This window comes from Oceanicella sp. SM1341, from assembly GCF_003448965.1.
Classification (GTDB): domain Bacteria; phylum Pseudomonadota; class Alphaproteobacteria; order Rhodobacterales; family Rhodobacteraceae; genus Paroceanicella.
Window position 1 is genome coordinate 1 of the sequence record NZ_QRGC01000026.1, and the last position, 56,500, is coordinate 56,500.

The following is a 56,500-nucleotide window of genomic DNA, read 5'->3' on the forward strand; positions in this document are numbered from 1 at the left end:
GGGTCGGCGGGGCTGGCGGGGTCGTAGAGGGCGCGGCGCGTGGGCGCGGGCAGCGCGGCCTCCGGGTCGAGCCGGCGCAGGAGGGCGGCGAGCCCGGCGAGGCGCAGCGCCTCGGGGGCCCCGCGCAGCCGGGCGATCTCGGCGCGCGCGCCGAGCCGGCGCGAGGGGCGGGCCCGGGTGAACAGGCGCAGCAGCGGCGACAGCAGCAGCCCGGTGACGAGGCCGAGGGCGAGCACGGCGCAGGCGTCCTGCCAGCCGAAGGCGGCAAAGCCGCCGGGCAGGCGCACCGGGGCGAGCTGTGCCGCGAGCTCCTGCGGGGTCATTCCGCGCCCTCCGCCAGCGGGTCCTGCCCGACGGGGAGCACGCGGGCGGCGACGCCGAGCGCCTCCAGCCGCGCCGCGGTGTCCTCGGGGGCGAAGCGGATGGCGCGCACCGCCCTGCCCTCCCGGAGGGCGAAGACCCCGCGCGGCGGGGCGGTCTCGACCGCGTCGCGCACCAGCAGCAGGGTGAGGCGGCACTTGCGCAGCACCGCCCCGGCCACGGCCTCGAAATCCGCGCCCGGACGGTCGAAGCCGGTGGCCAGGATGATGGCAGCACCCGGGGGGGCCGCGAAGGCGGCGCGGTCGAGCATCTCGGCGAGCTCGGGGCCCGGGCCGGCGGCGGCGGCCTCCAGCCCGGCCGCGTGCTGGCGGGCGAGCGTGGCGGTGATGCCCAGCATCGCCGCCTCGCGCGGGCGGGGGGCGAGCACGGTGGTCTCTGTGTCGCGCACCGCGTGCAGGCCCACGCGGCCGCCGGCGGCGACCACGCTCCAGCCCTCCAGCGCCAGCGCCTCGGCCGCGGCGACAGAGCGCAGCCGGCTGCCCGTGCCCCAGAACATCGGCGCGCGCAGGTCGGCCACCAGCAGGGCGGTGCGCTCCACCTCCTCGTGGAAGGTGCGCAGCTGCGGGCGGCCGCTGCGGGCGGTGGCGGCGGGGTCGAGGTGGCGGGGGTCGTCGCCCTCCTGGAAGGGGCGGATGTCGAAGATGTCGGTGCCCTCGCCCCGCCTGCGCCCCGCGGTGCCGCCGCTGCGCGAGGCGGCGGGGGCGGCGCGGCTCCGGGCCCCGGCCCGGCCGGCGAGCGCCACCAGCCGGTCGAGGCTGAGGCCGAGGCCCGGGCCCTGCGCCATCATAGCGGGCGCACCGCCGCGAGGATCTCGTCGAGCAGGCCGCGCGCCGTCTCGCCCGCCGCGAGCGCGCGCCAGGTGGGGGCGAGCCGGTGGCACAGCACGTCCGGCGCCAGGGCCGCCACGTCCTCGGGCAGCGCGTGGTCGCGCCCGTGCAGGAAGGCCCGGGCCCGCGCGCAGGCCGCGAGGGCGAGCGAGCCGCGCGGCGAGACCGCGTGGCGGATGCGCCCGGTCACGGTGAGGCCCTCGGTCTCGCGCCGGGTCGCCATCACCAGCGCCACGATGTAGTGGCGCAGGGCGGGCGACAGGTGCACCCCCGCCACCGCGCGCTTCATCGCCGCCAGCGTCTCGCGGTCGAGCGGCGGGGCGGCCTCCGGCGGGGCCTGGGTGAGCTCGCCCTCCACGAGGTCGAGGATGGCGCGCTCCTCCGCCTCGCCCGGCAGCTCGAGGATGACATGCATGAGGAACCGGTCGAGCTGGGCCTCGGGCAGCGGGAAGGTGCCCTCGTTCTCCAGCGAGTTCTGCGTGGCGATCACCATGAACGGGTCGGGCAGCGCCCGGGTCTCGCCGCCCACGGTCACCTGCCCCTCGGCCATCGCCTCGAGCAGGGCGGACTGCACCTTGGGCGGCGCGCGGTTGATCTCGTCGACCAGCACCAGCTCGTGGAACACCGGGCCGGGCAGGAAGCCCATGTCGCCGCTCTCGGCGCGGAACACGCGTGTGCCGGTGATGTCGGAGGGCATCAGGTCGGGCGTGCACTGGATGCGGGCGAAGCGGCCCTCGATGCCCTCGGCGAGGCAGCGCACGGAGCGGGTCTTGGCGAGGCCCGGCGGCCCCTCGATCAGCAGGTGCCCGCCGGTGAGCAGGGCCACGAGCAGCCGCTCCACCAGCGCCTCGTGCCCCACCAGGGCCGCGGCCATGCGCCCGGCCAGCGCGCGGGCGGGGGCGTTGGTGGCGGTGGTGCCCGGCCGGGGGCCGATCTCCGCTGCGTCCTGCATGCTGTCCTCCCCTCGGACCGGCCGCTTGCTGCGGCCTCGTTGCGTCCGAAGATGCAACAATCCGGGCCGCGGCGCCCTACGACCAAGGGAGGAGAGGCAGCCCCCCCGCCCGCGCCGGAGCCGAAGGGGACCGGGGCGGCGTCAGAGCAGGGCTGCGGCGGCGCGGTCGCAGACGAGGGTGAGGTCGGGATGCGCGGTGAGGGCGGAGGCCGGGCACGCGGTGTCGGGCGGGGCGCGGAAGGCGCGGCGCAGCGCCTCGGCCTTCGCGGCGCCCGTGGCCACCAGCAGGATGCGCCGGGCCTCCAGGATGGTGCCGATGCCCATGGTGAGGGCGCGCGCGGGCACCTCGGTGCCGGGCGGGAAGTCGGGCGCGTTGGCCTCCCGGGTGCTCTCGTCGAGCACCACCTCGCGGGTGCGGCTGTCGAAGGGGGCGCCGGGCTCGTTGAAGCCGATGTGCCCGTTGCGGCCGATGCCGAGGAGTTGCAGCCCGATGCCGCCCGCCGCCGCGATCTGCGCCTCGTAGCGCGCGGCGGCCTCTGCCGCATCGCCCAGGCCGGGGGGCACATGGGCGCGGGACGCGGGCAGGTCGACGCGGCCGAAGAGCTCGCGGCGCATGTAGGCGGCGAAGGAGGCCGGGTGGTCGGGGCCGAGGCCGCGGTACTCGTCGAGGTTGAAGCTGGTGGCCCGGGCGAAGGAGAGCCCGCCGGCCGCGTGGCGCGCGGCGAGACGGCGGTAGATGCCCAGCGGCGTGCGGCCGGTGGCAAGCCCCAGCACCGCGGCGGGCTCGGCCGCCAGGTGGTCGCCGATCAGCCGCGCGGCCTCTCCGGCCACGGCCTCGGCATCGGGCAGCACCCGGATGGCGGCTTGCAGCAGCGGGCTCATGCCGCTTCCTCCAGCGCGTCGGCGAGGGCGAGGGCGCCGGCGCGGGCAGCGCCGATGCCGCCCGCCCGGTTTCCCAGCGCGCTGATGCGGCAGGGCGGCGGCTCGGGGCAGCAGAGCTCCAGCCGCTCGCGCACCCGGGTGAGCAGCTCGGGCCGCGAGCCGATGCCGCCGCCGAAGACGAAGAGCGCGGGGTTGATCACCGCGTCGATGCTGAGCACGGCGAGGGCCACCCGCTCTGCCAGCCGGTCCATCACCGCGGCGAGCTCGGCATCGCCCTCGGGGGCGCGGAACAGCTCGCGCAGGCTGCCCGGGCGGCGGCCGCCGCGGCGGCGGTACTCCTCGGCCAGCGCGCGGCCGGAGACCACGCTCTCCAGTGCGCCGCACTCCTTCGCCGCGGGGCCGAACGGGTCTCCGCCCAGCGGCAGGAAGGCGATCTCGCCGGCGGTGCCGCGCGCGCCGCGCATCAGCCGCCCCTCCTGCGCGAGGCCCATGCCGATGCCGGTGCCGAGCGCCACGAAGGCGAGCGGGCCGCCCGGCGGCAGCGGGCAGTTGCCGTGGCCGCGCCAGCTCTCGCCGAGGGCGGCGAGGCTCACGTCGTTCTCCACCGCCACCGGCAGGCCGAGGCGCCCGGCGAAGAGCCGGCGCATGTCGCGCCCCGCGAGGCCGCCGAGATTGGGCGCGCGCTCGAGATGGCCGGTGTCCGGGCGCAGCGCGCCGGGCAGGCCGATGCCCGCGGCGCGGATCGCGCGGCCGGCACCGAGGGTGCGGAAATGCGCCTCCACGCAGGCCAGCGCCGCCTCGCCGCCACCGGCGGGCGTGGGGTCGCGCTGCTCGGCGAGGATGGTGCCGTCGAGCGCGATCACGACGGACTGGATCTTGGTGCCGCCCACGTCGCAGCCGAAGAGGCAGCCGGCATCGGCGCGCAGCGCGCCCGCCGGGGTGAGCCAGCCGCGCTCGGCGAGCCCGGCGTCGGGCTCCGTCGTGCCGTGGCGCAGCGCGGTGGCGAGGCGGCGGCGCTGGCGGGGGGTGAGCCCGCCGGCCGGGGAAAGCGGCTGGTCCATCACGCGCGCCCCGTCGCCCGCTCGGTGGCGGGGTCGAAGAGATGCACCTGCCCGCGCGCGGCACGGGCGGTCACCTCGGCGCCGATCCCCGGCGTCTCGTGCGGCGGCGCGGTGGCGATGAGCCCCTGCCCGGCCACGGTGAAATGCACCAGCGTCTCGGGGCCCAGCGGCTCCACCGCCGTGACCGGCCCGGTAAGCGAGAGCGCCGCCTCCTCCTCCGGCGCGCCCACGCGCAGCGCCTGGGGGCGTACCCCGGCGAGGAGCGGCGCGCCCGCGCCCGCGGCGGCGAGGCCCGCGCCCTCCCCCGCCACGGGCAGCACGTTCATCGAGGGCGTGCCGATGAAGCGCGCGGTGAAGACATCGGCCGGGCGGTCGTAGATCTCCATCGGCGCGCCGGCCTGCAGGATGTGCCCGGCCTTCATCACCACGATGCGGTCGGCCATGGTCATCGCCTCCACCTGGTCGTGGGTGACATAGGCGATGGTGGTGCCGAGGCGGCGGTGCAGGGCCTTGATCTCGATGCGCATCTGGGCGCGGAGCTGGGCGTCGAGGTTCGAGAGCGGCTCGTCGAAGAGGAAGGCGGCGGGGTCGCGCACCATGGCCCGGCCGATGGCCACGCGCTGGCGCTGACCGCCGGAGAGGGCCGCCGGCCTGCGGTCGAGCAGGGCCGTGAGGTCGAGCATGCGCGCGGCCTCCTCCACCTTCGCGGCCTTCTCCGTCTTCCCGAGCTTCGAGGTGTAGAGGCCGAAGGCGATGTTCTGGCGCACGGTCATGTGCGGGTAGATGGCGTAGTTCTGGAACACCATGGCGATGTTGCGCTGCCGGGGGTCGACCTCGTTGACCAGCCTGCCGCCGATGCGGATCTCGCCGCCCGAGACCTCCTCCAGCCCCGCGATCATCCGCAGGGTGGTGGACTTGCCGCAGCCCGAGGGGCCGACGAAGACCACGAATTCGCCGTCGGCCACCGCGAGGTCGATGCCGTGGATCACCTCGGCGCGGCCGTAGGTCTTGACCAGTCTGTTCAGCGTGATGTCGGCCATCAGACCCTCTCGAGAAGTGCTGTGAACGCGGTGTCGAGCGCCGCGGCGGCGCGGGCCTCGCGGGCGCGCGCGGCCTCGGCCGCGGCGGTGAAGCCGGCGAGCCGGGCGGTGTACTCGGCGAGCGCCTCGTCCATTGCCGCGGGGGCCGGGCCGCCGAGGCGGTCGCGCACGGCGATGAAATGCGCGGGCGAGACCGCCTCGGAATAGGCGGCCTCGTCGAGCCCGGGCTCGCGCCCGCAGGCGGCGCGGAAGGCGGCGGCGAAGGGGGTGTAGCCGCGCTCGGCGAGGCTCGCGCCCGCTGCCACCACCGCGCGCGCCGTGGCGGCGGCGATCTCGTGCGCCTGGCGGAAGGAGAGGCCCTCGCGGCGCACCAGCGTGTCGGCAAGCTCGGTGACGGTGATGCAGGAGCGGTCGATGTTGGCCGAAACCCGGGCGCTGTCGATGGTGAGGCTCGGCACGAAGGCCGCGAGCAGGCGCAGGACGCGCGAGGCGGTGGCATAGGCTTGGTGGCCGGCGGCCTGGCTCTCGCCCTCGCTGTCGTTCATGTCGGTGAAGGGGGTGTTGTGCATGATGTCGCGCATCATCCGGGCGCGCCCGGCGGTCTGCGAGGCGAGGTGGCGCATGTGCTCGATGGGCACCGGGTTGCGCTTCTGCGGCATGATCGAGGAGATCTGCACGAAGGCGTCCGACACCCGGATCTGCCCGACCTCGAAGGCCGACCAGACCTGGAAATCCTGCACCAGCCGGCCGAGGTGCAGCGCCAGCAGCTCGAGCGCCGAGTAGCTCGCGGTGATGTAATCCACCGCGGCGATGCAGCCGTAAGAATTGCGCTGGGGGGCGGCGAAGCCCAGCAGCTCGGCCACCCGGGCGCGGTCGATGGGAAAGCCGGAAGTGGTGATGGCGGCGGCGCCCATGGAGCACAGGTCGGCGAGGCCGCGCGCGGCCTCCATGCGCTCGATGTCGCGGATCAGCACCTCGATGGCGGCTGAGAGGTAATGGCCGAAGGTGGTGGGCTGGGCCGGCTGGCCATGGGTATAGGCCACGATCACCGTGTCGCGCTCGCGCCGCGCGGTGGCGATGAGGGCTTCGAGCAGGGCGCGGGCCTCCGAGAGCGCGCGGTCGGCCCGGGCCTTCAGCGCCATCTTGAACAGCGTGTGGTCGATGTCGTTGCGCGAGCGGGCGGTGTGCAGGCGGCCGCCGTCATCCGCGCCCAGCCGGGCCTTCAGCTCGGCCTCGCGCAGGAAGAAGTAGTCCTCCACCGCGCCGGTGTAGCTGAGGGTGGCGGGGTCGATCTCGCGGTCGATCGCCTGCAGGGCGCGGGCGATGGCGGAGGTGGTGGCGGGGGGCAGGATGCCGGTTTCGGCCAGCATCACGAGGTGTGCGCGGTCGATGCGCCGGAAGCCCTCGGCATGGGTGTCGCGCGCGTCGTCGAACAGCGGGGCGAGCACGGTGTCGCGGTAGGTCGGGTTCGGGAAGGGAGCGTCAGCGGTCATGGTCAGTCCTTCAGCCCGGCCAGCATCACGCCGCGCACGATGAAGCGCTGCAGGGCGAGGAACAGGGCGAGCGTGGGCAGGGTGGCGAGGGCGGCGCCGGTCATGATCTTCTCCCACTGGATGGCCTGTTCGACCGCGAAGGAGGTGAGGCCCACCGGCAGGGTGTAGAGCTCCTTCGAGGTGGTCACGATCAGCGGCCAGAAGAAGGCGGTCCAGTTGCCCAGGAAGGTGAAGATGGCGAGGGCCGAGAGCGCGGGAGTCACCAGCGGCATGGCGATGCGCCACCAGATGGTGAACTCGTTGAGCCCGTCGATGCGCGCGGCCTCGAGGAAATCATCCGGCACGGTCTCGAAGAACTGCTTCATCAGGAAGGTGCCGAAGGCGGTCATCATGCCGGGAAACATGATGCCCCAGTAGCTGTCGAGCCAGCCGAACTGCGCCGACATCAGGTACCAGGGGATCACCAGCATCTCGGTGGGGATCATCAGCGTGGAGAGGATGGCGATGAACACCACCTGCCGGCCGCGGAAGCGGAACTTCGCCAGCGTGTAGCCCACCAGGCTGTCGAAGAAGCAGTTCGCCGCCGTGACGGTGATCGCCACGAAGGAGGAGTTGAGGAACCAGCGCAGGAAGCGGCCGTCCGACAGCACCTCGGCGTAGTTCGCGAGCGTGGGCGAGGCGGGGATGAGGCGCAGATCGTAGATCTGGCTCGCCGGCTTGAGCGAGGTGGAGAACATGAACAGCAGCGGCGTGATCATCAGCAGCCCGCCGATCATCAGCAGTGTCCAGGTGATGATGCGGCCGGGGCGGATGCGGGCGAAGCGCAGGCGCGGGGCGGGAGTGTCGGCGGTGGCCATCAGCGTTTCCTCAGCGCCCAGAGCTGGCCCAGCGAGACCAGGAGCAGGATGGTGAACAGCACCACGGTCTGGGCCGCGGCATAGCCCATCTCGTAGGAGGAGAAGGCGGTCTGGTAGATCTTGAGCACCAGCGGCTTGGTGGAGCCGAGCGGCCCGCCGGGGTCGTTGGTGGTCATGTTGTAGACCTGGTCGAAGATGCGCAGGAAGCCGATGGAGGAGAACACCACCAGGAACACCGTGGTGGGCTTCAGGAGCGGCAGGGTGATGCGCCGCAGGATCGCCCATTCCCCCACCCCGTCGATGCGCGCGGCCTCGTAATAGGTGGTGGGGATGGAGCGCAGCCCGGCCATGAAGATGATCACCTGAAAGCCCAGGCCCGCCCAGATCGCCGTCACCATGATCGAGGGCAGCGCCCAGGTGGTGGAGCGCAGGAAGTCCATCTGCGCGAGGCCGAGGTCGCCCAGCACCGCGTTGATCACGCCCGTGGGCGCCGGCTGGTAGAACCAGCGCCACACCCAGGCCATGGCCGAGGCGGTGGTGATGTAGGGCAGGAAGTAGAGTGCGCGCATCAGCGTGTGGCCGAAGCGGATCCGGTCGAGGAAATAGGCCACGGTGAAGGACAGCAGCAGGCTGATCGGGGTGCCGAGCACGAGATAGGCGAAGGTGTTGCGGAACACCTGCCAGAACTCGGGCTCGGCCAGCATGCGCCGGTAGTTCTCCAGCCCGATGTATTTCGGCGCCGACATCAGGTTCCAGTCGGTGAAGGACAGCCGGAAGGCGTCGAGCGTGGGGTAGAAGCGGATCACGCCGTAGAACAGCACCGGCAGGGCGAGAAAGCCCCAGACCCAGAGCGCGCGGCGCATGCGCATCGAGAGCCGCGGCGCGGCCGGTGGGGGTGTTGCGTCCCGTGACATGAAAACCTCCGCCTGCCGCGCCGTGCCGTTCAGTTCGCGCGGTCGAGGAGCGCCTGCTCCGCCGCCGCCGCCTCGGCCACCGCCTCCGCCACCGGCTGCTGCTGCAGCAGGATGCGGTTGATCATGTCCATGGTCACCTGCCGCTGGCCGGCCTCGTCGACGAACATGGTGGTGTGGGCGTATTCCAGCGCCTTGAGGAAGGGCGCGTAAACCGGGTCGGCGAGGTTTTCCTCGGTAAGGGCGGCCTCGGGGCGGGCGGGCAGCTCGCCCACCACCTTCAGCCAGACCTGCATCGCCTCCGGCGAGCTCACGAAGGCGAGGAATTTCTCCGCCGCTTCCAGCTCCTCGCCCTCCGCACCCGCGCCGATGGCATTGGCGAAGTAGGAGGCGTAGTTCGAGCGCAGCCCGTCGGCGTTCGCCGGCAGCTCCGCGACACCCCACTCGAAATCCTCGATGCCGCGGAACGAGCCGAGGCGGAAGGTGCCGTCGATGGTCATCGCCGCGCGGCCGGCCCGGAAGGCGGCCTGGCCCTCGTCCATGAAGCCCTGCGTGCCGATGCCGTGCGCGGTCACCAGATCGGTGTACCACTGCGTGGCGGCCACGCCGGCCTCGCTGTCGTATTCCACCTCGGTGTAATCATCGTTGTAGGGCACGCCGCCGAACTGGCGCAGCAGCACCTCGCGCCACCACTGGTGGTCCTGCCCGGCCATGTCGATGGTCATGCCCACCTGGGTGAAATTGCCGCCGTCGTCCTTCTTCGCGAGCTTCTGGCCGTCTGCCACCAGCTCCTCGAGCGTCTGGGGCGGGCCGTCGATGCCGGCCTCCTCGAAGAGCTTCTTGTTGTAGAACAGCGCGAGCGAGCGCACCGCGGTGGGCAGGCCGTAGTAGTTCCCGTCGCGCTTCATGGCCGAGACGATGGGGAAGAATTCGCTCTCGATCATCTCGTCGGGGAAGGCTTCCTTGGAGAGCGGCTGGATCACCCCGCCATCCACGAAACGGTCGGTCCAGCCGTAGAAGAGCTGGAGCACGTCGGGCCCGTTGCCGGCCATCTTCGCGGCCACGACGCGGGTCTGGTAATCGGCGTAGGGAAAGGTGACCTGCTTTACCGTGATGTCGGGGTTCTCGGCCTCGAACATCTCGATGAGCTGGTCCATGGCCTGGACCCGGGTCTCGTAGATGTATTGCCAGTACTCGATCTCCACGGCCCCGGCCGATCCGGCGGACGCGAGCACCGTGCCGGCCAGCAGGCCCGCGTGCAGCAAGTGACGGTTCATCATTACCTCCGTTGGACACGGCCCCCCGGGCCGCGAGTTGTCTCGAAAAAACAGCTCGGCACGGCCCTGCCCCGGGTGTTTCCCCCGGGTGAAGCGCCGCTCACGGGGCCGAACTTGCGCGGGACTCGGAGCACCTGTCAATAAAATACTTAACTTGAGTTAACCTTAGTGCCGGGCTAGGCTGCGGGCACAGGCATCGACAGGAGGCGACCGCCATGGCGCCGCACAGCGACAGCGACAGCACGGGCGAGGCCCGCCCTGCCCCGCAGGCCCGGGTGGCCATGGGCAAGAACCCCGGCCGCGCGCGCAGCCACAACCGCCGGGTGCTGCTGGAGATCCTGCGCCGCCACGGCCCGCTGGGGCGCAAGGCGCTGGCGGACATGGTGCAGATCTCCACACAGGCGGTCACCAACATCATCGACGAGCTCAGCGCCGAGGGGCTGGTGCTCGACCTCGGGCGCAAGCGCACCAGCCGCGGCCAGCCGCCGATCCTCTACGCCATCAACCCCGGCGGGGCGATCAGCCTGGGCATCGAGATCTCGGTGGGGGCACTGGTGGCCACGGTGCTCGACCTCGGCGGAAACCCGCGCGAGGTCGAAACCCTGCAGCTCGCCGACATGGCGCCGGAGCGGGTGCTCGAGGAGTGCGAGCGGCTGGTGGAGCGGCTCTCGGAGGGGCACGGCGCGCGGCTGATGGGCATCGGCGTGGTGATGCCCGGGCCCTTCGGCATCGAGGGGCTGTCGGGCATCGGCCCCACCACCCTGCCCGGCTGGGAGGGGGTGGACGTGCGCCGCCACCTCGCGCAGCGCTTCGCCGTGCCGGTGCTGGTGGACAATGACGCGAACGCCGCCGCCATGGGCGAGATGCTGTTCGGCAAGGGCCGCAACCTGTCGGATTTCTGCCTGATCTACTTCGGGGCCGGCATCGGCCTCGGCGCCTTCCTGCGCGACCAGCCGCTGCGCGGCGCGCGCGGCAATGCCGGCGAGATCGGCCATATCGTGGTGGCGCCCGGCGGCCTGCCCTGCCAGTGCGGCCAGGCCGGCTGCCTCGAGCGCTATGCCTCGCGCCACGCGCTGAACGAAACCCTCGTCGCGGCCGGGCTGGCGCCGGCAGACGCGGCGGCGCTGCACGCGGCCGGCCACCCGGTGGTGGCGGCCTGGGTGGCGGAGGCGGCCCGGCATCTCTCGCTGATGATCGGCCTCGTGGAGAACATCTTCGACCCCGAGACGGTGATCCTCGGCGGCAAGCTGCCCGAGCCGCTGCTCGAAGACATCCTCTCCCGCCTTGCCGTGCCGCCCAGCGTGGCGCACCGGGCGGACCGCCTGCAGCCCCGGGTGCAGCTCGGCCGCACCGGCCAGGCCTCCGCCGCCCTCGGCGCCGCGGCCATGGCCCTGCATGACGCGATCTCGCCGCGGCTCGACATCGCCGGGGCCGATGAGCCGGAAGGCCCGGCATGAGCAGCGACCACGCCCGCCTGGCCCGGCGCGAGGCGGCCCCCGCCCTGATGCGCCTGCACCGCGCGCTGTCGCGCCTGGGCTCGGTGCTCACCCTGATGAACACCGGCGCCCACCCGGACGACGAGCAGAGCGGCCTGCTCGCCTGGGCGCGGTTCTCGGAAGGAATGCGCGTGGTCATCGCCTGCTCCACCCGCGGCGAGGGCGGGCAGAACTGCCTCGGCCCGGAGCGCGGCGCCCTGCTCGGCCTGCTGCGCAGCCGCGAGATGGAGGAGGCGGCCCGGGTGCTCGACGCCGATGTGGCCTGGCTCGGCCATGGCCCCGACGACCCGGTGCACGACTTCGGCTTCTCGAAGGACGCCGAGGCCACCTTCGCGCGCTGGGGCGAGGCGCGGATCGTCGCGCGCCTCGCGCGGGCCTACAGGGAATACCGGCCGGACATCGTGCTCCCCACCTTCCTCGACGTGCCCGGCCAGCACGGCCATCACCGGGCGATGACCCGCGCCGCGGAGACCGCCATCGCCCTCGCCGCGCTGCCGGGCGAGGGCCTGCCCGGCTGGCAGGTATCGCACTATTACCTCCCCGGCTGGGGCGGCGGCGGTGGCACCTACGACGACGCCGAGCCGCCGCCGGCCGCCACCCTCACCGTCTCCGCCCCGGGAGAGGAGGCGGCGAGCGGCGTGTCCTACGACGAACTCGGCCAATGGTCGCGCCGCCGGCATGCCTCGCAGGGCATGGGGCACTGGGCGGAGGTGCCGCGCCGAGACTGGCCGCTGCACCTGCGCCGCGGCCCGGAGGCGGCCCGGCAGGGCGAGGCGCGGCTGGCCGAAGCCCTGCCCCGCACCCTGCTCGCACTCGCCGCCGGGGCCGGCCCGGCCGGGCCCGCGCTGGCGGAGGCCGATGCAGCCATCCGCACCGCGCAGCGCGCCTTCCCCGATGGCGCGGCGATCCTGCCCGCCCTTGCCGCCGCCGATGTGGCATTGGAGCGTGCCGTGGCCCTCGCCGAGCCCGGTTTCGCCGCCCTGCACGGCCACCGTCTCGCCCGCAAGCGCCGGGAGATCGCCTGCGCGATGGCCGAGGCGGCGGGGCTGGGCGGCGTGGCGCGGCTGCGCCCCGCCCTGCTGCGCCCGGGAGAGGCGGGCCTGCTGGAGGTTTCGCTCTCGCCCGCGGCGGAGCAGGCCGGCCTCGCCGCCCGCCTGCCCGAGGGGGTGACGGCGGGCCCCGCCCGCCCCGGCGCGCCCGTGACCCTGCCGCTCGGGGTCCGGGCCGACGCGCCGGATACCCCGGCTTTCGCTGCCGGCTTCGACCCGCTGGGCGGCAATGGCCCGGTCTGGGTGGAACTGTCCGCCCGTGTCGCCGGGCGCGATCTGTGCCTGCGCCTCGACCCGGAAGAACCGCTCATCCTGCGCCGGGGCGCGGCGCTGCGTGTGGAGCCGGATGCCTTCCTGCGCCGGCCCGGCGAGCGCGGGCCGCTGCGCCTGCGGGCGGAGGCGCCGGCCCCGCTCACCTGCGCCCTGCCGCCGGGCTGGAGGGCGGAGACGGAAGCCGACGGGCTTGCCCTGCACCCCGCGCCGGACACCGCGCCGGGCCTGCTCACCCTGCCGCTCGGCGCCGGGGGAGACCCGGGGCTCGTGCTCGCCACCGCCGGGCACCCGCATGTCGGCCGGCTGGTGCATGCCGCCCCGGCGGTGCTGCGCGTGCTCACGCTCGATCTCGCGCTGCCTCCCGGGGCCCGGGTGTGCTTCATCGGCTCGGGCGATGGCACCGGCGGCTGGATGGCGCGCATGGGGCTCGATGTCACCGCACCCGCGCTGGTGCCCGAGGGCGAGGATTTCGCCGCCTACACCACGGTGGTCGCGGGCGTTGTCGCCTTCGGAAACCGGCCGGACCTCGCGCGCGCCGTGCCGCGGCTGCACCGGTTCGTGGCGCGTGGCGGGCATCTCATCACGCTCTACCAGCGCCCCGACCAGGGCTGGGACGCGGAACGCACCCCGCCGCTGCCGTTGCAGATCGGCACGCCATCGCTGCGCTGGCGCGTGACCGATCCCTCCGCCCCGGTGGCGCTGCTGGCCCCCGACCACCCGCTTCTCGCCGGGCCGAACCGCATCACCGCCGCGGATTTCGACGGCTGGGACAAGGAGCGCGGTCTCTACTTCGCTGCCCGGCGCCACCCGGCCTACACTGCCCTGCTGAGCATGGCGGACCCGGGCGAGGCGCCGCTCGACGGCGCGCTGGTGAGTGCGCGGGTCGGGGCGGGAAGGCACAGCCATGTCGCGCTCGCCCTGCACCACCAGCTCGACCGCATGGTGCCCGGCGCCTTCCGCCTGCTGGCAAACCTCGCAGCCCCCGCCTGAGCGCTGCGGAAGGCCCGGCCGCGGGGACGCCGGTGCCCTCACCCGGCCGGCGCCATTCCCGCCGGTCCTGCCCGATTGCGCGCGGAGGGCGCTCCCGCGCCGGGCCGCCTCGTCGGGGCGAGCCGAGCGGCAACCAGCCCGGCGGGCGGGGCACCGCGCGCCCGTGGCCCGGATGCGCGTGCCCCGGGGGGGGGCGCGGGAGACCGGGCGCAGGGCCGTCGGTTCGGGCGCGCGACGACATCCGGAGGCGCTGCCGGAGCCGGCTTCCGGCCGTGCTTCCCCCGTTCTTCTCCCGTCCTTTCCGCCGTGCAGGCCATGCGGGCTTCACCCGGGCTCGCGGCTGTGCGAGACAGGGCCTTCGCCCGCTACCGGAGCCTGCCCGCTCCCGCTCCTTCCGCCCGAGGTCGCCCGCCATGCCCGATGCCCGCCAGCCCTTTCCTCCGCTGCTCCGCGCAGGCGGCCGTGCGCGGCTCCCGGAGCTGCCCGCCGGCCCGTTCCGCTTCGTGGCGCTCGACGTGGAGACCGCGAACCACGACCGGGCGAGCATCTGCCAGGTCGGCGTCGCCTTCGTGCGCCCCCACGGCGAGATCGACTGCTGGGTGAGCTATGTCGACCCCGGGCCGGGCCGCTGGGCCTTCACCGGGCTGCATGGCATCGGGCCGGATACGGTGGCCGGCGCCCCCGGCATCGGCGCGGTGCTCGACCTGCTCGGCCCGGCCCTGCGCGGCCTCACGGTCTACCAGCACTCGGGGTTCGACCGCAGCGCCCTCCGCGCCGCCTGCACGGTCCTGGGCCGGCCGGAGCCGGACTGGGAGTGGCAGAACAGCGTCTCCGTCGCGCGCAGGGCCTGGCCGGAGCTGAAGGGCAACGGCGGCCACGGGCTCGCCTCGCTGCGCGGCTTCCTCGGGCTGCGCTTCGAGCATCACGACGCGGGCGAGGACGCCCGCGCCGCGGCCGAGGTGGTGCTGCATGCCGAGCGCCTCGGCGCCTACGGCGCCGTGGCAGGCCGCACGGGAGCTGGCCGGCTCGGCCGGCTTCAGGCCGGGGCGAGGTCGATCACCTCGCCGCCGGCCGCCGCGAGCCGCGCGAAATAGGCCTGCGTCTCCAGCAGCTGGAACGGGAAGCACAGCCCGGCCGGCACCGGTCTGTCGCCGGTGAGCCCGGCCAGCCGCTCGAGCACCAGCGCGGTGCCGAGCCCGGTGAGCGGCATCTGCCCGCCGGGGTGGACCACCACCCGGTGCACCCGCAGCGGGGCGCCGGAGGCATCCGCGCCCTCGATCTCGATATGGATCTCCGTGGCGGGCGCCGCGCCGCGCCGGCGGGCCGAGCTCTCGCCGATGGCAAGGCGGAACTGCAGCTCCGGCGTGCGGACGCGGTTGGCCAGCACCAGCACGTCGAAGGGCGAGAAGATCTCCGCCTCCACCTCTGTGCCATCGAGGGCGCGGAAGCGGGTGGCGAGGTCGTCGCCCGAAAGCCAGGCATGGGCGCCGCCGCGGAGGGTGAGCGCCGGCGGGCGGGAGCTGATCAGCCGCTCGACGTCGCGGTCGGCTGCCGGGCCGCCGCCGTCCTGCTCGTCGAGCAGCGCGCCGATGCGCAGGGAATCGACCCTGGCAAAGCGCTGCGCCGCCGCCACGGCGGGCACCGTCGTCGCACCCACCAGCCACTCGGCGCCCAGCACCACCGGCGCGGCACCGGGGCCGAGCAGGCCGGTCGACACCTCGGCGCCGATCTCGTGCAGGCCCGCGGAGATGCCGATGCTCGGAATGCCGCGGGCGAGCGCATGGCGCAGCACGGCCATCTTCTCGTCGCGGAAGAACAGCCCGATGGCGGAGACCGGCCGCGTGCCGAGGCCGAGGTCCTCCGCGTCGAGGTCGATCGCCACGCCCTCGGCATGGCCCAGCTCGGCGGCGAGCGCGCGCGCGCGGCCCGTGTCGCGGCCACCGATCAGCAGCGGTTGTCCGGGATGGGCGGCGCGCAACATGCGCGCGGCCCAACGCCCGGCCTTGCCGGCGCCGCCGACGAGAAGAATGGGGGTCGTCGTGGTCATAGCGGAAGCCTTTCGCGTGAGTGTTGCGGGCGGCCCGGGCTGGCATCCTGCCGCCCGGGCCATTACCATGAGTAACCTACCATCAGTAAGTTACTACGGGTAACTTATGGGGCATGCCCGGCGGATCAACCCCCCCGGGTGCCGGAAGACGGCCGGAAGGCGAGGAGCATTGCCGTGAGGATGACGAAGGAGGCGCGGCGCGCGCAATTGCTGGACACCGCCCACGCGCTGGTGCGCGAGCGGGGCACCGACGCGCTGACGCTCGGCGCGCTGGCCGAGCGGGCGGGCGTGAGCAAGCCGGTGACCTACAACCATTTCGGCACCCGCTCGGGCCTGATGATCGCGCTCTACAAGGAAATCAACGACCGCCAGGTGCGCGCGCTGGCCGGCGCGCTGGAGCGGGCGCCCGCCTCGCTGGAGGAGGTGGCGGGGCTGGTCTCGGCGGCCTACATGGCCTGCCATGCCGGCGTCGGGCCGGAGTGGCACGCCATCGGGGCCGCGCTGAAGGGCGATGCCGCGATGGAGCGCTACCAGCGCGAGATGATCGACGAATACGCGCGCTTCTACGCCGCGGCGCTGGCACCGCTCTCGCCCCTGCCGGCGGCGGAGCTCGACCGGCGCTGCATCGCGGTGATCGGGGCCGCCGAGGCGCTTTCGGACGCGATGGTGCGGGGGCGGCTCCTCGAGGCGGAAGCGGCGGCGGAGCTGGCCTCGCTCATCACCGCCTGGCTGGGCGGGCCGCCCGCCTGAGGCGCGTCGGCCGCAGCCGGCGGCCATCGGCGCGCGGCGCCGCTCACAGCGTGCCGAAGCGCGCGGGCACCCGGCTGTAGAACAGGTTCAGCCCGCGCCCGGCAAGCGCAGCGAGCACGCGCGCAGCCTCCGTCGCGGTGGTGACCACCGAGACCTGCAACGGCTGTTCGGCCACGTCGAGCAGCGTCACGGCATGCACGGCCCCGGTGCGGCTGCGCCCCACGAGCCCGCCGGAGAGTGTGGCCCCCTCCACCCCCAGCCGCTCCAGCTCGGCGAAGAGCCATTCGCCCAGCGGGCGGCCCTCGCGGCTGCGGTCCTGCAGGGTCCAGAAGGTGAGGATCTCGCCCTCGGTTTCCGTGTCGGGGTTCATCGCACCGGTTCCTTCCGATCGTCGACGTGGATGCGGGGCACGACGGACATGCCCACGCGCATGCGCTCCATCCCCTCCTGGCCGGGGGCGAGGGCGATGCGCACCGGCAGCCGCTGGGCCACCTTGGTGAAATTTCCGGTGGCGTTGGCCGGGGCGATGGCGCTGTAGGAGACGTTGCTGGCCGCCCCTATGCTCTCGACCCTGCCGGCAAAGTGCAGCGCGGGCAGCGCGTCGACCGTGAGCTCGACCGGCTGGCCGGCGCGCACGCGGGCGAGCTGCGTCTCGCGGAAGTTCGCCGTGACGTAGATCTTGTCGAGCGGCACGATCGCCATGGCCGTTGTGCCCACGGAGACATACTGCCCCACCCGCAGCGACTGCTGGCCGATGGTGCCCGAGACCGGGGCCGTGATCTGTGCGTAGCTCAGCTGCAGCCGCGCGGTGTCGAGGGCGGCCTCCGTGGCGGCCTTCTGCCCGGCATAGACCCTGAGCAGGCCGCGCGCCGCCTCCAGCGCGGCCGCGGCGCCGTCGCGCCGCGCGGTGGCGATGGCAAGCCCGGTCTCCGCCTCGTCGAGCGCGCGCTGCGAGATCGCGCGGGAGACGAGCTTGCGCGCCCGCCCGGCATCGCTCTCGGCGAGGGAGACATCGGCGCTGATCGCCTCCAGGCTCGCCTCGGCCTCGCGGATGAGCGCCTGCTGCTGCGCGATCTGCGACCCGATCGTGGCGAGCCCGGCCTCGGCCGAGCGCACGGCGAGGCGGAGATCGCGGTCGTCGATGGTGGCCAGCAGGTCGCCGGCCTCCACGCGCTGGTTTTCCCGCACCAGCACGGAGGCGATGGTGCCCGCCACCCTCGGCGCCACGTTCGTGTAGTCCGAGATCAGGTAGGCATCCTCGGTCTCCTGCACGTCGGCGGCGGACTCGGGGCGGTTGAGCCGGACACCGGCGGCCACGACGAGGACCGCGGCGCCCGCGAGGGCGAGTTTGAGGGTGAGGGACGGCATGGGACCTCCGGGGAAGATCAGTGCCGGCGGTCCACGAGGGGCGCCGGGATGAAGGTGAGCGCCGCGCACAGCGGCACCATCGCAAGGGCGAGGCAGCCGAACACGAGGTAGGTGTCCGCGGTGGTGAGGGTGGTGACCTCGACCCCGATGGCCTCGGCCAGGCGGGCGGTGTCGAAGCCGCGGGGAAGGGTTGCGGCCACTGCCGCGGCATGGTCGACGAGCACGAGGGAGTGGAAATGGTCGCGCAGGGTCTCGAAGCGCCCCACGGCGGCCACGCCGGCAAGCGTGCCGATGGCGCGCAGCATGTTCACGAAGCCGGCGATGTAGGGCCCCTCCTGGGGCTGCACCACCGAGGTGGAGACGAAGAGCAGCGAGACGATGGCCATGGGCTGGCCGAGCGCCTGCAGCAGCTGGGCCGGCACGAACTGCCGCCAGGTCCACGAGCTGTCGAGGCCCGAGGCGAGCAGGCAGGCCATGCCGATGAGCGCGAGCCCCAGCGCCAGCACCACGCGCGCATCGACCCACCTGCGATAGAGCAGCAGCGCCACCGCGAAGCCGAGCACCAGCTGCGGCAGCCCGATCAGCAGGCCCAGCGGCGCGATCTGCCGGCTGCGGTATTCCTGCACGCTGCCGAGAAAGCTGCCGGGCAGCGAGGCCCCCGAGGAGAGGGTGACCAGCAGCAGGAAGAAGATGACGAACCCCACGCAGAGATTGCGCCGCGCCATCAGCGAGAGCCGGATGAAGGGCGTGGGGTGCTGCCATTCCGCGAGCAGGTAGACCGCGATCAGCGCCACCCCCGCCACCAGGCTCAGGCTTATCATCGGCGCATGGAACCAGTCCTGCCGGTTGCCCTGCGCGAGGGCGAGACCGATGAGAAACAGCCCCGGCGCCCCGGCGAGGAAGCCCGTCGCGTTGAAGTTGCGGAACCGCGACCAGTTGACCGGCTCCGCCGGCAGGCCCCAGCCCACCAGCAGCCCGCACAGCGCCGCGGCCGGCAGGAACTGCCAGGAGATCCAGCGCAGGTCGGACAGGCCGTCGGTCCAGTAGCCCACCACCCAGTAGGCGACATTGGGCGTGAAGGTGGCGGTGAGGGCGTAGAGCGCCAGCCCGTGCAGCCGGATGGGCGGCGGCAGGAAGCGCAGCGCCATCATCATCAGCAGCGGGATGAGCGCCCCCGCCGACATGCCCTCCGCCGCGCGCAGCACCAGCAGCAGCGGCAGGTTCACCACGAAGGGCAGCACGAGCGATATGGCCGCGGTGATCGCCAGCATGGCAAGGCAGAAGCGCCGCACCGTGAAGGTCACCGCGAACCAGCCGGCGAAGGGCATCACCATCAGCTCGCCCGCCGTGTAGCAGGACGAGATCCAGGAGCCGGGGTCGGCCCCCTGCCCGAGCGCCCCCTCGATATCGGCCAGCGCCAGGCTGCCGGCCCGGCTGGTGAGCCCGGACATCATCGCCGCGATGAGCACGCCGGACAGCGCCGCGACGGTGCGCGCGTTCAGGGCCGGCGGCGACACCGGCCCCGCCGCCGGTGCCGGCGTGTGGGAGACTGCTGCAATGGTCATGGGGCTCGCGCTCCGGACGGGAAGAGAGGGTGCGTGGTAACGGGCGTTACCGGGCGCTGGACTCCTATGGTAATGTGCATTACCAAGTCAAGAGCGTTCGGGAGGTGCAGCCATGCAGGCAGAGAATGACAGCGCGGCGGATCCCCGTCGGGAGGCGATCCTCGCCGCGGCGGCGGAGCTGTTCTTCAGCCACGGTTTCGCGGCCACCAGCATCGACGCCATCATCGAGCGCAGCGGCGGCTCGAAGCGCACGATCTACGCGCTGTTCGGCAGCAAGCAGGGCCTGTGCGAGGCGCTCATCCGCGAGAACAGCGAGCGCATCTTCGGCTCCGAGCGGCTCGACGATCCGACGCTCTCGCTCGAGGAGAGCCTGTTGCGCTTCGCGCGCGAATTGCTGCGGCTGTTCCTGCGCCCGGACACGGCGGGCATGTACCGGCTGGTGGTGGCCGAGGCGCTCCGGGTGCCGGCGCTGGCGGAGAGCTACATGCGCATCGGGCCCGGCCGGGCGCGGGCCTGGCTCGCCGGGCGGCTGGAGCGGGCGCGCGACGAACTCGGCGAGATCGACGCCACCCGGGCGGCCAACCAGTTCCTCGGCCTCGTGCGCTCGGATGTCTACTACGAGACCGTGCTCGGCCTGCGCGACCCGCTCTCCGAGGCGGAGGTAGACACGATGGCGGCCGATGCCGTGCGGGTGTTCCTCCATGGGGTCCGTCGTGGCTGAGCGCGCGGCCCGCGCGCCTTTGTGCTGCCCGCCCGTGCCGCGCCAGGCTGCCGGCCGGCCTGCGCGCGATGCGGCGCCTTCCCTGCGCGGAGCCCGCCCCGCGCCCCGTCACCTGTTCCGTGGCGCAGGCCCGGCGCAGCGGAGGCTGGAATGATCGCACCCGTGCTCAACTGGTTCCTGGCGCTTGCCTTTCTCGCCGGCGCGGCGCTGAACGCCACCGGCCTGCTCGGGCGGCGGGAGTGTTTCCGCCGCCGCGGCTTTCCGGACCGGGCACGCCATCTGGTGGCGGCACTGGAGCTGGTATCGGCCGCGCTGCTCGTCATTCCCGCCACGCGGGTGCTCGGCGCGCTTCTGGGCGGCTGCCTCGCGGCCGGCGCGCTCGACACCGTGGTCGACGACCGCGAATGGGGCCACGCGCTCGCCGTCCTCGCCGCCATCGCGCTCATCGTCATCACCATCGGCAACGACTGAGGGCGCCGGCCCGCCCTGCCCTGCCGGGTCCCCTCCGGCCCGCCCCGGGCGCTTCCGCTCATCCGCCCCGCGCGCGGTGTTTTCCGGCGACAGCCCCGGGGGAGACGCCTTCCAGGCGCCGGAAGGCCATCCCGAAGGCCGCGGCCGAACCATAGCCCACCCGATGCGCGATCTCGGCGGTGGTCAGCCCGCCGCGCAGCAGCAGGTCGCGGGCGAAGGCCATGCGCCAGGCCGTGACATAGGCCATCGGGGGCAGGCCGAGGGCGGCCTGGAAACGGGTGTGGAACGCGGAGCGCGACATGCCGGCCTCGCGGGCAAGCCCGGCGACGGAGAGCGCGGCCGCCGGGTCGGCGTGGATGCGCTGCAGGGCAGCGGCGAGCTGCGGGTCGGAGAGCCCGCGCAGCAGGCCCGGCGCCTGGGCGGGGCCCGGGCCCGAGCGCAGGGCCTCGATCAGCACGAGCTCGAGCAGGCGCTCGAGGATCATCCCCCGGGCGGGCCGGTCGGACAGGGTTTCCTCGTGCAGCAGGGGCACCAGCGCCATCAGCCGGTCATGCGCGGCGAGATGGATCATCTCGGGCAGGAGGGAGAGCAGCAGCGCGCGTTCGCGGGCGGCGAAGCTGCAGTGACCGACGAGCGCGCGCATCTCCATCGGCGCGCCGCCCGGCCCGAGGCGGAAGCGGCCCGGCCCGGTCTCGAGCGGGAGGCGCGCGGCGCCCGGGGGCGGCGCGGTCTCGCTGGACATGGTGAAGCCGTGCAGGTCGGGCACCAGCACGAAATCTCCCGCCGTGAGATCGATGGTCCGGCCGGTGTTGAGGGTCAGGCGGCAGCGCCCCTCCACGATCGCGGCGTAGAACGGGCTCGACAGCCCGCTCCGCTCGACCAGCCAGCGGCCGCCGGCCTCGACGAGCTTCGCGATCGACGGGCGGGGCCTGAGCAGCGCGACGACGCTGGCGAGCGGGTCGGTCGGAGTATCGGGCATGGCAATGTCGGACGCATGATGAAGGAATTCGGACTTGCGTGAATAGTATGTCCGGCGCCGCCGGTCTATCTCTCCGCCAGACGTCGCCGGAGGGTCTGACATGTCGAGCGTACCGCGCACCGGGGGACAAGATCTCCGGCCGGGGCGTCGCCCCCGGGGGAGGCGGACGCCGGCCCCGCACCCGCTGCTTCGCGGGCTGCCGCCCGACCGGCCGCGGGCGGGGGAAATCGCGGCACCCATGGCCACGGCCGCCCCGCGGGGAGGGCGCCGCATCGGCCCGGCCCCGTGGTCAAGAGCCGGGCGCCGCCCGCCCGGCCGGCCCGGGCCGTGTCCGCTGCCGGCCCCGTCGCGCCGCGCGGCGGGTTCGGGGGCGGTGGAAGGCCTTCAACGAGATCTCACCGCCGGCGCCCCCCACCTGCGCGCCCGGCGCGTTCCGCCTGCCTTGCCCGCGCCTGAGCGGCCTTTCATGGAGTTGCCCCGATGAACCGGTTGATCGACCTCGCCCGGCACCTGCCGACACCCGAGCCCGCGCTGAGCGTGGCCTACGCGCCGATCCGGCTGCCGCTTCCGGACCGGGCTCCGCTGGAGCTGCGCCTCACCGCACCCGCGGCCGGCGGCGATCTGCCGGTGGTGCTGCTCTCGCACGGCTTCGGTCCGTCGAACTACATCCCGTCGAGGGACGGGTACGCGCCCCTCGCGCAGTTCTGGGCCGAGCGCGGCCTCGCGGTGATCCAGCCGACCCATGCCAGTTCCCGCGTCGGCGGGCTTGGCCCGGACGGTCCCGGCGCGCCCTTCTACTGGCGCGAGCGGGTGGCGGAGATGCGCGCGATCCTCGACCTCATGGACGAGATCGGGCGTCAGGCGCCGGCCGTGGCCGGGCGGCTCGACCATGGCCGGGTGGCGGTGGCGGGGCATTCCTTCGGCGGGCTTACCTGCAGCCTGCTCCTGGGGGCGACCCTCGGGGGCGAGGATTTCTCCGATCGGCGCATTTCGGCCGGCGTGCTGCTGGCCACGCCAGGGCGCGGCGGCAGCGACCTCACCCCGGAAAGCGCCGCGCGGTTTCCCTTCTTCGACGTCGACTTCGCGCAGATGCGCCGGCCGACCCTCGTTGTCTGCGGTGCGCAGGACGACCCGCATTTCACCCCGCGGGGGCCGGAATGGCATGCCGACGCCTTCCACGATTCGCCCGGAGCGCAGGCCCTGCTCACGATTTCCGGGGTCGGGCACGGGCTCGGCGGCATTGCCGGATGGGACGCGAGGGAGACCGAGGCGGAAGTGCCCGACGCGCTCGAGGCGACCCGGCGCCTGACGCTCGCCTGGCTGCGCCGTACGCTGTCCGCCTCTCCCGACGACTGGTCGAAGGGGCGCGCGGCCCTGGGCGGAGCCGCGGCCCGGCTCGGGCAGCTGGTCGAAAGGGAGGGCCGGGATGCTCCCGTCCCCGCCTCGCGGCATGTCCGGCGCCGGAGTGCCCGCTGACGCCGGCCGGCCCGCGCGAGCCGGGCCGGCCGGCGGGCGTCATCGGGCAGGCGGCTGCGGCGTCACTCCGCCGGGAATATCGCCGCGCCCGTGCCCGGGGGTGCGGCGCCGCGGACAGGCCGGGTGTGCGCCGGTCTGCCCCCAGCACCTGCGGCGATCCCGGCCGCACGGGGGCCGCCGGGATCGGCCGTCCGGTGAGGGACGGTGCTGCAGACGCCTCGCCGCGCGCGGGCGGCGGGGCGTCCGGGCTCATCCGGCGCGGTAGGCCTCGGGAATGACGAAGGTCTCGTCCGCGCGGTAATAGCCGCCGTCGGCGACCTCCTCGATCAGCACCATGGTGTGCGGCCGTGCGGCTTCGGTGAAGTACTCGACGAGCAGTTCCGTGACCCGGTGGCCGATCTCGGCCTTCTGGTCGGAGGTCAGCGAGGCTTCCGGGGTCTTGATGTTCACGAAGGGCATTGCGGGGTTTCCTTTCGGGTTCGGGGTGAAAGCGGCTGGCCCCGTCCGCTCGCGGCGGCAGGCGCCGGCGGGACCGGCCATGCTGTCGACAGTTCCGGCAGCACTCTCGGCAGGCGGGGCGCGATGCCGCGCGAGGCGCCGGGGCCGCAGGCAGGTTCGTTCTGGTGGGTCATCGCTGGTCTCCGGTCTGCTCCCGACATCTGGGAGCCACCTCAGACCCGAACAATTGCACCAAACTTGAAATGATAATTCATCTGATGCTAACAAACCGGATGGACAGGCTGGACCGGCTCGAATTGTTCACCCGCATCGTCGAGGGCGGCAGCTTTGCCGCCGCCGCGCGGGAGATGCGTGTCGCCCGCTCCACGGCGACCAACAGCATCAATCTGCTCGAACGGGAAACCGGCGTGCGCCTGCTCGCGCGCACCACGCGGCATGTCGCGGCGACCCCGGAAGGCGCGGAATTCTACCGCCGGGCGCGGGCGATCCTCGCCGAGGTCGAGGACAGCTTCGGCGCCTTCTCGTCGTCGAGCCCGAGCGGCCACCTGCGCATCGACGCGTCGGGGCTGCTGACACGGACCTTCCTCGTGCCGCGGCTTCCGGCCTTCCTCGCCCGCTACCCGGGGCTCACGCTGTCCTTCTCGCAGGGGGACCGCTTCGTCGACCTCGTGCGGGACGGGGTCGATTGCGCCCTGCGTGCCGGGCATCCCGTGGACAGCAGCCTGCGGATGCGACGGCTGGGGGAACTGCCGGAGATCACCTGCGCAAGCCCGGCCTACCTCGAAGCTCGAGGACTGCCGCGCGGCTTCGACGACCTGGACGGGCATTGCATGGTGGGCTTCGTGTCCTCGCGCACCGGCGAGGTGATGCCGCTGGAGTTCACCCGCGGCGGCGCCGTGCACCTGCGCCACCTGCCCTGCGTGGTCTCGACCGATAATTCCGACACCGCCGCCGCGCTGGCCCGGCAGGGCCTGGGGCTGATCCAGGCGCCGCGGTACCGGTTCGAGGCCGACCTGGCCTCCGGCGGGCTCGTCGAAGTGCTGGCGGAGACGCCGCCCGAGCCGCTGCCGCTCAACGCGATCCACGCGGGCGGCCGCACCGTGTCGCGGCGGCTGGCGGTGTTCCTCGACTGGGTCAGGGACATCTTCGCCGGAGCCGCAAGCGCCTGAAGACCGTCCGAAGGGGCTCCGCGGATGCCCGGACCGGGGGCGGCCCGGCGGCACATCGCCCGCGATACCGTGGCGGCCCCGCTGCCGCCGCGACGCCGGGCACCGGCCGGAGCCCCGCCCCATGAGCGGGCCACGCCGGAGGCCCATGCCCGGGTTGCGCCCCCCTTTGGCGTCTCACGCGCAAGGCCGCGCCCGCGGCGCGGGCTGCCTGCGCGGGGCGTTCAGAGCTCGGGGGTCCGGTGGTCCGACAGGCACTCCTCGTGATCGCGGAGCACCTCCAGGATGCGGCAGTCCGAGACACGGTCGTTGCGGCACTCCCCGATCATCCGCCGGAGCTCCGCCTCCAGCGATTGCAGCCGGGCAATGCGCGCCTCCACCTCCTTCAGGTGCCGCCGGGCCACCGCGTCGACCTGCGCGCAGGAGGTCTCGGGCGTGTCGGAGAGCGCGAGCAGCTCGCGTATCGCCTCCAGCGGAAAGCCGAGCTCGCGGGAATGGCGGATGAAGGCCAGCCGGTCGAGCTCGGCATCGCCGTAGCGGCGCTGACCTCCCTCCGTCCGGCCCGGTTCGGGCATCAGCCCGATCTGCTCGTAGTAGCGGATCGTCTGCACCTTCGTCCTGGTGCGCCGTGCCATGGTTCCGATCGTGAGCATCGGCCTCTCCTCCTGCCCGGATGTGCTTGTCAGCCCGGCCACGGCCCCCCGGCCGGTCCCGATGAGGCGGCTTGAACCTTCAGTGGCTGTAGCTCTTATACCGGTGTCCGATCGCGAATCGCAACGGAGCGGCAGGATGTCGATTGGGAACGGGCCAGCGCGCGAGTGGCGCGTGACGGGGATGGATTGCGGCGCCTGTGCCGCCAAGGTCCGCGGCGCGGTCGAGCGCCTGCCGGGCGTCGGGAACGTGGACGTGGCGCTGATGGCCGAACGGCTGAGGCTGACGCTGGATGTGTCGCGAACCTCGCCCGAGAGCGTCGAGAAGGCCGTACGCGGGATCGGCTTCGGCATAGCGCCCGAGGGTGCGCCCCCGGAACGCCCGAGGAAGGGCTTCGTGATGCCGGAGGGCGCGGCCCCCGGCGCCTCGGCCCCGCCCGCGGCGGAGGCCGTGCCGCGGCAGGATGCCCCGCCGGCGGCCGCGCCGCGCCGGCCATGGTATCGCAACCCGAAGGGTCGGCTGGTGATCGCCGCCGGCCTCCTGCTCGCCGCGGCCTGGGCCGCGCAACTGGTGTTGCCGGCAGACATCGCCCACCAGGCCTTCGTGCCGGCGACGCTGATCGGCCTGTTCCCCGTGGCGCGCCGGGCGCTGGCGACGGCAAGGGCGGGCATGCCCTTCACCATCGAGATGCTGATGACCATCGCGACCCTCGGGGCGCTGGTGATCGGCGCGCCGGAAGAAGCCGCCCTCGTCGTCTTCCTCTTCGCGGTCGGGGAACTGCTCGAGGGCCTGTCGGCCGGAAAGGCGCGGGACGGCATCCGCGCGCTCCGCGACCTGGTGCCGGGGACGGCGCTGCTGGAGGTCGGCCGGCACACCCGCCAGGTCGCGGCCGACAGCCTCGCGCCGGGCCAGGTCGTGCAGGTGCGCCCCGGCGACCGCGTGCCCTGCGACGGCGAGGTCATCGAGGGCATCTCCGGGGTCGACGAGAGCCCGGTGACCGGAGAGAGCCTGCCCGCCCTCAAGGAGCCCGGGGCGCAGGTGTTCGCGGGGTCGATCAACGCCGAGGCGCTGCTGCGCGTCCGGGTCACGAAGACGGCGGCGGACAACACGATCTCGCGCATCGTGCGGCTCGTGGCCGAGGCCGAGAGCGCCCGGGCGCCGACGGAGCGGTTCATCGACCGGTTCAGCCGCTTCTACATGCCCGCGGTCGTCGGGGCGGCGCTGCTGGTGGCCCTCGTGCCGCCGCTCACGCTCGGCCTCGCCTGGGGAGAGTGGGGCTACCGCGCGCTGGCGCTGTTGCTGATCGGCTGTCCCTGCGCGCTGGTGATCTCGGTTCCCGCCTCCATCGCCTCGGCGCTGTCCACCGGGGCGCGGAGCGGGCTGCTGATCAAGGGCGGGCGGGTGATCGAGGCGGCCGCGGGGGTCACCCATGTCGCCTTCGACAAGACCGGCACGCTCACGCAGGGCAGGCCCCGGGTCACCGACGTGGTGGCGCTCGGGGGCAGCGAGGCCGACGTGATGGCCGTTGCCGCGGGGGTCGAGAGCGGCGCGAGCCATCCGCTCGGCCTGGCGATCCGCGCGGAGGCCGGGAGGCGCGGCCTGTCCGCGGCCCCGGTCACCGGGGCGCGGGCGCTTCCCGGCAGGGGCGCCGAGGCCCTGCTGGGCGGCGTGCCGGTCTGTGTCGGGTCGCCGCGGCTGGCGGAGGCGCGTGCGGCACTCACCGGGGAAATCCGCAGCCGGGTGGCGGGGCTGGAAGCCGAGGGCAAGACGGTGGTGGTCGTGCTGCGCGCGCACGAGCCGCTGGGGCTCATCGCCCTGCGCGACGCGCCGCGGGCCGACGCGGGCGAGGCGGTCGCGCAGCTCCGGGCGCTCGGGGTCGCTTCGATCATGCTCACCGGAGACAACGCGCGCACCGCCCGGGCCATCGCGCAGGGGCTCGGCATCGACCACCGTGCCGGGCTCCTGCCCGAAGACAAGGTCGCCGCGATCCGCGACCTGCGCTCCGGCGCCCGGGTGATGATGGTGGGCGACGGCATCAACGACGCCCCCGCGCTCGCCACCGCCCATGTCGGGGTCGCCATGGGCTCGGGCACCGACGTGGCGCTGGAGACCGCCGATGCTGCCATCCTGCGCGACCGGGTCGCGGATGCGGCGGGCATGCTGCGCCTCGCCCGCGGCACCATGGCGAACATCCGGCAGAACATCGCCATCGCGCTGGGGCTGAAGGCGGCCTTTCTCGTCACCACGGTGCTCGGGCTCACGGGCCTGTGGATCGCCATCCTCGCCGATACCGGCGCCACCGTGCTGGTGACCCTGAACGCCCTGCGCCTGCTGCGCTTCCGCCCCTGCGCGGCCGCGGGCCGGCCGGCGGCCGGGGCGCCCGCCTCCCCGGAGGCATGAAGGCAGGCGCGCGCGGCGAGGCCGGCTGAGGTGCGGCCGTCGCCGCCGGCCCGCCCGGCCAGGGCGCCGCGCCGCACACTGCCGTGACCCGGCGCGGGGCGCCGGCCGCTCGGGCCGGCACGTTGGCGGAGCCCCGATTGCCGACTGCCGAAAGCGAACTGTCGAACGCCGGGCGCGGACCCGGCGCCGCGCGGGATTTCAGGCCGCGCCGTCGCGGGTCGCGTTCAGGTAGCGGTAGGCAACGGCAAACAGCGCGAGCCCCAGCCCGGTCAGCGCCAGTCCGGCCCAGATGGGCGAGGTCAGGCCCAGTCCGGCCTCGATCGTGAGGCCTCCCGCCGCCGCGCCGATGGCGTTGGCCACGTTGAAGGCCGCCATGTTCAGGGCACCCATGAGCGTCGGCGCCTCGGGGGCCATGTGCATCATGCGCACCGGGATGGACGGCGTGCCGATCATCACCGCCACGCCGATGCAGAAGAACAGCACCATCAGGGCGGGGCCGTTGGCGGCCAGCAGCCCCATCAGCGCCAGCACCGCCATGGTGACGCCAAACCCCAGGCCGATGGCGCGGAAGGTCCAGATGTCGGCCAGCCGGCCGCCGATCACGTTGCCCACCGCCATGCCGAGGCCGATCAGGACCAGCGCCAGCGGCACCATCCCGTCCTCCATGCCCGCGACCCCGCTCACCAGCGGCCCGACGAAGGTGTAGACCCCGAAGGTGCTGGCGATGGCCAGCGCGGTGATGACGATCATGATCCAGATGTTCGCACGCGTCAGCGCCGCGAGCTCCCCCCTCACCGATCCGCCCGCAAGCCCGGGCAGGCGCGGCAGGCCCGCGCCGAGCGCGACCAGCGACAGGAGCGACAGCGCACCGATCAGCGCGTAGGCCAGGCGCCAGCCGGCCTCTTGCCCGATCCAGGTGCCGGCGGGCGCGCCGATCACCGTGGCCAGGGTGATGCCGCCCATGACCACCGCCACGGCGCTGCCGCTGCGCCCGGACCCGACGATGCGCGTCGCGACCACCGCGGCGGCGCCGAAATACGCCCCCTGCGGCAGTCCGCTGAGAAAGCGGCCGAGAACCAGCAGCCCGAGGTCGGGAGCCAGGGCGGAAGCGACATTCGCGACGGCGGCCAGCAGCATGAGCGCGATCAGCAGCATGCGCCTGTCCATCCGGGCGGCGGCAAGGGTGAGGAGCGGTGCGCCCACCACCACGCCGAGGGCATAGGCGGTGATGGCATGGGTGGCGTGGGGAACGTCCAGGCCCAGCTCGCCGGCGAAGAGCGGCAGGAGCCCCATGCTGGCGAATTCCGAGGTCGAGATGGTGAAGCTGCCAAGCGCAAGCGCCGGCAGGGCCAGCCGCGTCCGGCTGGCCTGCGCGTGAGAGGTCATGGTCATCGAGCTGTCCTGTGAAGTCCTGGCCGGGTCGGCTCATCGACCCGTCGGGCGCCTGACTACACGAGGCCGCCCGCGCCGATAATGGCCTCGATTCTCCATTGCCCTATGCCTGTCCTGCATCAATGCTGAGCCCTGAGCCCTGAGCCCTGAGCCCTGAGCCCTGAGCCCTGAGCCCTGAGCCCTGAGCCCTGAGCCCTGAGCCGTTACGTCACGGCTCCGAGTGCCGGGATGCCCATCGACAGGAGATCGATCCTGACGATCTTCGCGTCCTCCCGCGGCCCATCGCGCTGCACCGTCCCTGCCGCGCTCGCGGCGATGGCCCTGCCCCGCGTGGCCCGGGCGCAGGCGGGTCCGCCCATCGACACCGCGGGCGGCCCGGTCAGGGGAGTGTCGCAGAGCGGGGTCTCCCGCGTTCCCGGGGCATGCGCGACGTCGGCATGACCTCCGCCGAAGCCCCGGGTCACGAGTTGCCTGACCCGGACGAGGTGCTGCCGCGCCGCATCGTCCCGATCATGTTCGCCCGCTCGGGTGTCTGAGCTGGTCCGGCCAGTTCTTCATGGCAATTCCGATAGCGAGTTCGAGCTCTTCACGGCTGGCGCCATCCCGCGCCGACCCGGCTATTCCCGGTAGGAAGGTGTTGAAATATGTCGTCGGCGCGCGATGCGGCGGCGCAGGAGAAAACGTCATTCCGGTCCGCCGCGATTGTCGGCGTCCATCCGAATGGCAACCGTATGACCCATCTCGGTCACCTGCTCTCGACCACATGACCGGCGGCCTCAAGAAAACGCGTCGCGTGCTCGACCTCTGGTGAGGGAATGAGCACATGTTCCCCATCGAAGGTGCAGACGACAAAAACGCCGATCCCGTTGGCGGAAATGGGGTCAATGAGCGCGCGCACGATACCCGACGCATCAAACGGGAAAGGGCCAATGGTGCGCAGGCACGCCCAGCCCGTATCAGCCTCCACGCCCTGAGGAACGCGATCCTCAAGGCAGACCAGAGTTGTCTCGTCGTCGGAGTGTATGACGGCTCTGAAGCCGGGGCCGTTCAGCCAGGCGGGAAGAGTGGCGTTCACCGCTAGACGGGCGATTGCATAGCGCCCCGGGATAAAACGAATTTTCAGGGTTCGGCTCAAGATAGCCCCTCCTCAGGTTTACTGAAGAAGGACATTCCCCTGTTTGCAGATATTGCTCATCGGGGAGCTTCATCTTCCAAGATGATTGTTTTTCATCGGTAAATCATGTCCTCGGCAAAGCCAAGCGAACAAAAATGTGAACTGCAGTATCCGGCAGTATGGGCTCGAACCGGAGCTGCGGCCACGCAGCGGGTCTCGCGCCTGGCAAGCAGCGGCGGCCGTCGCCCCCGGCCCTTCGCTGACCTTCGTCGGACTCGGCCCCGTTGCGGCTCAGCTTCCCCAAAGCGGTCCTTGATGGCAACGTGCAGCACCGCCTTCTCGCCTCAAGTCCGATCTGAGGGCCAAGCAGCCGGGCATGCTGCGTGTTTCCGGAGACCCGCCTTGGTGCAGCCTGTTGGGCGCAGTGTCCTGGTCGCGTGGTCTGCTGGCCGGAGCATTGCAGCGGGCGGCGGCAGGTCGGCCCCAGCGATGACGGGTCTTGCGACGACAAGGGCCACAGCCGCGGTGGCGCTGCCTTGCGGCAGCGCTCCGCCCACGCCGAAAGCGCGCGCTGTCCTTACGCCGCTGCGGCGTCGTCATTCGGCCAGAGCACGTCGAGCTCGGAGCGCTTGATCCGCCATTCCCCATTCACCCGGGCGTAAGTGTCGATGTAGCGCCCCAAAAGCAAGAAGGGGTGCTGCGCCCCGGGACGATCGGTCACGAAATCGAGCAGGTAACAGCTGCCGGTGGCCGTGTCCGGGCCGGTCAGGGTGATCTCGTGGTTGGCAATGGCATGCACAAAGGGGAAATGCCCGGCCTTGCGGGTGTCGAAGCTCTGGTAGGCATCGCGCAGGCTGGTCCTGATCTCGTCGAGGCCCTTCATGGCGCCGACGGTCACGACCACCTCCGCGTCCTCGGTGAACACCTCGCCCATGCGGTCAGCCGCGTTGCCATCCAGCAGCGCGCTGTAGTGCAGGCGCAGGGCGCGGATGTCTTCGCGGTCGAGCATCGCGGCGATGCGGGTCTCTCGGATGTCAGTCATCGGTCTTGCCCTTCTCTTCGTCCCAGGTGGGGAAATCGGTGTAACCGGCAGCGCCGTTGCCGCCGTAGAACGCCTCGCGCGATGGCGTGTTGATCGGCCAGCCGTTCTGCATCCGCTCCACCAGGTCGGGATTGGCGATGAAGGGTTTGCCGAAGGCGATGAGGTCCAGCGCGCCGTCCTTCAGCGCCTGCTCGCCGGTCTCCTGCGTGAAGCCGCCTGCGGCGATCAGCGTGCCAGTGAAGGTCTTGCAGAACCGCGAGGGGAAGCCCGCGGGCATCGCCTCGCCGCCGATGGTCAGCTGGTCGCTGAGGTGGACATAGGCGGGCTGGCGGGCTTCGAGCGCCTCGGCCACGGCAAGCCAGGTGTCGGCCTCGCTCTCGTATCCCCGCATGCCCGACAGCCGCCCGAACGGCGAAATGCGCACGCCCACGCGGTTCATGCCGATCTCGGCTGCGACGGCATCGATGGTTTCCAGCAGGAAGCGCATCCGGTTCTCGATGCTGCCGCCATATTGGTCGGTGCGCTGGTTGGAACTGGCGTTCAGGAACTGCTCGAAGAGGTAGCCGTTGGCGCCGTGGATCTCGACCCCGTCAAAACCTGCCCGGATGGCGCGCCTTGACGCCGCGACGAAATCTGCGGTCACGCGGGCGACCTCCTCGGTCTCGAGGGCGCGCGGGGTCGAAGCAGGCTGCTGCCCCGGCGCGCCGTCCGGCCCGATGGCGAAGGAGAACGCGCCTTCGCCACGCTGCGCGGAGGCGGAGACCGGCGCGGCACCGCCCGGCTGCAGGGACGTGTGCGAAACCCGGCCCACGTGCCACAGCTGGACGAAGATGCGCCCGCCGCGACCATGCACCGCCTTGGTGACGCCGGCCCATGCGGCCTCGTGTTCGTCGGTGTAGATGCCGGGGGTGTAGAGGTAGCCGTTGCCTTCCTGGCTGATCGGCGCGCCTTCGGTGATCAGCAGCCCGGCGCTGGCGCGCTGCGCATAGTAGAGCGCGGTATGCGCGTCAGGGGCGCCAGTCACGGCGCGGGACCGGGTCATCGGGGCCATGACGGTGCGGTTCGGCAGGGGCAGCCCCGCGAGGTCGTAAGGCGAGAAGAGTTGCGACATGGGTAAGTCCTTGAAGGAATGCAAGCAGTTGGCAGGAAGACCGTCGCGCCCCGGTTTCATGGCCAGCGGCGGTTCAGAGGCGTGGGGCCTTCCTTTCTGACCGCCAATCTATTGATCCTGTCACCGAATATAATAGGGTCACGGTTCCAGTCATTTCGTCCCGAGGTTCCGCAATGCCCGAGCACGATGATCCCTTCTCCGGCGTGCGCGAGTTCATCGAGACCATGCGCAACGGCTCCTTCACCGCGGCCGGCGCGCGCCTCGGGCTGACCGGCTCCGCCGTGGGCAAAAGCGTCAGCCGTCTCGAGGCGCGGCTCGGCACGAAACTGTTGCACCGGACCACCCGCCGTCTGTCGCTGACGCCCGAGGGGCAGCGTTACTTCGATGGCTGGGTCGGGATCCTGAGCGATGTTCAGGGGCTCGAGCATTCGGTCACCGAGGGCAGCGGGCAGGTGTCGGGGCGGCTGAGCATCCATTTGCCGGCGGCCTTCGGGCGGCGCCACGTCATGCCGGTGCTGACCCGGCTGGCGGAACAGCACCCGGCGCTCGACCTTGCCGTCAGCTTTACCGAGCGACGGGTGAACCTGATCGATGAAGGGGTGGACCTCGTCGTGCGGATCGGCGCGCTGAGCGACGATGCCGATCTGGTGGCCCGCAGGCTGGGGCGTCAGCGGCTGGTCATCTGCGCCAGCCCCGCCTGCCTCGCCGCGCATGGCACTCCGGCCACTCCCGCGGCCCTGACCGAGCATGACTGCATCATCGGCAGTCGTCGGGATGGCGTGCCGCCCTCGTGGCTCCTGCGCCAGCCGGACGGGGCCGTCATCACGCAAGCCATCCGCGCCCGGCACGAATTCAGCGACGGCGATGCCATACTGGAGGCAACGCTGGCAGGCGCCGGCCTGTCGCAACTGCCGACATGGCTGGTGAGTGACGCGCTGGCGACAGGGGATCTGGTCACGGTGCTGGACGATGTCTCGGGGGCCGAAATGCCGATCCACGCGGTCTGGCCACGCTCGCGCTACCTCAAGCCAGGCCAGCGCGCGCTGATCGACGCGCTGGTTGCCGACGCGGCCAGGGAAGAGGCCGGCTACTGGCTCTGACAGGCTGCGCCTCGCGCAAGGGCGCCTCGGCTGTGAAGCGAAAGCCTCGTTCAGGCCATCCCTGACCTGACGGGGCCTGCATCAGGCGGGGTCTGCGCCCTCCCATTGTGGAACCAAGGGATCGACTGATCGGAAAAACCTCGGGGTTATGGATCCCGAGGGCGGGAATATGTTCGGGCTCAACGCAACACCGATGGGCGGTCTTCTCAGTCAAGACCGTCACTCGGGCCAAACCCGACCCGCCCGCGCCACGGCCCGAGCGCCCCCCTTGGGGCGAAACACCCTTAGCGCGCCAGGACCAGCAAGGACCGATCCCGTGCCCGGACACACCCGCTTCGATCCGCTGCAAGAGGACCGCGGCGCCGATCCCCTCGATGCCGTTTTCGGCACCCAAGGCATGACAGTCGGCCTCATCACGCCGCTCGAAGCCTATGCCGAAAGCCCTGTGCCCACGCTGGAGGGCCATGCCGCTGCCGTGCGGCGCGCCGAAGAGGCGGGGTTTGCCAGCATCTGGCTGCGCGACGTGCCCTTCTTCGATCCGAAGTTCGGCGACGCGGCGCAGATCATGGATCCACTGGTCTACGCCGGGTTTCTGGCCGCGCAGACGCGGACGATCACCATCGGCACCGCCGGCATCGTGCTGCCGCTGCGCGAGCCGATCGCGGTGGCGAAACAGGCCGCCACCATCGACATGCTCACGCAGGGCCGCTTCATCCTCGGGCTGTCGTCGGGCGACCGTCCGACGGAGTACCCGGCCTTCGGCGTCCGCTTCGACAAGCGCGCCGACCGGTTCCGTGAGGCGTTCAGGCTGATCCGCAAACTGCAGGACGAGGTCTTCCCGAGAGGCAGGACCCGGGGCTTCGGGACGCTGTCGGGGGACCTCGACCTGCTGCCCAAACCGCAAGAGGGCCGGCTGCCGATGATCGCGGTCGGGCGCGCCGGGCAGACGGTGCCGTGGATCGCGAAGAACGCCGATGCCTGGATCTGGACCGTAGATGACCCGAAATCGGTCGCGAAGATCCTGAACGATCTGAAGGCCGCCTCCGGTAAGCGGCGCCCGCCGCCTTATGGCTATTCGACCTTCCTCGACCTCGAGCGCAACCCCGATGCTCCGGCGCGGCGCGAACACAACGTGCTGCGCATCGGGCGCAAGGCCCTGCTGGCGCGGTTGCAGCAGCAGGCCGCGCAGGGCGTGAAACACGTGGCGTTCAACCTGCGCCCGTCGCGGCGCCCTGCCGAACGCATCATCGACGAAATGGGCGAGCACATCCTGCCTGCGCTTGCCGGTCCTTCCCGCGAAAGGTGACACATGACCCATGAACCCCGAGGTCCGGAGCAGGACCGCGCGGCGCTGCTGGCGCTGATCGACAAGCTTGCGGCCCTCTGGTCCGGCGAAAGCTCGGGCGCGCCCTCCTGGCTGGCCCCCGAAGCCCGGCTCGACAGCAACCTTCACGGGCAGCTTGGCGGCGCGCAGGATATCCGGGCCGCGCTTGCCGCGGATGGCCGGCAGGGCGCCTGTGCCATCCGGACCAGCAACCGCTACGCCGCAGCCCGCGGCGATGAGGGCGTGGCCAGCTTCTATGCCTGCGGCCAGCTCCGCAACCGCAGCGATGCCCGGCAGGCGCTGCTCTTCGGCGCGACCGTGGTTCTGCGCGCGACGCGCGCCGAAGACGGCTGGCAGGTGAGCCATGTCCGGATCTCCGGCAGCTGGATGCGTGGCGCGGAACGGCTTGCCTCCCACTGGCTGATGCCGCCCGGCGATGCAGGCTGGCAAGTGGGTGACCCACCGCCGGTTCTGGTCAGCGAACTGCATTCCCCTTGGGCGTTGCAGCCGATCGGCACGCCCCCCAGCGATCTCTTCGAGGCGATATCCGAGCTTTACAGCCGCTATTCCTTTGCCATCGACCAGGGCGACATCAACCTGCTCATCGGCAGCTATACTGCGGACATCGCGGGCGGTTTTGCCCCGATGGGCCAGTACGAAGGGCGCGATGCGGTGATCGGACAGCTGCGCAGTTTCCGGCGCCACTGGCCGTGGATGCAACATTTCGCCGACCTCGTCCGGGTCGAGGCCGAACCGGATGGCCGCCACGCCCGTGCCATTGTCGGCCGGATCGTGCCCGAGCAGCCGCTGACCCCGCAGGGCAAGCCGCTTTACGGCGCGCATTACCAGCTGCGCGCCCGGCGCGAAGAGGATGGCCAGTGGCGCTTCTGCTGGACGGATTATCGCCCCGGCTGGTTCGACACCGACAGCCTCCCCGAATTCGACATCGGCCACAGCACCGCCTGATCGGCCTGTCCCGCGCGACGCGGGCAACCCACTCTTGTCAAAAGGCTATCCCATGCGACTGAGCATCCTTGATTACGTTCCCGTCGACGAAGGCCTCGAGGCGCAGGACGCGCTTGCCGCCTCGCTGCGCCTTGCACAAGCCGCCGAGGCCGCCGGCCTGCATCGCTACTGGTTCTCCGAGCACCACGGCATGCCTGCCATGGTCAGCAGCGCGCCCGAACTGATGATGGCACGCACCGCCGCCGCGACCGAGACGATCCGCCTTGGCTCGGGCGGCGTGTTGCTGCCGAACCACAGCAGCTACAAGATCGCCGGGAACTTCCAGCTGCTGGAAGGCATGTTCCCGGACCGGATCGACCTTGGGCTGGGGCGCGCGCCGGGTGCCGATCAGCGGGTCAACGCCGCGCTCAACGAAGAAAGGGCGGGGCAGCTGCCCTATGGCCGGAAGCTTGGCGACCTGCTGGGCTTCCTGAGCGGGCAGCATCACGCCCAGAGCCGTCATGCCGGGCTGCGCGCCCTGCCGCGCACGGCCCGCATCCCGCAGACCTTCGTACTGGGGGCCTCGGGCTCCACCGCGGAAGTCGCGGCGCAGGCCGGGCTCGGCTTCACTTTCGCGCATTTCATCAACCCCGGCCCGCAGGGCGCCCAAGCGGCTGCGGCCTACCGGGCGGCCTTCCAGCCCACCGACTTCGGAGACAAGCCGTCCGTCGTCGTCGCGGTCTTTGCCGCCGTGGGCGAAACCGAAGCCGAGGCCGAGGCATTCGCCGACACCTTCCACCTGTGGCTGTCGCATGCCGAAAGCGCGCAGCCCTTCGACCGGCTGCCGTCGCTCGAGACCACGCGCAACCACGCCTGGAGCATCCAGGAGCAGATGGTGCGGCAGCGCAACGAGGGCCGCCTGGTCTGCGGCACGGCAGACAGCGTCGCATCGCAGCTGCAGGAGCTGGGCCGGGCCTATGGGACCGACGAGGTCATGGTGAACCTGATGATGCCGGGCGAAGCCGCGCGGCAGAAGGCCCTGACCAGCCTTGCGCAGGCGCTGGCGGGCACCCCGCAGGCGCTGTCTGCCTGACCCTTGGGAACGGCACACCCTTCATGACACATGTCCCGGCCAGGCGCTGGCCGGGACAGTCTCCATCTCAAAAGACCCGGCATGACATCCTCCTCCGATCGGCTGCGCGCGCAGCACGACGCGCTGCACCTCGCACACCGCTGGTTCGCCTTCTTCGAGGCACCGGGCGGTGACCTTGAGCGGCATCTCGAGATCTTCGACCCGCAGGTCAGGCTGAGCGGCCACCAGGGCCGCCGCCTGTTCGCCGATGACCGCGACAGCCTTGCCGCCTGGTTCTCCACCGTACCGGGGGAGCGCAGCTCGCATCACATCCTGCACGCGACATTCGAATCTGCCCCGCGGAGGCAGTCACGATTGAACATGCTTGTCGCCTATCAGGCGGTACGCCCCGAAGGCGTTCAGGGCGCCATCATCCGCTACGAGACCGAGCTGTCGCATGGGCCCGGGGGCACACGTTTTCTCGCGCTCGACAAGACACCGATCCTGCCCGACACGCAGGCGAATTTTGCGCCGTCATGGGCCGCGAACCGCGTGCTCGCCCTGGCCCATGCCGCGCTGGCCGAACTGCCGGGCAGCGATGCGCGCCTGCGTGAGACGCTCGGTGCGTCGACATCGCAACTGCAGGTGCGGGCCAACGTCCCCGAAGGCAGCCCGCGCTACCACGCCCTGCTGAGCGCCGTCGGCACAGACGCGGCAGGCGGTTGTCACCTGATGCTGGAACTCGAGGATGATGTTTCGGGGCCGCTGCCTGCGCTGTCCCGCATCATTCAGGCAGAGCGGACCTCGCAGCACCAGTCGCTGGCGTAATCCTGCCCTGACCGGCGGGTGTCTGCGCATCAGGGACTTGGGGCTTGATGGCGCCCTGCGACGGCGAAAAGCAAACTTCTGCCAGACGCGAGCAATGGCGTCGGCGCAGGCATCCGTTGCTGTGACGGGCACACAACAATTTCTCCGACGCTGATACCGGCTGAGGATCATGACGACAGCTTGCGTCGGGTTCATGGTCTTCATCGGAGTTCCCACCGCTTCCAAGCAACCTCGTATCCAGGGCCTCACCACCGCAGGCCAAGCCCCACTGCGCCATGCTCAGGCTCATACAGGGAGAGCGCAACGGCACTCCGCCGGATCCGTGGGCCCATGCCACGAACCGCGGATCCTTGCCATACGCGAAAGGCGCCGGAGCATCAGCCCCGGCGCCTTTGTCACCGTCTTTCAGAGAGCAGCCCAGGTGTACCAGGCGATACACTTCACCCTTGCACCCCTTGCGCAAACTTGTGCTTCCGTCTGCGCAGGCATCCGCTTTCCCCGATGTAGGACCCACCTAAAAAACGCCATTGGGGTCACTCGACATACCCGTAAGTCATTGAATTAAATCACTGCAAGAAATCCCCTCCGCACCGGCGGCGGCCAGTTTGACCTTTTGGCACAGGATTAATGTCCATCGATTTTCCAAGAAAAATGCCGCCTTTCGGCGGCATCCAATTCAAAGTCGTCGGCGTCCGGATCAAACCATGGGCAGGTCTGCCTTCTCATAGATGGCAGCACCGAACTCCCTTGGGTCCCAGATCGGCATGACCCCGCGCTCCCGAAGCAACTTCTCAATGGCGAGCGGTCGCGCACCCATGATCAAGGGCAGCCTCTTCTTGGTCACGTATTTCTGCCGGAAGTTCTCGAGCGCCGCGGGCGAAACCCAGACGTCCTCGCCGTAAGGCTCGGATGCGATCAGCGGTGCCGCTTCGGGATGGCAGAACACGCGACGGCCTCGGGAGGGATCGAACCCGAGAATGATGAGCGCCAACTCCCCGCTCATCCCGGGACGGGGAAGCGCAAGCTTCGACTTGATCTCCTGAGGGTCCACGAGAACGGCCGCCAGGCCAGCAGCACCGGCCAAACGGCATGCACGCAGCAAGCGCCCCTGCAGCAACATCGATAGAATGACGGACATCTTCACCCTCCCCTTCTCTGCAGCCTTGGCGAGCGTCACCATGGTCGTCGGCTTCTCCGCGACTTCGGGAAGGCGCACCTGCATCCCCTCAAGGAAAGCCGCCATTTCCAGCCCATCTACTGCCTTGCTCATTTTGCTGGAAGTCGCCTCGACTCCCGTCAGCCGCGTGAGCGCACCGATTTCAAGAAGCGCTGCCACCATGGGGCGGGACGCCCCCAGCAACTCCGGCAGGCGACTGACCGGCACAGCATGCTTCAGCATCCGAATGGACGGGCGCGCGTCGTCATAGCGCAGGAAGATATGACCGCACGAGGCCTCCCGGTCAGAGGCGGAAATGGCCCCTTGGTCGGCGAGCAGGTTCCGGAGCGTCTTCGGATGTACGAGTTCTCCAGCCGCGATCTTGGCCACACTGCTGACACGGGGGGCCTCAACAGGGCTGCCCAAGAGGATCTGCCCTTTCGTCAGGGGCACCGTGTCGAGGATGTGCTCCCGCAGAAGAGGGCGGATGGCCCCGGGATCCTTGGTCAGCCGCGATGCGGACATCCAAGCATAGAGCATGCCATAAGCAGTCTTGGGATGCATGGAGCCGCGATTGGCCTCGGAACGCTTCAACAGATCCATAAAGGTGGTACGGATCGCCGCCTCCCCCTCGCTCATCACCGGCCACCCCGCGCGGCCGGCGTCATCCCACATGCTTTCGGTCATGTTGGAAGCCTTCTGCCCAGAGCCGAACGCGATGACCGCACCCAGCATTTCGGTGGCACGGACGGCCTGCTCGATCCCTTGGCCATCAAGCCATGCGGGGCCAGAGGCGCCCGCCAGCCTGGCGACAACATAGTCCTGCAATGGCGAAGGCCGCAGCGAGGCCTTAGGTCCGACCGCCAGCGCATCTTTCTCCCAAGGCAACGCCTGAAGTTCATGCGCACCGTCGTCCCATTTCCCGCCGCGGTGGCTGAGCAACGGGATCTGATGCACGGGACAGACCCTGACCACGGACAGGGACCAGATCAAACGGTGCCGCCACTTGGTGGCGGGGCGCGCAGCACCCGCGGCATCCTCGGCCAGGCAGGAAGGGCAGAAGCGGGTGACGGGCCCAGTCAGGAACTCCGCAGCGAAGCGCTCACCGCGGAGGGCATATTGCCGATCACCGAGCGCTGTCACAGCGTTATGCGCGACTGGTGCGCGCTCCTGCCCGGAGATCGAACACAGCCGCGCAAGCGCACACTCTTCGCCACGCTTCAAGGACCAGAGGTCGATGCCAAGGTCGTTCAAAAACGGCACAAGGCGCCCACCCGTGTGAAAGGCCGCGCTACGCGCGGCCCAGGAGAGCGGAGTTTCATCCGGATGAAACGGCAAGCGGGGGAAAAGCATTGCCATGACTCAACCCCTCCGCCGCGTCGAGACACGCGGTGCCACCTCGGAGGCCTGATCGAGGCGCAGAAGCCGATACTGCTCGGCATAGAACACGTTCTGGTCGGCAGGACACCCTTCATGCATGGCCCAGGCGCGGGCGAAGTGATCGATCGTCAGATCGCTGGCCTCCGCGTAGAGGGCCACCTCGATCGCGCGCACAATCAGTTCGATCGCCCTGCCGAACCGGTAGCGCGCCCCATGGAAGATCCGCCCGACAAGGTCGGCCTCGACCGGCGCACCAAGGCCTGCTCGTTGGCAGTAGTCGCCCACGATCTGCTGGAACAGGTCACCGTGCAATTCGGGAACCAGCGCCGCAAAAGCGACCGTCGAAAAGCGTCGCTGAACCTGGGGATCCGTCCGGATAACCTGCGCAAGCTCCTCGGTGCCGGAGAGGACAACGATCACGGCATCGTCCCCCTGCATCAGGGACTTCAATGCTCGCAGAATGAGGTTCCTGTCCGCGCAAAACAGGTCGTGGGCCTCGTCGATCCACAGGACAACAGTACCCGTCACGCGCATGCGCTCGCGAAGGATCTGGACAAGCGACCAGACCTGCCGGGTCGGCGACACCGTTCCGTAGCCACTCTTCTCGAGCATCTCCAGCACCATGCTCTTGAGGGTTGCCGGGCTCGGTACGGAGCATTCCAGGAACCTCGGACGGCCGTACTCCCCCTCTGCCAGGACAGGAAACTTCATCAGGGCGCGATGAACGAGGTGGGACTTGCCGCTGCCGGCGCCGCCCACGACCATGATACCGCGCGTTTCATTGGTCCGGGTGAAGCGGATCGGCTCGGGGGAGAGTTCCCCCTCGTCGTCCCGTTTCAGGAGGCGCGCAAGTTGGCCCGTTAGCTCGGTATCCATATCGGAGCCAACGTGGAGGCTCCGAAGATGTTCGAGCGCACGTGCGGTTTGAGCGTGATGCGACATGATCAGTCCTCTTCGATGTTCAGGGTCGTCTGGGTCTTGGGCGCGCTGCCGGCACGTTTCGCCGCGGTGCGCTGCGCCGGAGGCGTGGCATCGGAGGGCTCGACGTGATCGCGAATGGCACGGCCCAGCTCGCTGTCATTCTGCGCGCTGGAGGCGCGCTCATGGAATTCCACGCCAGCAAGTACGTTCTTCTCCGCACGATCGAAGGCTTCAGCAGACCAGTCCTCCAGGTTCAGGCTCGCCTCAGCCATGGCGGCTTCGTTGCGCTCTTCGATCGCCTTGATGGCCTGACGGACAGCCGGCAGATCCAACCGGTTCGACTTCGGGTTACCGGCACGAACCGCGCGGGTTGCCGTCAGCCAGGTTTGCGCGGAAACTCCTTCGAGGCTGGCGTCAACAGACGGCACCTCATGCCACCGATCTCCCAGCTGAACCGAAACGGCTCCGATATCCTTGGGGTGTCAGCGCACATTGACGGTGCAGCTGTCCTCACGACGGAGCCACGCCGCCAGTTTCTCGGAGTGATAGCGGACCTTGAGGATGGTGATCCCGGTCTTGTCCAGCGTAGCGGTCTTATGCTGGCCGAACACGGTGCGCGCAGTGTGCATGTCCGGCGGCGGCATCACACCCCATTGCGTGCTCAGACGACGCCAGCAGGCGATGGGCGTCTCTCCGTCCAGCCCACGGTGAGGCGTGTTGTGGTAGATGTCGACGACCCAGCGAACCAGCGCAAAGGTCAGATCATCTACGGTCAGCGCAGCGCGTTTGGTGGGGTCAGAGTCGCCTTTCTCCAGAATGTTGGAGAAGGTACGGCCAGACAGGCGCGGCATCAGATCCAGGACGAAGGTCTTGAACACACGTTCGATGGTCCCGCGAACTTCCGGAACGCCGTTGATGGCGATCTCCGTAGCGATCGCCAGATCAGCACATGCGAACCGAAAGCGTTCGGACTTGAACGCAAGGCCTCCGTCGGTGACGATCAATTCGGGCCGACCATGCATGTCCCAGGCGGTGAGCGCGCCGACGGCGTCTGCCCACTTGCCCTTGTTCGTCATGATCATCTGCACCGCCTGGGTAGCGGCCTCGCCCCCGGGTTCCCGACTCAGGACCATGGAGAGGATGCAGCGCGTGGTGCAGCAGATCGCTGCGGTGATCCACCAGCGCGCCTTCTTTTTGTCGAGCCCCATGGCAGCCCTCTCCTCGTCCGGCAGGAGATCGAACATGCCGGAGTCCTTCATGAGGGTGATCAGGTCGACTTGCCATTCGTCGATTTCCACCCGCTGAAGCGGCCGGGTGAGATCCAGGCCGTTGAGCACCGGGCGGTACTTCTTCCGCGCCGCGGCCTCGCCTTCCCGGGCCAAGGTCACTTGGAAAGGATCGAGCTCGCGCACAGCGCGGCGGACCGTCTCACGGCTTGGCGTGGTCAACACACCCAGCCCAACTTTGACCCGTTCGGCATTACGCTCGTCGAAGGCGATTTGGACGCCTTCATGGATCATCTTGATCGTCGGCTTCTCGGGCGAAAGATACTTCCGCACCTCGGTCATGAGCAGGCCGATTTCTTCAGGCCCCATCACCCGAGTGCGGTTGCCGCGACGGTGCATGGCATCGGCCATCCCGACCAGCCCCAGCTCTTCTTTTGCCTCCAGCCAACGGCGCAAGGTACGAGGCGAGGGCGCTTCGTCGAAATTGCCCGAAATATCGAGCTTTCTATCGCCAACACGGGTATGCTTTCCCGCGTATGCCAATGCCTTACCCTTGATCAGCGCCATGTTGGTGTCGAGGCTCTCATCCGTCATCTTGATAAGGCCATCGCGGCGCAGCTCGAGGATCGCCTCGCAGTAAGCGTCCTTCTTGGAAAGGCGCACCCGGGTCTTGAACGGCAGGTCGTCGATGAAGCTGGCGGATTGGACCAGGCGCTTACGGGCCGAAGCAGGATCGTAGTAGCCCAGCTCGACCCGGATACGGCCTTGCGCTCCCAAACGGCTCAGCTGCTCGTGCGAGTAGCTATGCGCGAGCGCCTCACTGTCATCGGCACCGAAGACGTACCCCTCCTCGGAGTGGTAAATGACCTTGCAGGCCATCCCGTTGATATGCACCCGGTCGAGCTTCCCGAAGGCGTAGCGTACGTTGTCGATATTGAAGTTGAGTTCCATTTTCTTTCCTTTGATGTCGTCCGGTCGTTCCGGAATTTGAGCGCGCGGAAAGAACCCACTGCCGATGTGCAGTCGGGCCGCCGCAGCGGTTGATGGGGGATGATTGGTAGAGGGACTGAGACAGAGCTGCGGTTAGTGCAGCGCCATCACCCTGATGACCTGGGAGGTTTCGCTGATCTTCTCCTGGCGCAGGAGTTGGAGGTGCCCCGATCCGATGTGACGGACCACGGCGCGCAAGCCGGTACCCTCCATCCCGATCCGGTCACGCAGGGCCCCGATCGTCTCGACGCCGCGCATTGCACCGATCACCTCGGCAGCCGCCCGATCTGCGTCAGGCTCCGCAATGCGTACCGAGTGGAGGTGCGTGGCGTTGTGAAGGGCGACGGGGCACACATCACGCTCGGTGAAGAGGCGAAAGTCATCGAACACACCCTGGGAGAGCGACTGGTGCTTGACCCTGGCCAGCTCGTCCTCGTACCCGGCGCTGACACGATGGATCGGACGCACCGCGTAGCCGATACGACGGCCGTCCCGCAGCCGGCAGACAAGGTCGACATAGTGGGTGTAGTACTCGCCATCAGCATCATACCAGTCAAAGGCTTGCTGCTCCACGAGATCGGCCGTGGTCGGCGCATAGCGGAGGATGAGCGCCACCTTCTTCTCAAGGTTGCTTTCCAGGCCGACGCCGCGTCCGTGGCCTTCGCCAAAAGTGATATGTCCCGTGAAATGGGACTTCGATGCGACTTGAGTGCTGCGGTTGCCAGCGCTCAACTCGGGCAAGCGAATGCCGCCCGGCAGAAAGAGATAAGACATGATTTCTCCCGCCCCGAGAAATAGACATTCTCGGGCTATGACGATCTTGGAAATGCGCGGAGAGCCGTCCTTGTCCTGGCGGCAGCATCATGCTAATCGGCAGGTGCAACACAGGGATCGGGCTTTCGCACGGTTCATTCGGGCGCCGAGCGCCTATATCTGGTTTTGGGTGTTTGAGCCTCTTTGGACAGTTTCTTCCGATGAGCGCCTGCAACCTGAGTGGAACTGAGAGATCAGAACCGCGTCAGGAGATCAGCCGCATATTCGGGAATTGCCCATAAAAGACGAACGTTCCCCGTGTCCAGCCCGCCGGGAGAGCGGGGTTTCGGGGGCCGAATTTTCGCAAATTCCGGCCTCAAGATCGGAAAGGCACATGCCTCCGGTTTTCAGATCATCCAGCAGATTTTGCGAAAAGATGACCGGAAGTTCTTCAGCACCACCCGAAACGCGGGCGCTGTGAGCTTCAGAAAATTTTTGAATGGCCATTTTCATCGGGATAACTCTGTGGATAGTTGAGAACGCACGCCAATTCGGCGGCGCACATCATGAAATCACTCCGATTTCGCGAATCGAATTCGGCAAATCATTCGGCTTTCCGGGCCAGGAAGGCGCCGGGATTCGGTCAGGACGCACCGCTGTGGGCGAGCTGCGACAGCCGCCGGAAGAGCTTGTCGGACAGGATCGTCCGCCGCTCCCACTCCGGTGTTCTCAGCTCCCTGGCAGCATCCCCAAACCAGAGCTTCAGACTGCCCTTGTCGGATCGGTGCGAGAACACGGCATGCGGCCCGTTTGAACTGACCTCAACAGAGACCGGGGCAGAGTTGAACCCTTCGTCGGCATCCTCGAACCCCTCCTCGAGCCAGTGGCCGCAGAATGCGCCAAAGGTGCGATGCAGCTGCAGGCCAGCGACAGGCAACCGGTTCAGGGCATCAAGCAACTTGCTCTCCCCTCCCGCATCGCAGTTGGCTTCCCATTGGATATGGCCGTCAAGAAACAGGTTCCCGCGCACAAGCCGAAGCTGCGAGAGTTCCCGCACGGCCTCAGGCGCATCCTTGGTCTCCAGCCCCATGACAAGGGCCAGGGTGAGATGAAAGATATCCTCCCCCGTCATGTCCGCCGCCGCCCGGCCACGGCCGCCAGGCGTTCGCAGTCCGGCGCGCGCCATGGCACGCGTCATCGCGTCGACCTTGTTGGGGTTCAGGTCGAACCGCTGGGCAAGCGCCCGCACCATTTCCCCTTTCGTCGCCATGAAAGCTGTCCTCGTGAAGTGTCCTTGGGAGCGTTATGCCACCTCGCAGATCACGCGTCAAGTTTACGGTAAAAGTTTTTCCGTAAAATATACGGTGCGCCGCGCGCGGCCTGAGCTTACGCCCCGCGCGCCTCGAGCGGCGCACCGCAGCACCGGCACACCGGGCGCTTCGCCTTCAGCTCCTCAAGGCGGTGCAGCGGCGCGCTTTCCACAAAGCGCCGGACCCTTTCAGGGTCGACGCGGGCACTGCGCGCAGACTCTCGGTAGACCAGCCAGCAATGGACTGACCCCACGACGCTGATCACCATGCCAGCTATGCAGATCAACGGACCGCTCATGGGCTTCCCTTTCTGGAGGTCATCCTGGGCACAATCAAATGGCACCCGCCCTCAAGAGGCTGCACCCTGACCGATGGCGTGTCAAATCCGCGGAGGCATGGTCGCGTCATAGCGCCAGCGCGCGCTGCAGATCTTCATGCTCGAAGGCGCTGGCCATGCGGTTGATCTCAGCCGAACGCGCACCGACCGACCTCGCGGTCTCACGCCAGGTGGCGGTGACCGTGGCCACCTCCTTGATGATTGCGCGCGCTTGCGCGAGCGTCAGGGCGAAGTATTCTGAAGCCTCTTCCAGCAGGTCGAGCGAACAGGTGCCCTCGTCGAGATCGATATTGGTGGTCAGCACCCTCGCCTTGATGTCGGTCGGCACCGGATTGAGATCGTAGGCCGGCGACAGCGACCATCCCGCCTTGCCACGCCAGAGGAAGCCGTGGTTGCGCAGATGATCGTCGACATTGGAGATCAGCACGCTGAAAACGACACGGCGATACAGGGCCTGGGCATCGGTCTTGCCCTGTGCGCCATGCTCAGCCAGAGCGTCGACGATCTCGGGATAGCTCCCGCGCTCGCCATCCTTGGCGCCCATCATCGCCATCGCTGACAGGAATGGGATCCGCACCGTGCCCTCGCGATCGAACCGCCGCGACAGCATGACCTTCTTGCCCGCCACATCGATGAGTTCGTGGTGCGGCGTGACGATGCCAGCCTGGCCAGCCAGTCGCAGAGCGACCTCCTCCCATGTCTCCATGCTGTATTCGTCGGTTTCCTTCGGAAACTTGGCAATGGAGAGATGACCATGCTGATCGACGACCGAGGCCTTCGGACGCGCTCCGCCGAGCGATGAGCCAGGCGCAAAGATGAGCTGGAGGTCCTCGTCGGTCTCCTCATCCCGCAGGATCCGTTCGGTGACCTGCAGGAGGCGCCCGAGCTCGATCAGGGCGGGAACCCCCGCGCGGATCGGTGCCAGGAACGGTTCCTCGCCCACCCGCCGAAATCGCAGCGCGCCAAGCCGGGTCTCGTCAGCGACACCCAGGAGATAATCGCTTTCGGTCAACGTGCGCACCGCACGGCGATCCCGTCCGGCGCTGCGTCGTTCCGCGCGCTGCATGAGGCGGCGTCCCCAGGTGTCGGGCGCGGAGTCGCCAATCGAGCCAAAGGTCGACAGCCCTGCCGGTGGAGCAAAGGCGCCACGCGTAGTGGGGAGAGCAGGCTCAAGCGAGAACCGCTCCGCATCCTTGAGCCAGGCAGGATCGTATTCGAACAGGATGGTCTCACCACCGCGGACACGGTTGCTACGCGCCAGTCCGACAGGATGCAGGCGGCCCTTCAGATCGACGTGAACTTCGAAATCAGCCATCGCGCGACGGTCCCGCTGGCCGCTTGAGGTGGACACTCTTCGGCAAGTCGGCACTGGCCAGCGCCTGGCCGACGCTGTCGTTGGCGATATCCGCAACCTGGCTTAGCCCCTCCAGTAGCCCAAGCGCCTGCAGGACGCTGGCATAGATGCCGATGCTGACACTGGTGTCTCCGGCCTCGATCTTCTGGAGTGTCGACCGCGACGTGAAAGCTCGCTCTGCTACGACGGCCATCGGCAACCGCCGACGCCGCCGGGCGTCCTGGATGTCCGCGCCGAGCTTGCGCAGCGCGCGCCGCACAGCGGCCGGAGGATTGTGAGGTGTTGGCATCTGTCAGCTTCGCACTACATACTATAGGCATATGTAGCACGAAGCCGACAATCTTTGAAGAGATTTACAGATGCAGCGTCATTCGCCACTTCATTTCCCAGGCCGGCAGCTAGTCTACAGTCGCTCGTTGTGGGCACCAGCGACAGTCAGCACTACGCCGGCGTAGCTGATATCGCCGCAGTGCTCTTTGCGCCATCAGGGCAGAACTGGAAAGTTAGCCGGAATGTCCGGGATAAAGCCGCGCGCCTTGAGGGCTGCATCCGCGCCGGCGTAGCCGGCCTTAACGAGAAGCCTCTGCTCGACGCTGGAGAACGGATTGAGCCTCGTTCGCAAGTCGGCCGCTTCGCGAGCCTCTTCACGCGACAGCGCCGTACCGTGTTCGATACGATATTGCTCCGGCGCAGACCCAATGTCCCAGTATACGACATTTCTCTGACCCGAGTTAGCCATGCCGAACAGGATACGCTGACGTGAGTTCTGGACTTGCTGCTGGATGATGTTGAGCGTCCGGTACGTTTGCCCGACCCATCGACCGCCAGGTTTTCCGACTTCCGGGATCGTCTTCCCTGCGTCACTGACAAGGATCGTGCGACAGCGCTTCCACACACGCTCCAGGCCAAGGTTGTCGTAGACGCCGCCGTCCGTAAGTACAGCGCGCTCGGTGAAAGGTGGTCGGTGAAGGTCAGCACCTGCGGCAGCCTTGACGCGTTGACCCGTCAAATCGATTGCAACTGGCGACAATAGAGGCGGGAAAGCCGATGACGCCGCGACTACTTTTGAGAGCGGCAGATCGGGCTTGTCTATGATGCCGACGCGGTAGTCTGCCGCGTAAGCCTTAGAAAATCGCCAGCCGCTACCGGTCTGGAGATTTGTGGCCATAAAGGTGAAACGCGGACTGTCCGACAGGTCTTGTAGAGTGGCCCCTTGATAGAGGTGCCGGTCATAGGCGCGCGCAATGCAATCCGCGGCAGCACATCCAGGGAGAAAGCTGTAAAGGATGGCCCGGGTGTCGATCCCGATGCCAACGAAGCGAAGGAGCGGGACAACCACTTCGTGGCAGAGGTTCCTGGCGACACCAGAGGCGTCGAAGTCCAGATCGCTCCATTTCAGCGCCAGGAAGCCAGCTGCGATCGATCCACCTGAGACACTGGCCACCTCATCAATTCCAGCGAGATATCCGAGTTCGTTGAGCCGGATTAGCGCGCCGAGATGGTAGATTGTCGCGCGATATCCGCCACCCGACAGGCAAAGTCCGATCGTATCCTCGACCTTGCGCGCTTGGAGGAAATCCCCGCCAACACCATTTTTGACGAACTTGCTCTGGATGTCTTCGGCTGCACTAGGCTCGGTCATTGAGCCGCCTCTCCGGCATCGTACGCAGACCGGTTCCCCAACATCAGCCTGAATGCGCCATTGTCACCGGCAATACCCATCAAGGCCGGAAGATCCTCGTTCTGCAATTCTTCGGTCAGCCAGCACATCTGACGGATGTCGGTGGCGCTGGGTCTTGTAGATGATCCCTGAGGGTGGGAGTGCCACTCACCGACATACCGCACCTGATAAAGTGATCGTTTGGTTGCTTCGCTTACAGCGTCGGCAAGTCCCATGACGCCACGCTCAAAGGCGTGAGCACTGCCTCTGCTGTCCACCGGCGCAGCCATTGCCCGGACGATTTGGATGGTCTGGCGGCTCGTGTCCACAATGCCCAGGAGAACCCCACCCGTTTCATTGGGAAGACTTTCTGCCCGAAGCTGGACAATCTCCTGGGCGACAGAGGCACCATAACTGACGACCCATGCGCCAAGCGAGATGCGCTCGACGGCCTCCCCATCTTCATGGTTCAGTGAAACGCTAAGGTCGTCTTGCACTGTCCAGATAGAAACACGCCCAAATGGAGCCTTTGCCGCTTCGATCACGGCGCGGGATGCGATTGCGCTCAGGAGCGCCGCCGAAGATGCAGGGATGCGGTTGGTCAGAGCTCGGCAGGAGCCGCTGTAACGTAGGCCGTCGCCTGATACCCGAAGGTGGGCTTCTAGGTCAGATCTTGTCTGGATCAACCGATGATACTGGGCTTCCAGCTCGTGCAGCTTGATGCCCCGATCAGCGCTCTCGGCGAGCAGCACGATGGCGGAGCCCTCCGGGTTGAAAAAGATCGAAATACGCCGCGCTGCACCAGCTAGGTTGGAAATGTGCCGGGATACCGCGACCGATGCTGAGGAGTCGAGGATAAGATCCGCGTTTGAGATTGCCTCAGCCAGACCGGTTTGGGATGCGCCATCAGCAGTCAGGATGTTGGCATTCAGCCCATGCGCCAGTTCGCCAGTCAGCCTGCTGACGTAGTGGGCAAGGGCAGGCGCTTTCGGAGCCCCCGTATCATCCGGGAAGAGGGCATGGCGTGCGAAGTTGTGCGGCAGGAGAATGTCGTCATCCACGACCGTCCAGGTGAAATGTCCTTCGCGGGCGAGAGTGGTGGCCAAGTGCGAGCCCAGTGAACCCGCACCAATCAGCACCGCCTTTCGCTGGTCAGGCTCGACTTCGCCGCTGACGGCCGCGCCGATGTTGCGATCAAATTCCAAGTGAACGTCGGCAGGCTCGATGCGAATAGCCTGTAGTTCTGCGTCGGGAGCAGAGAACAAGGTTTGAAGGTAGGCCTCACTTGCGCCCTTGCCGCTATTGTTTTTTGCAAGGGCTCCCAGTGCCACCCCCACTTCCCCGGCGCATTCATGAGTAACGAACGCTCGCAGGTCGTGGGCAGTCCGGCCGGCTTCATCGGAAACCGGAAAGGCAACGACAATGGCGATCCTGGCATTAAGTCGCCGCACAGCGTCGTTTCCCAGGCCTGCCCAGGATGTGAGCCTCTGCCGCAGTAAAGCGACCAAATCGAAACCGCACGCTGATAGCTGACTGGCGAGCCCATTCAGCGCCTGGGGAGCGAACTGGATACGCTGCATCCCCTGCGGCGCGACGGACACCGGCACCACCACAAATGCCGGCGGGTCGTCCCGACGCAAATCAGCCAGCTGAGTGATAATGATCGACATGTTATCCCCTCGAACGAATCCAAGGAGTTCCGCAGGCTCGGCACCATCATGCAAGGCGGCCCTTGGAACAACAAGCGTCATAGGGCTGTAGAAGAAGAGCGGTTCGAGAGGCTGCGCCTGATCATGCAAGTCGCCGGCAGCAGCTTTGGCCAGCCACAGCTGAATGCGCCGCAAAAAATCTGCCGACGTGTAAGTCAGGCGCGCTTCTTGCCAGGGACGATCATCGATGCAAAGTGCCCGCGGATACCCTTCGGGTGACCAATTCTGATGCATCGTCTCGGGGAAGTCCGAGCGTAGTGCAAGAACACTGGGCGGCTTTGATTCCTCGCCAAAGACGACAGCTACCGGTTCAATTCCCCGAATGGGCGCGGCGAGTTCCTGCGGACGTTCGACCTCGATTTCGAGAAGTAGAGCGGCCAGCTGGCCGTCTGCGGCCTGGCGCGCGCCAACTAAAGTAACGCCAGCTGCACCGCCGTCACTGATATAGTCGGCCAGAATACGGACGGCGCCGATGGCGCTGTCCGCAGCATTGATTGGGTCACCAAATTCAACCCACCAGCTATGCAGACCAACTTCCATCAAGATTAGCCCGCCCGCGCAGGTGCCGAAACGATACTGGCAGCACCGGCGGTAGCCGAGATGGTAAGCAGGCGCGCACCGCGATCGGTGATCTCGATCTGGATCGGCTTGGGTTTGGCGATGGACGGAGTCTCCATCGTCACTTTGAAGCTACCGTCAGCCTCCCGGGCGACGGATTTGTAGTAAGCGCCAGCCTGACGGTGCGGTGGCTGGACGTCCTTGTCCTCCGCGCTGCCCTTGACCGGCATCGGCTTGCTGGTCGACACCATAACATGGCGCTCGCGACCCTGGGTCTCACAGAGCCATTCGACATCCTCGGTCGGCTGGGTCTTGTCTTCGCCCTTTTCCCACCCAATGGCTGTGTACGAGCAATGATGCGGAAGCTTGAAGATGTCCCACAGGAGGCGGTCTTCGTTGCCGTGCCGCTTGGTCGTCTTAACCATCTGGTCGATTGAACCGCAGTCGATGTCCGACATAAAGAGCGCATAGGTCTCGCGGTCATTTTCGCGGAACGTCGCCTGAAAGACGACGCTGTCCTGATTGCGGTCGATGATGCCGTTGTCGTCCTGACGCCAGCCGAACGGGCTATGGATGAAGAATTCGACCTGTTCTTGCCCATACTTCGAGTAGCCCGGCACATAAGTACCGGCATCGGTGATCAGATGCGCTCGCGCTTCCAGCGACAGCCCCTGCTTTTCTAGCCAGTCCTTAAGCTTCTTGGGCCGTGAGAACACGCGGATGCCATAGCCCTGACGCAAGCGGTGACGTGCCTCCTGCCGGATGATCCGGGCGCTGTCCTGGCAACCGTCCTCAAGGATTGCGGCAGCGGGAACCCAGAGTTCCTTGATCTTGATCCGGCCTTCACCCTGATACTTCGTTGCATGGTCCAGCCAGAAGAAGTCACCGGCGCCGCAGCAATGGTCGTCGTCGAGGTGGGTGAAGCAGACGACGTCGTAATTGTCCCGCTTGGCAGCGCGCAGATCGGCCTTGAGGACGTCCGGCAGGTCGACCCGCTTGTCGAACGGATCATTGGCGTTTCGCATATCGGCATAGTCCACGAGCATTTTCTGCCCGTTGGCAAAGTCGATGAGGGTGCAGTCGGCATTACCGAGCGGGTGGAAAGTTAGGGTCGCAGTCACGTTAGGCCTCGCATCTGATGTTTCACAACGGAGGCGCTCGCTCGCATGGTCATTGGCCCCTGCTCGGAACCATGATCGCATGTTGACTGCCGCTCCCAGATGGGATACAAAACTATACGCATATCACTACGATGTCAATATCGTTTTGATACCCATTAAGTGAGGATGCCATGAACGAAAAGAGCCCCGCAATCCGATGGGGTGTAGAGCAGAGACTGGAGTTCATCGAATTTCGGCTGTTCTGGGAGGGTGGGATCAATCGCGGCGACATCATCGAGATGTTCGGCGTCTCGGTCCCACAGGCATCCAGAGATCTCGCCATGTACCAGGACACCGCACCTGGGAACGTGGACTACGACAAAAGCGCAAAGCGCTACGTCCCATCGCATACGTTCCGAACACGGTTTCTGCGGCCTGATCCAAGCGTCTATTTATCCCGGCTTCGCGTACTTGGTGAAGGCCTGTCTCGGCCAGAAGATTCATGGGTGGCACATGTGCCGGAGATAGACGTAGCGGTTACACCGCATCGCATCATTGATACCGAGATACTGCGCTCAGTATTGACGGCGATGCGGGAGCGCCGTTCGCTCGATGTGTGCTACCAGTCGATGAACACTAAGCGACCCGATCCGGTTTGGCGTCGCATTACCCCCCATGCCTTCGGTTATGACGGGTTCCGGTGGCATACACGCGCATTCTGCCATTTGGAGAACAGGTTTAAGGATTTCCTGCTTCCTCGGATCTTAGAGGCCGGGTCGTTCGGTGATCCCGTGGCGCTGGGAGACAAGGACACACTCTGGCAAGAGTATGTCGGGATCGAGATTGCGCCCCATCCGCAGCTGACAGACAGCCAGAAGAAGGTCGTCGCTAAAGACTACGGCATGTCGGATGGCTCTATGGTCCTCAGAGTCCGGAATGCAATGCTGTTTTACGCCCTCAAGAGACTGGGTCTGTTGGGTGACGCCGAAAAAGAAGACGCACGGCGGCAACATATTGTTGTCGTGAACAAGGAGGATGTGCAATCAGCCTTGGCTCGATCTGAAATTATTGAATTCAATACTGAAGCAGATCTACTGGAGGGGCGAACTCTTGGTGAACCTTGAGAGCATTGGCGGCGGTACGCTTGATGGTCGGGAGCCACTCTTCGACCATAGCGCGATCCACCAACAGCTTTCCCCCTGGTGCTGGATCGGTCGGAGGAATTTGCTTAAACGGCAGAGGCGCCACGATGCTGGTGCCTCAACTTTGTGTCGGACAGTCTCTCCGACGACCGCCTCTTCCGGATCCTGCGAGTGATCAACTGCTTCAGCCGGGAATGCTTGGCGACGGATGCCGGCTCCTTTGAGCGTCTGGTCAGCGCGCAATGGCGATGGCCAGATCGCATGGCAACCTCCCCCAAGGATCCCCAATGTTGACATCATTTCAATCAAGTAATTACTTGATTTGGGAGAATTTTCACCTGGAAGCAGACCGGCATGACCAGACTTGAAGACATCAAACCAGGCGGGCGCGTCACCGGCGTAATGCCTGGCAGCGCCGTGGAGGTGGTTTCTGTCGAATGGATCGGCAACCAAGCCGTCAACGTCGTATATCGGCAGTCGAGCGGATCGGTCGCTGAAACGACAATCTATCGCGACGATGAACATCGCCTCGATGTCCAATCCGCAGGTCGGAATTGGTCATTCGATGCCGATGGCGCTCTCTTGCGCCTGGTGACCGAGGCAAACCGTATCAAACTGGCCCATTTCTTCGACCCCTATCTCGCGATCCATACCAGCCAGGTCGATCCTCTTCCCCACCAGATTTCTGCGGTCTATGGGGAAATGCTGCCACGGCAACCGTTGCGCTTCCTGCTGGCCGACGATCCCGGTGCCGGAAAGACCATCATGTCTGGCCTCTTGATCAAGGAGCTTATCGCTCGCAGTGATCTGGAGCGGTGCTTGGTGGTCGCTCCGGGCAGTCTTGTCGAGCAGTGGCAGGATGAACTGGGAGAGAAGTTCGGCCTGGAATTCGACATCCTGAGCCGAGACATGATCGAGAGCTCCCGCTCAGGTAATCCATTCAACGACTGCAACAGGATGATCGCTCGGCTGGACGTCCTGGCGCGCAACGAGGAGCTTCAAGAAAAGCTCCTCAAGTCTACCGAATGGGACCTGATCATCGCCGACGAAGCCCATCGAATGTCCGCGACATTCTTCGGCAGTGAGGCGAAGTACACCAAGCGCTACCAGCTTGGGCAGAAGCTGGGGCAGGTCTGCCGTCACTTCCTGCTGATGTCAGCCACACCGCACAACGGCAAAGAACGCGACTTCCAGCTCTTCATGGCTCTCCTGGACGGCGACCGGTTCGAAGGTCGCTTCCGGGACGGTGTCCATGTCGCTGACGTCGAAGACATGATGCGCCGCCTGACCAAGGAAGAGCTGCTGCGGTTTGACGGTCGCCCGCTCTTCCCCGAGCGCCGCGCCTACACAGTCAAATATGACCTCTCCCCTGAAGAGGCTGAACTTTATACCGCCGTGACAGACTATGTCCGTGACGAGATGAACCGCGTCTTGCGGTTCGCCGAAACCGATGGGCGCAAGAAGAACAACGTCGGCTTCGCGCTGCAGATCCTTCAGCGGCGCTTGGCCTCAAGCCCTGCTGCGATCTACCAGTCACTGAAGCGTCGCCGGGAACGGCTTGAGGCAGAGCTGAGCGAAGTGCGGCTTGCGGCCAAGAGTGACCGAGCGGGCTTCGCACAGCCCAAGGTCAACCAAGACCTGCTGACCAATACGGATGAGTATGGTCAGGACGAAATCGACGAGATGGAAGAGCTGATCTCGACCAGCGCTACCAGTGCCGAGACGGCCGAGCAGCTGGAAATCGAGGTCGAGACCCTGAAAGGTCTGGAGGGCATGGCCCTTCGTGTCCTGCATTCCGGGCACGACACCAAATGGCAGCAACTCGACAAGATCCTTGATGATGATCTGATGCTCGATACTGACGGGCATCGTCGCAAGCTGATCATTTTCACCGAGCCGAAGGACACGCTCGAATACCTCCGCAACAAGGTGACCGCACGCCTCGGCAAACCTGATGCAGTGGACGTGATCTACGGGGGCGTGACGCGGGAAGAGCGCCGCAAGGTCGTTGAGCGCTTCATGCAGGACAGGGACATGCTTGTCCTCATTGCCAACGATGCGGCGGGGGAAGGCGTCAATCTTCAGCGCGGGCACCTGATGGTGAACTATGACCTACCGTGGAACCCGAACAAGATCGAGCAGCGGTTCGGTCGCATCCACAGGATCGGGCAAACCGAGGTGTGCCACCTGTGGAACCTCGTCGCGAAGGACACCCGCGAGGGCGACGTCTACGCGCGCCTGCTCGAAAAGCTTGAAGCCGCCCGTGAAGCTCTGGGCGGGAGGGTCTATGACGTCCTGGGCGAACTCTTCGAGGATCGGCCGCTTCGAGACCTGCTGCTGGAAGCCATCCAGTACAATGACGACGAGGATGTGAAGGCCCGCCTCTACAAGGCAGTCGACGGCGCGGTCGATCAGAGCCACCTTCTGACCCTTCTCCAGAAGCGGCAACTCACCAACGACACGATGCCAGCGGCTCAAGTCCAAGAGCTCCGGATCGCGATGGAGAAGGCTGAAGCACAACGCCTTCAACCGCATCACATCCAGAGTTTCTTTGTCGAGGCGTTCCAGCGCCTCGGCGGGCAGATCAAACGACGCGAAGAAGGCCGTTGGGAAATTACCCACGTCCCGCTCATCATCAGGGAACGGGACCGTCAGATCGGTGGCGGAGCACCGATCCAGAAGAAGTACGAACGGATCTGCTTCGAGAAGTCGAAAATCAACCAGCAACCGGTGGCGGCCTTCGTCTATCCGGGTCACCCCTTGCTGGACGCGGTGATCAGCATCGTCCGCGAGCAGAACGATCACCTGATGAAGCAAGGGGCCGTGCTGGTCGACGACACCGACGACGGAACGGCAGTCGGAACCCTCTTCCTTCTGGAACACTCGGTTCAGGACGGGCGTCCTGGTCACGCAGGCAATGCCAACCTCGTCTCCCAGAAGCTTCAGTTCGCGACGGTCAATCAGGCAGGCGAAATTCATGATGCCGGGATCGCGCCGCACCTGAACCTGCGGGCCGCGACACCGGAAGAGATCGCCTCTGTTCAGACAGAAATCAGCGCCCCCTGGCTCACGGCAGACCTAGAAAAGCGCGTGGTCCAATACGCGACCATCGAACTTGCCCAGTTCCATGTCGCCGAAGTGCGCGAGCGGCGCCTCCCGGAGATCGACAAGGTCGAGCATGAGGTAAAAGCCCGGCTGAAGAAAGAGATCAACTACTGGGACTCTCGCGCAGCCGAATTGAAAGAAGAGGAAAAGGCGGGCAAGAAGGTTCGGTCCAACTGGCGCAATGCAGAGCGCCGGGCGGAGGACCTGGCCGAACGCTTGCGCCGCCGCCTTGAGCTAATCGAACAGGAGCGGTTCATCACGTCTCAGCCGCCGCGCGTCCGTGGTGGCATGGTCGTTGTCCCGAGGGGCCTGCTCCTGAACAGGGGCAG

49 protein-coding genes (1 of these 49 cut by a window edge) are annotated in these 56,500 nt (G+C 68.4%); 16 read left to right on the plus strand and 33 right to left on the minus strand.

Annotated features, from left to right (window positions below; genetic code table 11):
* From D3P35_RS19485 to D3P35_RS19530, 10 genes are all read right to left on the minus strand, one after another.
* On the minus strand, positions 1–323 hold a 323-nt coding region (locus D3P35_RS19485), incomplete at its 3' end, for a hypothetical protein (RefSeq protein ID WP_118137096.1).
* Positions 320–1,168 (minus strand): DUF58 domain-containing protein, encoded by an 849-nt coding sequence (locus D3P35_RS19490; protein WP_118136958.1) that lies wholly within the window; start codon positions 1,166–1,168, stop codon positions 320–322. The genes D3P35_RS19490 and D3P35_RS19485, both read right to left, overlap by 4 nt.
* Positions 1,165–2,082, minus strand: a complete 918-nt coding sequence (locus D3P35_RS19495; RefSeq protein WP_232830571.1) for a MoxR family ATPase — start codon at positions 2,080–2,082, stop codon at positions 1,165–1,167. The genes D3P35_RS19490 and D3P35_RS19495 overlap by 4 nt, the downstream gene beginning before the upstream one ends.
* 219 nt (positions 2,083–2,301) lie before the next feature.
* Positions 2,302–3,042, minus strand: a complete 741-nt coding sequence (locus tag D3P35_RS19500) for a glucosamine-6-phosphate deaminase (RefSeq protein WP_118136962.1) — start codon at positions 3,040–3,042, stop codon at positions 2,302–2,304.
* Positions 3,039–4,103, minus strand: a complete 1,065-nt coding sequence (locus tag D3P35_RS19505; RefSeq protein WP_118136964.1) for an ROK family protein — start codon at positions 4,101–4,103, stop codon at positions 3,039–3,041. The genes D3P35_RS19500 and D3P35_RS19505 overlap by 4 nt, the downstream gene beginning before the upstream one ends.
* Complete coding sequence (locus tag D3P35_RS19510; protein WP_118136966.1) at positions 4,103–5,143, minus strand: ABC transporter ATP-binding protein; 1,041 nt, start codon at positions 5,141–5,143, stop codon at positions 4,103–4,105. Before D3P35_RS19510 ends, D3P35_RS19505 begins: the two co-directional genes overlap by 1 nt.
* Positions 5,143–6,636 carry an argininosuccinate lyase gene (gene argH, locus D3P35_RS19515; protein ID WP_118136968.1) on the minus strand — a complete coding sequence of 498 codons (1,494 nt, stop codon included), beginning with the start codon at positions 6,634–6,636 and terminating at the stop codon, positions 5,143–5,145. Before argH ends, D3P35_RS19510 begins: the two co-directional genes overlap by 1 nt.
* A gap of 2 nt (positions 6,637–6,638) precedes the next feature.
* Positions 6,639–7,493, minus strand: coding sequence for a carbohydrate ABC transporter permease (locus tag D3P35_RS19520; RefSeq protein ID WP_118136970.1), 855 nt, complete (start codon positions 7,491–7,493; stop codon positions 6,639–6,641).
* Positions 7,493–8,407 carry a carbohydrate ABC transporter permease gene (locus D3P35_RS19525; RefSeq protein ID WP_118136972.1) on the minus strand — a complete coding sequence of 305 codons (915 nt, stop codon included), beginning with the start codon at positions 8,405–8,407 and terminating at the stop codon, positions 7,493–7,495. Before D3P35_RS19525 ends, D3P35_RS19520 begins: the two co-directional genes overlap by 1 nt.
* A gap of 29 nt (positions 8,408–8,436) precedes the next feature.
* Entirely contained in the window at positions 8,437–9,681 is a 1,245-nt protein-coding gene (locus D3P35_RS19530; RefSeq protein ID WP_118136974.1) for an extracellular solute-binding protein, read from the minus strand.
* 215 nt (positions 9,682–9,896) lie between these two features.
* On the opposite strand from D3P35_RS19530, the gene D3P35_RS19535 reads away from it, so the two are divergent.
* From D3P35_RS19535 to D3P35_RS19545, 3 genes are all read left to right on the plus strand, one after another.
* A complete protein-coding gene (locus tag D3P35_RS19535; RefSeq protein ID WP_118136976.1) occupies positions 9,897–11,138 on the plus strand; it encodes an ROK family transcriptional regulator in 1,242 nt (413 codons plus the stop codon).
* Complete coding sequence (locus tag D3P35_RS19540; RefSeq protein WP_118136978.1) at positions 11,135–13,489, plus strand: PIG-L family deacetylase; 2,355 nt, start codon at positions 11,135–11,137, stop codon at positions 13,487–13,489. The genes D3P35_RS19535 and D3P35_RS19540 overlap by 4 nt, the downstream gene beginning before the upstream one ends.
* 413 nt (positions 13,490–13,902) lie before the next feature.
* Entirely contained in the window at positions 13,903–14,583 is a 681-nt protein-coding gene (locus D3P35_RS19545; RefSeq protein ID WP_232830568.1) for an exonuclease domain-containing protein, read from the plus strand.
* Here D3P35_RS19545 and D3P35_RS19550 read toward each other — a convergent pair.
* Complete coding sequence (locus tag D3P35_RS19550) at positions 14,526–15,536, minus strand: NAD(P)-dependent oxidoreductase (protein ID WP_118136980.1); 1,011 nt, start codon at positions 15,534–15,536, stop codon at positions 14,526–14,528. The genes D3P35_RS19545 and D3P35_RS19550 overlap by 58 nt on opposite strands.
* Before the next feature lie 180 nt (positions 15,537–15,716).
* Here D3P35_RS19550 and D3P35_RS19555 point away from each other — a divergent pair, with 180 nt between their 5' ends.
* Positions 15,717–16,286, plus strand: a complete 570-nt coding sequence (locus D3P35_RS19555) for a TetR/AcrR family transcriptional regulator (protein ID WP_118136982.1) — start codon at positions 15,717–15,719, stop codon at positions 16,284–16,286.
* A 43-nt stretch (positions 16,287–16,329) separates the two neighbouring features.
* Here the strand turns inward: D3P35_RS19555 and D3P35_RS19560 are convergent, their stop codons facing one another.
* From D3P35_RS19560 to D3P35_RS19570, 3 genes are read right to left on the minus strand one after another with little or no spacing between them, the layout of a single operon-like run.
* Positions 16,330–16,656: a DUF190 domain-containing protein gene (locus tag D3P35_RS19560; RefSeq protein ID WP_118136985.1), complete on the minus strand. Its 327-nt coding sequence runs from the start codon at positions 16,654–16,656 to the stop codon at positions 16,330–16,332.
* The gene (locus D3P35_RS19565; protein WP_118136987.1) at positions 16,653–17,654 is read right to left on the minus strand and encodes an HlyD family secretion protein; all 1,002 of its coding nucleotides are present in this window, start codon (positions 17,652–17,654) and stop codon (positions 16,653–16,655) included. Before D3P35_RS19565 ends, D3P35_RS19560 begins: the two co-directional genes overlap by 4 nt.
* A gap of 17 nt (positions 17,655–17,671) precedes the next feature.
* Positions 17,672–19,219, minus strand: a complete 1,548-nt coding sequence (locus D3P35_RS19570; RefSeq protein WP_118136989.1) for an MFS transporter — start codon at positions 19,217–19,219, stop codon at positions 17,672–17,674.
* A gap of 112 nt (positions 19,220–19,331) precedes the next feature.
* Between D3P35_RS19570 and D3P35_RS19575 the strand changes: the two genes are divergently transcribed.
* Both D3P35_RS19575 and D3P35_RS19580 read left to right on the plus strand, forming a co-directional pair.
* Positions 19,332–19,940, plus strand: a complete 609-nt coding sequence (locus tag D3P35_RS19575; RefSeq protein ID WP_118136991.1) for a TetR/AcrR family transcriptional regulator — start codon at positions 19,332–19,334, stop codon at positions 19,938–19,940.
* Positions 19,941–20,090: 150 nt separating this feature from the next.
* Positions 20,091–20,411, plus strand: coding sequence for a DoxX family protein (locus D3P35_RS19580; protein ID WP_118136993.1), 321 nt, complete (start codon positions 20,091–20,093; stop codon positions 20,409–20,411).
* Between the two features lie 58 nt (positions 20,412–20,469).
* On the opposite strand, the gene D3P35_RS19585 is transcribed toward D3P35_RS19580, so the two are convergent.
* Positions 20,470–21,390: an AraC family transcriptional regulator gene (locus D3P35_RS19585; RefSeq protein WP_118136995.1), complete on the minus strand. Its 921-nt coding sequence runs from the start codon at positions 21,388–21,390 to the stop codon at positions 20,470–20,472.
* A gap of 480 nt (positions 21,391–21,870) precedes the next feature.
* Here D3P35_RS19585 and D3P35_RS19590 point away from each other — a divergent pair, with 480 nt between their 5' ends.
* On the plus strand, positions 21,871–22,866 hold the full coding sequence (locus D3P35_RS19590; protein ID WP_118136997.1) for a dienelactone hydrolase: 996 nt from the start codon (positions 21,871–21,873) through the stop codon (positions 22,864–22,866).
* A gap of 249 nt (positions 22,867–23,115) precedes the next feature.
* Here the strand turns inward: D3P35_RS19590 and D3P35_RS19595 are convergent, their stop codons facing one another.
* Positions 23,116–23,325 (minus strand): 4-oxalocrotonate tautomerase family protein, encoded by a 210-nt coding sequence (locus D3P35_RS19595; protein WP_118136999.1) that lies wholly within the window; start codon positions 23,323–23,325, stop codon positions 23,116–23,118.
* Positions 23,326–23,582: 257 nt separating this feature from the next.
* Here D3P35_RS19595 and D3P35_RS19600 point away from each other — a divergent pair, with 257 nt between their 5' ends.
* Positions 23,583–24,494 (plus strand): LysR family transcriptional regulator, encoded by a 912-nt coding sequence (locus tag D3P35_RS19600; RefSeq protein WP_232830569.1) that lies wholly within the window; start codon positions 23,583–23,585, stop codon positions 24,492–24,494.
* Positions 24,495–24,715: 221 nt separating this feature from the next.
* Here D3P35_RS19600 and D3P35_RS19605 read toward each other — a convergent pair whose 3' ends face one another.
* On the minus strand, positions 24,716–25,144 hold the full coding sequence (locus tag D3P35_RS19605) for a helix-turn-helix domain-containing protein (protein WP_118137003.1): 429 nt from the start codon (positions 25,142–25,144) through the stop codon (positions 24,716–24,718).
* A gap of 136 nt (positions 25,145–25,280) precedes the next feature.
* On the opposite strand from D3P35_RS19605, the gene D3P35_RS19610 reads away from it, so the two are divergent.
* On the plus strand, positions 25,281–27,542 hold the full coding sequence (locus D3P35_RS19610) for a heavy metal translocating P-type ATPase (RefSeq protein WP_232830570.1): 2,262 nt from the start codon (positions 25,281–25,283) through the stop codon (positions 27,540–27,542).
* A 198-nt stretch (positions 27,543–27,740) separates the two neighbouring features.
* Here the strand turns inward: D3P35_RS19610 and D3P35_RS19615 are convergent, their stop codons facing one another.
* The 4 genes from D3P35_RS19615 to D3P35_RS19630 all read right to left on the minus strand — a co-directional run bounded on the left by D3P35_RS19615 (position 27,741) and on the right by D3P35_RS19630 (position 32,201).
* On the minus strand, positions 27,741–28,934 hold the full coding sequence (locus D3P35_RS19615) for an MFS transporter (protein WP_118137007.1): 1,194 nt from the start codon (positions 28,932–28,934) through the stop codon (positions 27,741–27,743).
* A gap of 745 nt (positions 28,935–29,679) precedes the next feature.
* Complete coding sequence (locus D3P35_RS19620) at positions 29,680–30,069, minus strand: ACT domain-containing protein (protein ID WP_157982230.1); 390 nt, start codon at positions 30,067–30,069, stop codon at positions 29,680–29,682.
* Positions 30,070–30,625: 556 nt separating this feature from the next.
* Positions 30,626–31,090, minus strand: a complete 465-nt coding sequence (locus D3P35_RS19625; RefSeq protein WP_118137011.1) for a nuclear transport factor 2 family protein — start codon at positions 31,088–31,090, stop codon at positions 30,626–30,628.
* Entirely contained in the window at positions 31,083–32,201 is a 1,119-nt protein-coding gene (locus tag D3P35_RS19630; protein WP_118137013.1) for an alkene reductase, read from the minus strand. The genes D3P35_RS19625 and D3P35_RS19630 overlap by 8 nt, the downstream gene beginning before the upstream one ends.
* Positions 32,202–32,374: 173 nt before the next feature.
* Between D3P35_RS19630 and D3P35_RS19635 the strand changes: the two genes are divergently transcribed.
* The 5 genes from D3P35_RS19635 to D3P35_RS19655 all read left to right on the plus strand — a co-directional run bounded on the left by D3P35_RS19635 (position 32,375) and on the right by D3P35_RS19655 (position 37,470).
* Positions 32,375–33,301 carry a LysR substrate-binding domain-containing protein gene (locus D3P35_RS19635; protein WP_118137015.1) on the plus strand — a complete coding sequence of 309 codons (927 nt, stop codon included), beginning with the start codon at positions 32,375–32,377 and terminating at the stop codon, positions 33,299–33,301.
* 316 nt (positions 33,302–33,617) lie between these two features.
* Positions 33,618–34,607, plus strand: a complete 990-nt coding sequence (locus D3P35_RS19640) for a TIGR03571 family LLM class oxidoreductase (protein ID WP_118137017.1) — start codon at positions 33,618–33,620, stop codon at positions 34,605–34,607.
* Positions 34,608–34,610: 3 nt separating this feature from the next.
* Positions 34,611–35,591, plus strand: coding sequence for a nuclear transport factor 2 family protein (locus D3P35_RS19645; protein WP_118137019.1), 981 nt, complete (start codon positions 34,611–34,613; stop codon positions 35,589–35,591).
* Between the two features lie 52 nt (positions 35,592–35,643).
* Complete coding sequence (locus D3P35_RS19650; protein ID WP_118137021.1) at positions 35,644–36,663, plus strand: MsnO8 family LLM class oxidoreductase; 1,020 nt, start codon at positions 35,644–35,646, stop codon at positions 36,661–36,663.
* Positions 36,664–36,744: 81 nt separating this feature from the next.
* Positions 36,745–37,470, plus strand: coding sequence for a hypothetical protein (locus D3P35_RS19655; protein ID WP_118137023.1), 726 nt, complete (start codon positions 36,745–36,747; stop codon positions 37,468–37,470).
* A 697-nt stretch (positions 37,471–38,167) separates the two neighbouring features.
* Here D3P35_RS19655 and D3P35_RS19660 read toward each other — a convergent pair.
* From D3P35_RS19660 to D3P35_RS19715, 12 genes are all read right to left on the minus strand, one after another.
* A complete protein-coding gene (locus D3P35_RS19660) occupies positions 38,168–39,985 on the minus strand; it encodes a TniQ family protein (protein WP_118137025.1) in 1,818 nt (605 codons plus the stop codon).
* 3 nt (positions 39,986–39,988) lie between these two features.
* Entirely contained in the window at positions 39,989–40,948 is a 960-nt protein-coding gene (locus D3P35_RS19665) for a TniB family NTP-binding protein (protein ID WP_118137027.1), read from the minus strand.
* A gap of 2 nt (positions 40,949–40,950) precedes the next feature.
* Positions 40,951–41,355: a hypothetical protein gene (locus D3P35_RS26295; RefSeq protein WP_157982231.1), complete on the minus strand. Its 405-nt coding sequence runs from the start codon at positions 41,353–41,355 to the stop codon at positions 40,951–40,953.
* A 54-nt stretch (positions 41,356–41,409) separates the two neighbouring features.
* A complete protein-coding gene (locus tag D3P35_RS19675; RefSeq protein WP_118137032.1) occupies positions 41,410–43,104 on the minus strand; it encodes a DDE-type integrase/transposase/recombinase in 1,695 nt (564 codons plus the stop codon).
* Between the two features lie 132 nt (positions 43,105–43,236).
* Positions 43,237–43,917, minus strand: coding sequence for a hypothetical protein (locus tag D3P35_RS19680; protein ID WP_118137034.1), 681 nt, complete (start codon positions 43,915–43,917; stop codon positions 43,237–43,239).
* A 252-nt stretch (positions 43,918–44,169) separates the two neighbouring features.
* A complete protein-coding gene (locus tag D3P35_RS26300; protein WP_157982232.1) occupies positions 44,170–44,409 on the minus strand; it encodes a hypothetical protein in 240 nt (79 codons plus the stop codon).
* 130 nt (positions 44,410–44,539) lie between these two features.
* Positions 44,540–45,166 (minus strand): hypothetical protein, encoded by a 627-nt coding sequence (locus tag D3P35_RS19685; RefSeq protein WP_118137036.1) that lies wholly within the window; start codon positions 45,164–45,166, stop codon positions 44,540–44,542.
* Between the two features lie 444 nt (positions 45,167–45,610).
* The gene (locus D3P35_RS19695; protein WP_118137041.1) at positions 45,611–46,858 is read right to left on the minus strand and encodes a type II toxin-antitoxin system HipA family toxin; all 1,248 of its coding nucleotides are present in this window, start codon (positions 46,856–46,858) and stop codon (positions 45,611–45,613) included.
* Positions 46,851–47,186 carry a helix-turn-helix domain-containing protein gene (locus D3P35_RS19700; protein ID WP_118137043.1) on the minus strand — a complete coding sequence of 112 codons (336 nt, stop codon included), beginning with the start codon at positions 47,184–47,186 and terminating at the stop codon, positions 46,851–46,853. Before D3P35_RS19700 ends, D3P35_RS19695 begins: the two co-directional genes overlap by 8 nt.
* Positions 47,187–47,381: 195 nt before the next feature.
* On the minus strand, positions 47,382–48,539 hold the full coding sequence (locus D3P35_RS19705) for a patatin-like phospholipase family protein (protein WP_118137045.1): 1,158 nt from the start codon (positions 48,537–48,539) through the stop codon (positions 47,382–47,384).
* Positions 48,536–50,806 (minus strand): ThiF family adenylyltransferase, encoded by a 2,271-nt coding sequence (locus D3P35_RS19710; RefSeq protein ID WP_157982233.1) that lies wholly within the window; start codon positions 50,804–50,806, stop codon positions 48,536–48,538. Before D3P35_RS19710 ends, D3P35_RS19705 begins: the two co-directional genes overlap by 4 nt.
* 5 nt (positions 50,807–50,811) lie before the next feature.
* The gene (locus tag D3P35_RS19715) at positions 50,812–51,945 is read right to left on the minus strand and encodes a hypothetical protein (protein ID WP_118137049.1); all 1,134 of its coding nucleotides are present in this window, start codon (positions 51,943–51,945) and stop codon (positions 50,812–50,814) included.
* Positions 51,946–52,115: 170 nt separating this feature from the next.
* Here D3P35_RS19715 and D3P35_RS19720 point away from each other — a divergent pair, with 170 nt between their 5' ends.
* Positions 52,116–53,048: a WYL domain-containing protein gene (locus D3P35_RS19720; protein ID WP_118137051.1), complete on the plus strand. Its 933-nt coding sequence runs from the start codon at positions 52,116–52,118 to the stop codon at positions 53,046–53,048.
* 372 nt (positions 53,049–53,420) lie between these two features.
* Positions 53,421–56,500, plus strand: partial view of a protein NO VEIN domain-containing protein gene (locus D3P35_RS19725; protein WP_118137053.1) — the 5' portion only. It continues 430 nt past the right edge of the window; only the first 3,080 of its 3,510 coding nucleotides appear in the window; it begins with the start codon at positions 53,421–53,423; its stop codon lies off the right edge, out of view.

What these genes read in the sequence shown, in the direction of transcription:
- D3P35_RS19490 (WP_118136958.1), bottom strand. Translation starts at nt 1,168, where the DNA reads ATGATGGCGCAGGGCCCGGGCCTCGGCCTCAGCCTCGACCGGCTGGTG.
- D3P35_RS19495 (WP_232830571.1), bottom strand. Translation starts at nt 2,082, where the DNA reads ATGGCCGCGGCCCTGGTGGGGCACGAGGCGCTGGTGGAGCGGCTGCTC.
- D3P35_RS19500 (WP_118136962.1), bottom strand. Translation starts at nt 3,042, where the DNA reads ATGAGCCCGCTGCTGCAAGCCGCCATCCGGGTGCTGCCCGATGCCGAG.
- D3P35_RS19505 (WP_118136964.1), bottom strand. Translation starts at nt 4,103, where the DNA reads ATGGACCAGCCGCTTTCCCCGGCCGGCGGGCTCACCCCCCGCCAGCGC.
- D3P35_RS19510 (WP_118136966.1), bottom strand. Translation starts at nt 5,143, where the DNA reads ATGGCCGACATCACGCTGAACAGACTGGTCAAGACCTACGGCCGCGCC.
- argH (WP_118136968.1), bottom strand. Translation starts at nt 6,636, where the DNA reads ATGACCGCTGACGCTCCCTTCCCGAACCCGACCTACCGCGACACCGTG.
- D3P35_RS19520 (WP_118136970.1), bottom strand. Translation starts at nt 7,493, where the DNA reads ATGGCCACCGCCGACACTCCCGCCCCGCGCCTGCGCTTCGCCCGCATC.
- D3P35_RS19525 (WP_118136972.1), bottom strand. Translation starts at nt 8,407, where the DNA reads ATGTCACGGGACGCAACACCCCCACCGGCCGCGCCGCGGCTCTCGATG.
- D3P35_RS19530 (WP_118136974.1), bottom strand. Translation starts at nt 9,681, where the DNA reads ATGAACCGTCACTTGCTGCACGCGGGCCTGCTGGCCGGCACGGTGCTC.
- D3P35_RS19535 (WP_118136976.1), top strand. Translation starts at nt 9,897, where the DNA reads ATGGCGCCGCACAGCGACAGCGACAGCACGGGCGAGGCCCGCCCTGCC.
- D3P35_RS19540 (WP_118136978.1), top strand. Translation starts at nt 11,135, where the DNA reads ATGAGCAGCGACCACGCCCGCCTGGCCCGGCGCGAGGCGGCCCCCGCC.
- D3P35_RS19545 (WP_232830568.1), top strand. Translation starts at nt 13,903, where the DNA reads ATGCCCGATGCCCGCCAGCCCTTTCCTCCGCTGCTCCGCGCAGGCGGC.
- D3P35_RS19550 (WP_118136980.1), bottom strand. Translation starts at nt 15,536, where the DNA reads ATGACCACGACGACCCCCATTCTTCTCGTCGGCGGCGCCGGCAAGGCC.
- D3P35_RS19555 (WP_118136982.1), top strand. Translation starts at nt 15,717, where the DNA reads ATGACGAAGGAGGCGCGGCGCGCGCAATTGCTGGACACCGCCCACGCG.
- D3P35_RS19560 (WP_118136985.1), bottom strand. Translation starts at nt 16,656, where the DNA reads ATGAACCCCGACACGGAAACCGAGGGCGAGATCCTCACCTTCTGGACC.
- D3P35_RS19565 (WP_118136987.1), bottom strand. Translation starts at nt 17,654, where the DNA reads ATGCCGTCCCTCACCCTCAAACTCGCCCTCGCGGGCGCCGCGGTCCTC.
- D3P35_RS19570 (WP_118136989.1), bottom strand. Translation starts at nt 19,219, where the DNA reads ATGACCATTGCAGCAGTCTCCCACACGCCGGCACCGGCGGCGGGGCCG.
- D3P35_RS19575 (WP_118136991.1), top strand. Translation starts at nt 19,332, where the DNA reads ATGCAGGCAGAGAATGACAGCGCGGCGGATCCCCGTCGGGAGGCGATC.
- D3P35_RS19580 (WP_118136993.1), top strand. Translation starts at nt 20,091, where the DNA reads ATGATCGCACCCGTGCTCAACTGGTTCCTGGCGCTTGCCTTTCTCGCC.
- D3P35_RS19585 (WP_118136995.1), bottom strand. Translation starts at nt 21,390, where the DNA reads ATGCCCGATACTCCGACCGACCCGCTCGCCAGCGTCGTCGCGCTGCTC.
- D3P35_RS19590 (WP_118136997.1), top strand. Translation starts at nt 21,871, where the DNA reads ATGAACCGGTTGATCGACCTCGCCCGGCACCTGCCGACACCCGAGCCC.
- D3P35_RS19595 (WP_118136999.1), bottom strand. Translation starts at nt 23,325, where the DNA reads ATGCCCTTCGTGAACATCAAGACCCCGGAAGCCTCGCTGACCTCCGAC.
- D3P35_RS19600 (WP_232830569.1), top strand. Translation starts at nt 23,583, where the DNA reads ATGCTAACAAACCGGATGGACAGGCTGGACCGGCTCGAATTGTTCACC.
- D3P35_RS19605 (WP_118137003.1), bottom strand. Translation starts at nt 25,144, where the DNA reads ATGCTCACGATCGGAACCATGGCACGGCGCACCAGGACGAAGGTGCAG.
- D3P35_RS19610 (WP_232830570.1), top strand. Translation starts at nt 25,281, where the DNA reads ATGTCGATTGGGAACGGGCCAGCGCGCGAGTGGCGCGTGACGGGGATG.
- D3P35_RS19615 (WP_118137007.1), bottom strand. Translation starts at nt 28,934, where the DNA reads ATGACCATGACCTCTCACGCGCAGGCCAGCCGGACGCGGCTGGCCCTG.
- D3P35_RS19625 (WP_118137011.1), bottom strand. Translation starts at nt 31,090, where the DNA reads ATGACTGACATCCGAGAGACCCGCATCGCCGCGATGCTCGACCGCGAA.
- D3P35_RS19630 (WP_118137013.1), bottom strand. Translation starts at nt 32,201, where the DNA reads ATGTCGCAACTCTTCTCGCCTTACGACCTCGCGGGGCTGCCCCTGCCG.
- D3P35_RS19635 (WP_118137015.1), top strand. Translation starts at nt 32,375, where the DNA reads ATGCCCGAGCACGATGATCCCTTCTCCGGCGTGCGCGAGTTCATCGAG.
- D3P35_RS19645 (WP_118137019.1), top strand. Translation starts at nt 34,611, where the DNA reads ATGACCCATGAACCCCGAGGTCCGGAGCAGGACCGCGCGGCGCTGCTG.
- D3P35_RS19650 (WP_118137021.1), top strand. Translation starts at nt 35,644, where the DNA reads ATGCGACTGAGCATCCTTGATTACGTTCCCGTCGACGAAGGCCTCGAG.
- D3P35_RS19655 (WP_118137023.1), top strand. Translation starts at nt 36,745, where the DNA reads ATGACATCCTCCTCCGATCGGCTGCGCGCGCAGCACGACGCGCTGCAC.
- D3P35_RS19660 (WP_118137025.1), bottom strand. Translation starts at nt 39,985, where the DNA reads ATGGCAATGCTTTTCCCCCGCTTGCCGTTTCATCCGGATGAAACTCCG.
- D3P35_RS19665 (WP_118137027.1), bottom strand. Translation starts at nt 40,948, where the DNA reads ATGTCGCATCACGCTCAAACCGCACGTGCGCTCGAACATCTTCGGAGC.
- D3P35_RS19675 (WP_118137032.1), bottom strand. Translation starts at nt 43,104, where the DNA reads ATGGAACTCAACTTCAATATCGACAACGTACGCTACGCCTTCGGGAAG.
- D3P35_RS19680 (WP_118137034.1), bottom strand. Translation starts at nt 43,917, where the DNA reads ATGTCTTATCTCTTTCTGCCGGGCGGCATTCGCTTGCCCGAGTTGAGC.
- D3P35_RS26300 (WP_157982232.1), bottom strand. Translation starts at nt 44,409, where the DNA reads ATGAAAATGGCCATTCAAAAATTTTCTGAAGCTCACAGCGCCCGCGTT.
- D3P35_RS19685 (WP_118137036.1), bottom strand. Translation starts at nt 45,166, where the DNA reads ATGGCGACGAAAGGGGAAATGGTGCGGGCGCTTGCCCAGCGGTTCGAC.
- D3P35_RS19695 (WP_118137041.1), bottom strand. Translation starts at nt 46,858, where the DNA reads ATGGCTGATTTCGAAGTTCACGTCGATCTGAAGGGCCGCCTGCATCCT.
- D3P35_RS19700 (WP_118137043.1), bottom strand. Translation starts at nt 47,186, where the DNA reads ATGCCAACACCTCACAATCCTCCGGCCGCTGTGCGGCGCGCGCTGCGC.
- D3P35_RS19705 (WP_118137045.1), bottom strand. Translation starts at nt 48,539, where the DNA reads ATGACCGAGCCTAGTGCAGCCGAAGACATCCAGAGCAAGTTCGTCAAA.
- D3P35_RS19710 (WP_157982233.1), bottom strand. Translation starts at nt 50,806, where the DNA reads ATGGAAGTTGGTCTGCATAGCTGGTGGGTTGAATTTGGTGACCCAATC.
- D3P35_RS19720 (WP_118137051.1), top strand. Translation starts at nt 52,116, where the DNA reads ATGAACGAAAAGAGCCCCGCAATCCGATGGGGTGTAGAGCAGAGACTG.